The organism is Paenibacillus sp. 2RAB27, from assembly GCF_052115445.1.
Lineage (GTDB): Bacteria > Bacillota > Bacilli > Paenibacillales > NBRC-103111 > Paenibacillus_E.
This window is the reverse complement of sequence record NZ_JBFRGR010000033.1, coordinates 1-57671: the sequence shown is the minus strand read 5'-3', so window position 1 is coordinate 57671 and position 57671 is coordinate 1. Positions and strand designations below refer to the sequence as shown.

Here is a 57671-nt window from a genome sequence, read left to right as displayed (position 1 = left end):
AAGGGCGGCTCTTAGGCCAGAAAATGGGTTGTATATTACCCCTCCTTCATGTAAAATTGTTGTTTAGAAGTTTATATCGAATCGTGTAGGGAACTACACAGAAATTGCATAGAAGCTATAGGAGGAAATAAAGAATGGAAACTGGAACTTCCCGCGTTAAAACAGGTATGGCCGAAATGCAAAAAGGCGGCGTCATCATGGACGTTATGAACGCCGAGCAAGCTAAAATCGCAGAAGCAGCTGGCGCGTCCGCTGTTATGGCGCTTGAGCGCGTACCCGCTGACATTCGTGCAGCAGGTGGCGTATCCCGCATGGCAGATCCAACAATTGTTGAAGATGTTATGAAAGTTGTATCCATTCCAGTCATGGCGAAAGCAAGAATTGGTCACTTCGTTGAAGCCAAAATTCTTGAATCCCTAGGCGTTGACTATATCGATGAGAGTGAAGTACTTACTCCTGCGGATGAAGTATTCCACATTAACAAGCGTGATTTCACTGTGCCTTTCGTATGTGGTTGCCGTGATCTTGGCGAAGCTTTGCGTCGTATCGGTGAAGGTGCATCCATGCTTCGTACAAAGGGTGAGCCAGGAACTGGTAACATTGTAGAAGCTGTTCGCCACATGCGTACAATTCAAGGTCAAATTCGTAAAGTTCAAAGCATGTCTTTGGACGAGTTGATGTTCGAAGCGAAAACACTTGGCGCTCCTTACGAGTTGCTTCTGCAAGTTCACCAAACAGGGAAATTGCCTGTAGTTAACTTCGCAGCTGGCGGTGTATCCACACCTGCTGATGCAGCGCTTATGATGCACCTTGGTTCTGATGGGGTATTCGTTGGATCTGGTATTTTCAAATCCGATAACCCAGAGAAATTCGCGAAAGCGATTGTTGAAGCTGTAACTCACTACACTGATTTCAAATTGATTGCTGAAATTTCCAAAAACCTAGGTGCCCCTATGAAGGGAATCGAAATTTCCAAGCTTCAAGCTTCCGAGCGTATGCAGGAGCGCGGCTGGTAATGACGAAGATTGGGGTTCTCGCGCTGCAAGGCGCGGTAGCAGAGCATATACGTGGTATTGAAAAAGCGAGAGCCGAAGGTGTCGTTGTTAAACGCTCCGAGCAACTCGCTGAGCTAGATGGCATTATTCTCCCGGGCGGAGAGAGCACGACGATTGGTAAGCTTATGCGCACGTATGGCTTCATCGATGCGTTGCGTGAGTTCTCCGCGGCAGGCAAGCCGGTGTTCGGCACCTGCGCGGGGTTGATTGTCATCGCGAAAGAGATCACCGGACAACCGGAAGCTCATCTCGAGCTGATGGACATTACGGTGGCTCGCAACGCGTTCGGTCGTCAACGCGAAAGCTTTGAGACGGACTTGCCGATCAAAGGCATTGACGAGAACGTTCGCGCGGTATTCATTCGGGCCCCACTCATTGAGAAAGTGGGACCAGATGTGGATGTACTGGCCACGTATGACGGCCAGATCGTAGCCGCGCGGCAAGGGCATCTCCTTGCGGCGTCGTTTCATCCAGAGCTGACGGATGATTTCCGTCTGCACAGTTATTTCTTAGACATGGTAAAGCAAAGCCAAGCATAACCAATGGTTCAAGCACCCCGAGTTAGCCGGATTGCCGGTATGGGTGCTTGCTTCCATATACAAACCATTTTGCGCTAACGGAGGAATCTCCTTGTTTGATGTAAAGTTACTTCGAAGTGATTTAGCAGCTGTACAAGCTGCCATGCAAAACCGCGGCAAGCAGATCGAGGAGCTTAATGGTTTCACAGCATTAGATGTGAAGCGCAGAGAGCTGCTGCAAGAAACGGAACAGCTGAAAAACCGTCGTAATACTGTTTCCCAAGAGGTAGCGGGACGCAAAAGAGCCGGTGAAAACGCGGATGAGCTGATTCAAGAAATGAAAGTGGTCGGAGACCGCATTAAAGAGCTTGATGATGAAATCCGTGTCTTGGACGAGTCCTTACAACAAGTTCTTCTCTCCATTCCGAATATGCCGCATGCCAGCGTTCCTGTAGGCCGTACAGAGGAAGAGAACGTAGAAGTACGCCGAATTGGCGACATTCCTACGTTCGATTTCGAAGTGAAGCCGCACTGGGAAGTTGCACAGGACCTAGGCATTCTGGATTTCGAAGCGGCGGCGAAGGTAACAGGTTCGCGTTTCGTGTTCTACAAAGGGCTTGGAGCTCGCCTAGAGCGCGCACTGATCAACTTCATGATGGACTTGCACAGCGATGAGCATGGCTATGAAGAAATGCTGCCTCCTTATATCGTCAACCGTGAAAGCCTAACAGGTACAGGACAGCTTCCGAAGTTTGAGGAAGATGTGTTCAAGCTGGAGAATTCGGAATATTTCTTGATTCCGACAGCGGAAGTACCGGTCACGAATTATCATCGTGAGGATATTCTAACGAATGAACAGCTGCCGGTTAACTTCGTGGCGTTCAGTGCTTGTTTCCGTTCGGAAGCAGGATCCGCTGGTCGTGATACACGGGGCTTAATCAGACAGCACCAATTCAACAAAATTGAGCTTGTAAAGCTTGTTAAGCCCGAAGACTCCTACGAGGAGTTGGAGAAGCTTACAGGCCATGCTGAGCGCGTTCTACAGCTGTTGAAGCTGCCTTACCGTGTGCTGTCACTCTGCACAGGCGATATTGGCTTCACATCCGCGAAGACGTATGATCTGGAAGTATGGCTGCCTAACAGCGGCGCATACCGCGAGATCTCCAGCTGCTCCAATTTCGAAGACTTCCAAGCGCGCAGAGCGAACATTCGCTTCCGCCGCGATGCGAAGGCGAAGCCGGAGTTCGTGCATACGCTGAATGGATCAGGTTTAGCTCTGGGTCGTACAGTCGCTGCGATTCTTGAAAATTACCAGCAAGCGGATGGTTCGATTATCGTTCCAGACGTGCTTGTACCTTACATGAACAACGTAAAAGTCATCACGAAAAAATAGCACTTGCAACGAGTTGCGATTATGTGCTACAATGCTTTTTGTCACTGCACAAGGTCGTCTCCCTAATCGGAGACGCCTATCGTGGAGAGGTGGTCGAGTGGTTTAAGGCAGCGGTCTTGAAAACCGCCGAGGTCGCAAGGTCTCCGTGGGTTCGAATCCCACCCTCTCCGTAGCCAAGGTAATACCCAACCAAAAAGTCATGCGATTCTTGAAATCGTGTGGCTTTTTTTGTTTTCATTTTGATAGGGCATCCAGGGAGCGACATTTACATAATCTAAATCATATTTTAACAAAAAGTGGGTATTTAGTAGCTGGAGCTTTTCTTATAATGGACGAGATTATCCAATATGAGGAGAGTGAAAACCCTGTGAAGAAGGTTGGAACGAAGGTAGTCTCGGTACTTTTATCCGTGGCAGTCACGATAAGTTCTTTAGCAATAGCCACTCCAGCAAGCGCTGTAGCGATAACACCAGGAACGCCGTATCAAGCGAATGGCACTTACGATGTGACGGTACCGCATGTATTCATCAATCAGGTCTATGGCGGCGGCTTGAAAACGGACACAGGGAATACAGCATCTTCCCATGGATTTATAGAGTTGTACAACCCAACGAGCAGTGATATCAGCTTAACGGGCTGGTCTTTGCAATATGCGGATCGTGGATCATCTGATCTAATAGGGCCAACTGGAGATTGGGATAAATTAGACCTTGTTGGCACGATTAAAGCTAAATCTTCATTCCTCATTCGTGGGGAAGCGACGTTAGCATCTGCACCCAAATTGAATCTTACAACAACTTATGATCAATTATGGAACAATCGTTTTATTAATAATAAAGGCTTAAAAGTTGTTTTGATGAGCAATCAGACGAAGCTTGATATAACCAATAAAAATCCATTCTCAAATGTACCTAAACCGACTGGCTATGTTGATATGATCGGTACAGGAAGTAATGACGGCGATAATATAAATATTCAAACGGACATTGATGGTTTTGAATTTGAATATCCGAGAGGATCTTCAGAAGGTACTTCCAAAAAGATATCTGTCCGTCGCAAAGCACTAACAGATACGGATAATAACAAGCAGGATTTCGGGCAGTTCGGGATTGCAGATTCGACTACGCAGGAATTGGCAGTTAAAGGACCTAAATATGGCGCATTCGGGCAATGGGACAATAATGTGTCCGTGCTTGGATACTCGAATGAAACGTTTCCTATAGCTTATGAGCAAGAAGACTACTCGGTATTGATGAATGTCTATGGAGGGAGAGCTCCATTTACGTTCGCAGCTACAGGATTACCTGCTGGATTAGCTATTAATTCTGTCACGGGTGAAGTCTATGGGAAGCCGACGGAAGTAGTTACTTCTAATGTATACGTAAAAGTGACGGATAGTTTGTTAGCGCAATATGGCCGTTATTTGACGATTAAGGTTGAACCCGCTTCTAACCTATTCAAAGACACGTTGAGCATTACGAAGCTCACTGATTTTAAAGTAGGGATTACGAATAGTAACGGCGGTGTCGCCGAGATTGTTAAATACAATAAGGATAACAATAAGTTCTATCTGGTTAATGGATCAGGGAATCCACCTAGCTTAGATATCGTTCGTTTAGATCTTGTGCAGGGCCTAGTTAAAGAAAAAACGATTAAAGTAAAAGATTTAGTTGAAAATAACGGCTTCCTATACGGTGACCTGACAAGTGTGGATGTGAATACGACCACCAAGAAAGTATCCGTATCTGTGCAAGAGTTAGATTCCAAAAAAGCTGGTAAAATCGTCGTTCTGGATTATGATGGCAACGTAGTGAAAACGTACGACGCAGGTATTCAGCCGGATATGATTAAATCCACAACAGATGGCAGATATATTTTAACTGCGAATGAAGGCGAGCCTCGCACGGCTGGCATAGATCCAGAGGGAAGTATAACTATTGTAGATACGATTATGGATAGCGTGACGCAACTAAGATTTGCCGATCCTTCTGTCATCGATAATAACGTTCATATTCGTGGTGCATCTAACCCTATACAGATTACGGGTGAAGGCACGAAGCAAGACGCAATTTTTGATCTGGAACCTGAGTATATTGCACTTTCGGAAGATAATAGCAAAGCTTATGTATCCTTCCAAGAGAATAACGCGATTGGAACGATTGATTTAGCGACGAAAGCTGTCATCTCGATTAAAGGGCTAGGACTAAAGGATTTGAGCCTTGAGCGTAATTCTTTGGATCTTGTAAAGGACAATGCGATAAAGTTTGAAAATGTCCCGTTCTACGGCATGTACATGCCAGATGGGATTGCAAGCCAAACCATCAATGGTATCCCTTATGTCTTCTCTGCTAATGAGGGAGATGTCACCGAGTGGCCAGGTGTGAGACTCAATGGAAGCACGATTGGCGCGATGAAAGGCAGCTTGGCACCTAATTCACCTGCAGCGCAATTCTTGGCTGGTAAGACGACTTACGACGGCGTAGAAGTAGCTAGTGATATGGGGTCGGATAGTATCTATCTATACGGAGGCCGTTCCTTCTCAATTTGGCAAGCAAACACGATGGCTCAAGTTTATGATAGTGGGAATGAATTTGAGAAAGTGACTGCACAGCGCGTTCCTAACTATTTCAACACGAGTAATAGCAAGACAGCTTTAGATGATCGCAGCTCGAAGAAAGGGCCAGAGCCCGAAGATGTTAAAGTGGGGAAAGTGGGAAGTAGAACACTTGCTTTTGTTGGACTCGAGCGTGTCGGAGGTATTATGACCTATGACGTATCGGATCCAGTGAATGCGAAGTTCGTGAACTATACGAATTCACGTGTGTTTACACCGAAGGACAATCTGAATACAGATACGGGGCCAGAAGGAATCGATTTCATCCCTGCCGCGATCAGCCCGAATGGGAATCCACTGCTTCTAGTTGCAAATGAGGTCGGTGGAACGGTTGCTGTCTATCAGCTTAATGTACAACGGATTAGCGTGGAAAGGTCCTCACTTTCTTTTACCAAGGGAGACGCTGCAAGCAAGCTCACAGCAACAGTGACGACGGCTGCAGGAGATGCTGTTGGCTCAGGTACGATTACTTGGAAATCTTCGAATTCAGCGGTTGCAAAGGTGAGTGCAGAAGGTCTAGTGTCAGCCGTGGATACGGGTAGCGCGGTAATTACAGCTATAAGCCCTGATGGATATGCGACAACGGAAGTACCGGTAACGGTATCTTCTTCCGGCACATCTTCCTCCGGTCCAGGAGCGGGAACTACACAACCTAGCCAACCAACAACCAAGGGAGACACAACGACGATTACAAGCTCAACTGTCAAAGATAGCACAGGTACTTCAACGGCTAATCTTACAGTTGCACAGGTAACGGATGCTTTAAAACAGTTGACCGAATCAGCAGGGAAATCATCTATTCTTGAAATTAAAGCAACTGTAGATGCTGCTTCGAAAGAAGTGGTTATCAAATTGCCTGCGGAATCACTCGTTAAGGTTGCCAATAGCTCCACTACAGCAGTAAGGCTAGACTTAGGTATTGGCTCCGTGAATTTGGATAAAAATGTGCTKACTGCCATCGCCTCTGCCGCGACGACGGGTGAAGTATCCCTGTCTATCGCTAAAGCGGATCTAACCGCGGTCACACAACAAATGTCAGTAAAGGATAGTGATGCGGTTAAAGCGGCTATTGGTGAACGCCCCGTTTTCGATTTCACCATCACAGCCGGTGGAAAAACGGTTTCCACCTTCAACGGAAGTTCAGTTGAGGTTGGAGTACCGTATAAACTAGCGGCTAATGAAGATACGAATGCCATTATAGCCTTTTACATTGCAGACAATGGCGAGCTCGTCAAAGTCTCGAATAGCTACTACGACGCGGCTACAGGTACGCTAGTTTTCAAAGTAAGCCACTTCTCGCAGTATGCGGTTGGTTATGCACCCGTTGCGTTCGGCGATACGTCAGCAAGCTTTGCTAAGAGCTATATCACATACCTAGCGGCTCGTAATATTATCAATGGAACCGCAGAAGGCCAGTTCTCACCAAATGCTCAAATCAATCGTGCCGATTTCACGTTGATGCTGGCTCGTATGGCTGGCGTGAATCTTAGCGCCTACAAATCGTCTATTTTCCGCGATGTGAAGGCGGACAGCTATTATGCCCAGTCTGTCCAATGGGCAGCTGAGAGCGGCCTTACAAGCGGTGTAAGCGAGGGCGTATTCGCACCTGCTGCCAATATCTCACGTGAGCAAATGGTCACGATGATCGCGAGGTTCGCTAAGTTTCAGAAGTTTACCTTGCCGCAAGCGGTGAGCGCTGCACCTTTTGCAGATGGTGCAGAGATTCCTGCCTTCGCCGTAGACGCGGCGAAAGCGTTGCAGCAGGCTGGTATTATTTCCGGGAAATCGGGAAATACATTTGCGCCGAAGGATTTCGCTTCGCGTGAGGAAGCCGCGAAGATGCTGGGTATGCTTCTGCAGCAAATCGTAAAATAAATGATGATGCATTAGCACTTACCCTCGGCACGAATCTGATTCGTGCGGGGGAGTAGGTGTTTTTTTACATGGATAAAACACGGGCGGCTTCCGCATTTTAATCATGTGGAGGTGTTACCTATGAGCAAATCAGATAAGCCTAGCGTAAATCAAGCTGAAATCGTGAAAGAGTGGATGAATGTCATGCCCACTGTTCTGCAGCCCTCTGATCAAACAAGGGTTTGGGCAGATGAAGGCGATGCCGATGCCATCCGCGTGCACATTATGACGGCGGGGCATACCGGCTATTCGTTTGATTTTAAAGTGACGTATGTGGACGCCAGAGAAGTGAAGGTAGAACTAACTGATGTACAGCAAGGAACCACACATATTGACGAACGCAGCGATGTTATACAGTCGCTAGTCGATGATTATGTGCGACATATTCATGAGTGTGCACAGGCTTTGCAGAAGGTCACCCACGCCTAAGTAAGAAGGAGGACACCGTGATGACGAAGCAAAAAAGTCCCGATAAGAATTTGCAAAATGTAGCTAAAGATTTGGATGCCAATCCAGTCAATGCCCATAATGCGCAACAGATCCAGCAGCAGGTCAACGACCACCGCCATCAAGATGCTCTAAATCACGAAGGAACAAATTCGTAAAGGGAGAGGATGAGGAGCTATGTCTAAACCTAAAAACTATTCCGCAGGCGACAATCTTGTTCATAATGGCAATGTAAAAAACCGAAACAACGCGGGTGGCAATCAGGAGCCGTTGTCGGGATCTAAGAAAGTGAAGAACCAGAATCATCACGGCGGGCACGCTGCGGAAGGGCATGGACACGGTGGCGACTAATTTTTTTATAAAAAATGATTAAGATTTTGTAAATGGGTCATACTATTATTGTCGGCAAGCAGAGAGGTGTGGTTCCGTTGGAGCAATTAGCGAAAGGGAAACAACCATTGCAAAGAGGACTTTTCTACCTGTTATAATCAGGCTGGAGGGCGATGTGCTAAAGACACTTACCGTGTTTTATACGCAGATTTAACTTAAGTTTTATTTGTAACAAGGTTCAAGGAAATATCATCAATGCCGACGAAAAAAGAACCCTTAGGGGTTCTTTTTTTCGTTGTCTATGGAGGCGCCCTGTTGCTTACGATTCAGTAGTAACCGAATGCCACCTCCGATGAGGAGCACAGCGACAATGAAGGTCTGGCTGAAGTTGTTGATCAAATACATGTAATTCCGCGAAGCGGGTAGGAACTGATACATAAATTGCACAAAGACGTCGCTGAAGATATAATAGCCGCCGAATACGATGAGAACAGCGCCAATATAGCGTTGGTAGGCTGTCCAATTTTCGACAAGAGGCTTGTCAGTTAAAGTCCCATTTTCATACTTAGAAATACTCTGCAAGGCATCAAAAAAGCTAAAAAACCATAGAATCGGAATCAAAAAGAAGAAAAGGGACAGCCGCAACACATCCAACACGTAAATGGAAAAAAGAAACACAGCCATCAACTGGATACCGCGTTTGGTCATCGATAAGTACAGGTGCGCCGCACCTGGGAAAATGGCGATAATCGTGGCAAGGGTCCGATTTTTGCGTCCATGTTCATCGCGTTGGAAATCTTCAAACATACTGCGATCTACGAGCTCATATCCAGCTTGCTTGCGATCCAACTGCTTCAACGCATCGAACATGGTATAAAACCAGAGCACTGGCAGCGCCAATAGGAAAACGATAAAACCTTGGTTATGCGTCAGAATGGTGATGAAGAACACGAGAATAGCGATTCCGAAGAAGGAGATCATGGCTGTAAGGCCTCTTTGCATTAAACCAAGCCAGAAATGGCCAACGCCTGGAATGAAGGAGAGCATGAGAACTTTAGATCTTTCTTGTCTTCGTGCTAGTTGAACATAATAGGAAGCGGCATCCCCATTCCAAGATGGAACCTCTTGCTCAGATGGATAAGGACCATAATAAGCTGGCATCGGTTGTTGATAGGTTGTTGGAATTGGCATAGGCGCTGGAGCGTTCAATAGGTAGATAATGATATCAACCATATTGAGGATCCACGTGAGCCCAATAGGAATAAGCAGAAAAGCGAATTTGTCGGCATCATGAGACACAATACCTAAAAAAAGTAAGAAACATAGCCCGAAGAATAGGAAGCCATATAATAAACCGCGAACAGTACGATTCATATACAGATGACCCACACCAGGGATGAAAGATAGTAGGAATGCAACAAGATTACTTTTGGTAGGCATTAAGGCTCTAGGCCTCCTTTTTTGTGTTCATTTTGTAAGGTGTCTAACCATGTTAGTGTTTTATGGATAAGGTGATCTGAAATCGGTACTTGAGCTTCAAGTGAGGCAGGCGCTTCCAGAGGAGGAGCGGGCTTGAAGGCACTGAACGTTCCTAATTCCTGTGATATGCCATGGAAAAAGCCAGTCGCCACAAGCACAAGCGTCGCGGCAGCCGCAATCCCATAATGGAACATGGTCGAGCGGTGCCAAGCAGGCTTCATTCCTACCGTTCTGGCTATGATGCCATTCACATAAGCTGTTGTTTGTTCACCGTCCATGTCTGTTATAGCAATTACTTGCTCCACACACTGCATATAGTTGGCTAGACATTCATCACATTGATATAGATGACTTTCCATCTCATCTTGTTCTTGTAACGGCAGGCGCTCCTCCACATACTGCAACCACGCTTGCTGGTTAAAATGACGATCCTTCATCGAAACTCCTCCTCCTTCCAGTGATTTCGCAGCCACATCTTGGCTCTGTATAACTTTGATTCGACCGTTTTGATTGTAATGCCTTGAGCATCGGCAATATCTTGATACGATTGTTGATGAATATAATAGGCCAATAACACATCTTGGTAGTTTGCTGGGATCTGATGGAGCTTGTGACGAACGAATTCCGTCGTTTCTCTGACTAACACTTCCTGCTCCACGCTCTGCTCTGGAGGCTCTGGTCCTGCTGAAGACAGTGCCTCCTCGAATTCGGCGACGCTGTCCTCTTTGCGCCGGCTGGAGGCGCGTTTGAAATCAATAGCCCGATTCACTGCGATGCGCGTCATCCAGGTTTTCAGGCCTTTCTTTTCATACCGAGGGAGAGAGAAGTAAATGCGGGTCCAAACCTCTTGGGACAAGTCTTCGGCGTCCTTCTGATGACGAACAATCGCAGTGATCGTCTGCAAAATATACGGACGATACCTTGCAATTAACTCACGGAAGGCCGCTTCATCGCCTTTTAGAATACGATCAATTAGTAGGTGCTCCTCAATATGCTTCTCCTCCTCTCCGCATGAATAGACGTGTCCAACCGATCTTACCCCTGCACCTTTATGAAAAAAAAGAGCGAATCGTGAGATTCACTCTTTACAATCATTGCGCCATTGTAGATTTGTTTGTCCCCAGAGGTTGTTTCTTAGCGGAGCTTTGAACGAACAGATATGCGAGTAGTGCACTGCCGGCACCGAGGATGCCGAGTACAATAAAGCCCTCATTGAGCGAGAAATAGTCACCGATGATGCCCATAAGGACAGGCCCTACGAACATACCGAGTCCATAAATCGCCTGGAAAAAGCCCATCGCTGTCGCCCGCTTATCCGCAGGCATATGCTTAATGCTCATCCCCATGAGCAGGGTAAACGAAAGTCCACGACCAAAGCCAGCAAATGCCTGTGTAATCATGAGCAGCCAGAGATGATGGGTGAACGGCACCGTAAAGGTGAAGATCCCCATAAGTAGGAAGCCGGCTACAACCATGCGTTTCTCGCCATATTTCATCGCCCAACGCCTTCCACCGAATAAAGAGGCTAGTGCAACAGGCACGTTAGCGAATAAAGAAAGCATGGAGAGCGAGAATTTATCTGCGCCAAGCTGCATCGCATAAACCGGTGTGAAGCCGAACACCGTAGCAAATATCAGCACCTGCGATAGGATAGCGAGCAGAGAAACAAAGAGAAGTGTGCGATCCGTCGCCACGTTTCCGATTCCGCGCATGGTGATTTTGGGCGCGTCTTTCTCTACTTTTTCGATGAGGAAGAAAGAACCGACCATGCCTAACAGTCCAAGCACTGCACCGAGAATGAACACGGATTCCCAACCCAGCTTGTCTGCTGCCCAGCCTGCACTAAGTATGCCCAGCACCTGACCGAGTGAGTTGAAAAAGGAGATCGTACCGATTGCCTTCGTAGACTCTTCATGCTTGTAATAGCTCGTGAATAGTACTGTAAAATCAACCCAAGTCGCTGCGGCTGCCCCTGCAAGTGCTCGGAGGATCAAGATCCACGTAAAATCGTGCGTGAACCACAGACCGAGTCCCGTAATCGCAGTGAAKAGAAGACCGAAGGTGATGAATAGTCTTCTTTTATGAAATCGATCCGACATAATGCCTACAGGGATACGGAGCAGCATCTGCGAGATGCCATACATGCCGACAATCCAGCCAGCCAATTGATGACTTCCCCCGAGGAATTCCACGTAAGGCGCCATGATTGGAACGCTGGTGTACATCGACATCCAGAACAGCATCGTGACCGCACAGAATAGCGGGATGCGATAAGATGAAATAGCGCGAGTTGTCATCGGAGTGAGGACTCCTTTCGAATATGAATCGATAATGGCAATAACAAAGAAAGGGATTGTCAACCTGAGTTGAAATCCCCTATTACGTATGTTTGTTTAAAAAGAACTATACGCGCCCGATACGATTCGAACGTACGACCTACAGTTTAGGAAACTGTTGCTCTATCCTGCTGAGCTACGGGCGCATAGTATCGTCATTCTAACACGAGATGTTTTCGGGGTGCAACCATTTTAACCCACGTTCAAGCAGGAGGTTTGATTTGGAGTAAGGAAAGTACATAGTGGAAAAAGAAATCCAATCGAAAGCAGGTGTCGTATGGAGCAACGTCCGGTGATTCATCTCGATAGATCTAAAGTTGAAATCATACTCGATGTCATTTCCCTGATCGTTATCGTAAGTATGATCATTTATGTCGCCTACGTGTGGCACGATATGCCTGAGCGAATTCCGATGCATTTTAACGGTAAAGGGGAGATCAATGGCTGGGGGAACAAAATGAGCCTAGTAGCCTTTCCACTCATAGGCGTTATCATCTATGTTGGCTTGACGCTCCTAAGTAAGGTTCCTCATGTGTATAATTATCCGACTCCCATCACATCACAGAATGCCCGAGTGCAGTACCAGAATGCGCGTTTATTAATAAACAGTCTTAAAACAGTGATTGTCATTCTGTTTGGCTTCATTGAATGGTCTGTTATCGAAAGTGCAAAAGAAGGTACCGCGGAGCTTAATTTATGGGTATTAGGATTTATCCTATTGATGCTGTTTGGCACGATCATCTTCTTCATCATTCGTTCCATCCAATTAAAGTAAGGGAGGCAAGCCACAATGACGATTTATGTTGGTTTTCTGCGTGGGATTAATGTAGGAGGCAAGAACAAGATCAAAATGGCTGACTTAAAAAAAACGCTAGAGGCCTTAGAATTAACGCAAGTGCAGACCTATTTGCAAAGCGGCAATGTGTTGTTCCAATCCGAAGAGTCAGGAGAAACCCTACGCCCGCGTATTGAAAAAGCAATCAGCGATGCGGCAGGCGTAGCGCCTACCGTTATTTTGCGCACCGCAGCGGAGCTAGCTGAACTTGTAAGGAATTGCCCCTATGACGCAGAAGCTTTGTCCGAAGGGGAGAGCATTCAAATTTCTGTTCTAACAGAAGAAGCCCCGCAGACATTCACCGACATCTTATCCAAGGGACAGAGTGAAGTAGATGAATTTCAGATACGGGGCTGCACCATATATTTTCTGTTTCGGCAAAGCGTGTTGGATTCGAAGCTGGCAAGTAACATTCAGAAGCTTGGCAATCAAACGACGGCGCGTAATTGGAATACGATGAGTAAGCTCGTAGAGTTAGCCGAGGGCTTAGGCCTTGCCCCGTAATTTCCGGAAAAACTGCGTTAACATCGTGGAACACTCCTCTTGCAAAACACCGCTAACCACGTCGACTCGGTGATTGAATCGGTCTTCCTGCAGCAAGTTCATTAACGTTCCTGCACAGCCGGCCTTCGGATCCACCGTACCATAAATAACTTGAGGTACACGCGCTTGCACGATCGCACCCGCGCACATCGGACATGGCTCCAATGTCACATAGAGCTGGCAATCCAGAAGGCGCCAAGCCTGCAAATACTCGCTCGCTTGTTTAATAGCAATCATCTCTGCATGCGCAAGAGGATCAAKGGTTGTTTCACGTAAATTGTAACCGCGGCCAATGATTTGACCTTGATGGACGACGACCGCGCCGATCGGAACTTCGCGAATGGCTTCGGCTTTCAGCGCCTCACCGATCGCTTCTCTCATCCAAGGGATATGTTGATCCACAGGGGGACACCTCGCAATAATAGTTTATCCACATGTGTATAGAGATCCGAACAAATATTCGTTGTTAACAAGCTGTGGATAACAATGTGGATAACTTATAAACCTGTGGATATTCAATTTCCACTACACATTCATACAATAAAAATAGGGTCCATGCAAGGATTTTAGTTGAAAGAAGTGCATGAGCTACGTATAATGGTGAGTACAGTGGGTCTTTTAGACCAGTTTGGACGAAAGATAGATCATTTAGACCAGTAACGAACAACGATATCTACATAAATGAATAGCAGGGTTCGACAATGGCAAACTTGTTGAAAGGCAAGGACGCAAAGCTGAGGGTCTACGGTTCTTATGAACTACGGCAGCCTGGTTACCGAAAATCGATGCTTTTATTGATTGCGGTGGTAGGCTGTCCCTGTGTGGGGCAGTCTATTTTGTGCGGAAAAATGCTATGAAATCCATCAATAGGGAGGGTGAAGATGAGCATGGCGATGAAGCAGGATACTTTGAAGCGATATGGGAGTAAAGAAGGATATGATGCGGAGGTATTAATGCATTGCCGAGCTGTAGTGGCGAAGGATGATTTCGTGTCAACAGGTATTCTTACCTATGCACAAGGAGACATCATGGAGATTGAGCTGCCGGAATACGATGTATTTCAACTGGGTGATAAAACGAAAATGACGTTATATACGAAATCGGGTCTATTCGTTTTTCATTCGACCGTCGTAGCTAGAGAGCCTGGTTCACTGATCGTGATCAATCCACCTGAGAATCGGAAGAAGTTTTCGGAGAAACGGGAGTTCCCGCGGGTCGATGTGAAGAATGTAGGATATATTGCAGGATTTCAAAATGTTACCCAAAAAGAGCAGCATCACTTGGAAAATCCAATTGCATTTTCGATAAAAAACATGTCCATGAACGGAATTGGTTTTATTATTAATGATAATTCAATGATCGATGGTATTCTTCATAAGAAATGTATGTTGCAAGTTGAGCTGGATTTAGGTTTTGAGATGCTGTGCAGGTTGGAAATTATAAGGAAAGAAAAGCAGGAAGACGGCTACTATTACGGGGCCAGCTTCGAGAGCGTTCCTGCCGAGCAAAGCAATGCATTACGGGGGTTTATTCTTCGTAATCAGATTGAAACTTACTTCGAACAGAAGCGGGATGAAGAGTTCAAAAAAGCAATGGAAAAAAAGTCTGCAGCCAATCAATAGCTTGCAGGCTTTTTTTTGCCCGCTAAGTACTATATAATAAGAAGGATGATTTTCGAAAATTAAGGAGTTGTAACGACAATGGCTTTGAAAGCAGGTATCGTCGGTCTACCGAACGTAGGAAAATCGACATTGTTTAATGCAATTACACAGGCGGGGGCAGAATCTGCGAATTATCCGTTCTGTACGATCGATCCGAATGTTGGGGTAGTAGAAGTACCAGACGAGAGATTGCAGAAGCTGGTGGAAATCGTTGTGCCTAAGAGCATCGTGCCGACGGCTTTCGAATTCGTTGACATTGCGGGTTTGGTTAAGGGTGCGAGCAAAGGCGAGGGCCTTGGAAATAAATTTCTAGCACACATCCGTGAAGTTGATGCGATTGTGCATGTTGTCCGTTGTTTTGAGGATGATAATATTACTCACGTTTCTGGGAAAGTCGATCCGATTGGCGACATCGAGACGATTAATCTTGAATTGATTTTGGCAGACATTGAGTCGGTTGATAAAAAGATCGAGCGTTCACGCAAAAACCTCAAGGGCGGCGACAAGAAAGTGGTTGCTGAAGTTGAGTGTTTGGAACGTATCAAAGAAGCCTTATATAATGATATGCCAGCACGCAGCTTGGATTTGACAGAAGATGAGCGCCTCCTGGTTCGCGATCTACATTTGCTAACAATGAAGCCAGTGCTCTACGCGGCGAACGTGAGTGAGGATGAAGTTTCAACAGCGGATGAGAATGCATATGTTAAAATTGTGAAGGAATTCGCAGAGAAAGAAAACAACGAAGTCGTTTCCATTAGCGCGAAGGTAGAATCCGAAATTGCTGAGCTGGAAGACGAAGAAAAAGCAATGTTCCTGGAAGAGTTGGGACTTCAAGAGTCCGGCTTGAATAGATTGATTAAAGCTGCTTATCGCAAACTCGGCTTGTACACGTATTTCACAGCTGGGGTTCAAGAAGTTAGAGCATGGACGATTCGTAAAGGAACGAAAGCTCCTCAAGCGGCTGGCGTCATTCATACGGATTTCGAACGTGGATTTATTCGTGCAGAAGTTGTTTCTTATAACGATTTGGCTGCTGCTGGATCCATGGCGGGTGCGAAGGAAAAAGGGCAAGTTCGTCTTGAAGGTAAAGACTACGTGGTAAATGACGGCGACGTTATGCATTTCCGTTTCAACGTTTAATTGATGATAAAAATAAGAAAGGAGTGATCCCCTATGTTGGATCGACTTCAGTCCATTGTGGACCGCTACGACAAACTAAGCGAGTTATTGTGTGACCCGGATGTAACGAGTGATACGAAGAAACTAAGAGAGTATTCCAAAGAGCAATCTGATCTTCAGGAAGCTTACGATGCTTATAATGAATATAAGAGCGTGAGCGAACAGCTAGCTGATGCGAAAGTGATGCAGAATGAGAAGCTGGATGATGAGATGCGCGAAATGGTCAAAATGGAGATCGACGAGCTTAGCGAGCAATCCGCTAAACTCGAAGAACATCTTCGCATCTTGATGATGCCGAAAGACCCTAATGATGACAAGAACGTCATCGTGGAAATTCGCGGCGCGGCAGGCGGCGATGAAGCTGCGCTGTTCGCAGGCGATCTCTACCGGATGTATACGCGTTATGCGGATGCGCAAGGTTGGAGAACGGAGATTTTGGATGCATCCGTGAATGATTTGGGCGGATTTAAAGAAATTATTTTTATGATTACGGGTAAAGGTGCTTATAGCAAGCTCAAGTTTGAGAGCGGTGCGCACCGTGTTCAACGTATTCCAGTAACGGAATCCGGTGGACGGATCCACACCTCCACGTCGACGGTTGTTGTTATGCCAGAGGCAGAAGATGTGGAAATCGTGATCCACGATGCGGATATTCGCGTAGACACATTCTGTTCCAGTGGAGCAGGCGGTCAGTCCGTTAATACAACGAAATCCGCTGTGCGTGTAACCCACGTACCAACGGGTATCGTCGCAACGTGTCAGGATGGTAAATCGCAGAACTCCAATAAAGAGTCAGCGCTTCGCGTACTTCGTACGCGGATTTCAGATAAATTGCGTGAAGAAGAAGAAGCGAAATATGCCGGCGAGCGTAAAAGCAAAGTCGGAACGGGCGACCGTTCAGAGCGTATTCGTACGTACAACTTCCCGCAAAGCCGGATTACCGACCACCGTATCGGCTTGACGCTTCACCGTCTAGAGACAGTTCTTAACGGCGATATGGCGGAAATTGTGTCAGCGTTAACCATTGCTGCACAATCCGATGCCTTAGAGGCGATGTAATGACGATTGCAAACATGAGTGTAAGAGAAGCCTTTGTGAAGGCTTCTTCTTTTTTAACGGAGCAAGGCGTCGCAGAGGCTTCGTCTTGCACAGAGTTATTGTTGCAGCACCTCTTAGGAGGCTGCACGCGGACTGAACTGCTGTTCCGCTGGTGGCAGGAACAGATGCCGGTAGAGCTGGTCGCGACGTGGGACCAGCTCGTTGCAAGGAAGGCCGCGGGTGAACCGGTGCAATACATCACCGGTGAGCAGGATTTTTTCGGCCTTCCCTTTGAAGTTGGGCCGGCCGTGCTGATCCCGCGGCCGGAGACCGAGCTGCTCGTGGAAGCGATGCTCCACGAGGGCTCGCGTCTGTACCCGCAAGGCGCTCCACTCCTTGCGGATGTGGGCACCGGGAGTGGCATCATCCCGGTGACGATCGCGCACGCGCGCCCTGCGTGGCGCGTGGCGGCCAGCGACATCTCCGCGGCAGCGCTGGAGATGGCTCGCAAGAATGCGCAGCGCCACGGGGTGGCTGCGCGTGTGGAGTGGCTCGAGGGCGACCTCCTCGAGCCTTATATTGAGCGCGGGCTCGCGCCGGATATGGTGGTGTCGAACCCACCATACATCCCGGATGGCGACCTGCCTGCGCTGATGCCTGAGGTGCGGCTATTCGAGCCGCACACAGCTTTGTTCGGCGGTGCCCTCGGACTCGACCTGTACCGCCGGATGATCTCGCAGCTGCACCGGCTGCCACGAATCCCGACCGTGGTCGGGTTCGAGGTGGGCATCGGGCAGGCGGAGGCGGTTGCGGCGTTGCTGCGCGCCGCCACGGATTGGTCGGAGATCCGCTTCGTGCAGGATCTCCAGGGGATCGATCGCCATGTGATCGCGATCCGCTCCATGGAGTAGCCGATTTCCTTCTAGAATCGGCTGCTTTCTTTCCGCCTTTTTCCCTTGGCGGACCAACTCTATCATTTTACAAAAATAATAGATTCATAGGTTTAGCCCCACCCACTATTGTCCATACTGGCTAGTAGACATTCACTGCCGCATACTGCGGCATCATCAGAAGATGGAATGTCTGGAATGCCCTCAAATTGGTTGCACCAATTTCGAGGCTTCCATAACGCTGTCCCTGTTTAGGACATCGTTATTTCAGGATAGAAGACGGGAACGGGAAAGGGGCTACTCTCCATGGTTAAGAGAACGGAGCGCCACTCAGTTAAGAGCTTATCATTCATTGTTTTTGCACTTATACTTATGATTATGTGTTGGGAATCCAATCGTACGAATGCGGCGGTTATTTCGCCTACGATACCTGAAGAATCGATTCGTTTGCGTATTCTAGCAAACTCGGATTCTGCGCAGGACCAAGCTTTAAAACGCGAGATTCGCGATGCGATTATTGCTCGTATGGCAGATTGGGTTGCCCAACCCCATTCCTTGGACGAGGCGAGAGCTGTTGTGAATGCGCATTTGCCTGAATTCGATCAACTCGTTGGCGAGATGATTGCCTCCCGCGGCTACAACTACCCGCATACAGTGGAGCTTGGTGTTGTCCCTTTTCCAACCAAAATGTACGGAAATGACGTCTACCCAGCCGGTTATTATGAAGCATTGCGTGTTGTGATTGGTTCTGGTGAAGGACAAAATTGGTGGTGCGTCTTATTTCCACCGTTATGTTTTGTAGATTCCGTATCAGGTGAAGCGGTTGCTTCGGCAGCAGTTGTAGTGGCCAAAACAACGGATGAGAACGGCAAGGAAAAGCAACCGGTTAAAGAAGATAAGGCTAAAACTAGCAAGGACAAGGCTGCTTCCACAGAGAAAGTTGTAAAAAAAGACGCTAAAGCTGAGGTAGTAGCAGCTTCAATTGCAACTTCCACGACCGAAGAGCCAGCTCAACCGAAAGTGAAGTTCTTCATTTGGGAAATGTTTAAGGCGATCTTTTCGTGGTTTAGCTAATTTTATTTCATACAAGTAAGGATGAGAGTGATAGTGACAACCTATTGGAACGTGAATCAAGGCGAACAGAGAGCGTCAGCCCAGGATATAGCAGAGGCAGCGAGTCTCTTGCGACAAGGGGATACCGTCGCTTTTCCGACTGAAACGGTTTACGGACTAGGTGCCGATGCGACGAATACCGAAGCGGTTTTACAGATTTTTGCCGCAAAAGGGAGACCCTCCGACAATCCTCTAATCGTACATATCGCTGATGTGACGCAGCTCTCAGGCCTTGTTCAGCCAGATAGTCTCACACCTTATCATCAAGCGCTTATGAAGGCTTTCTGGCCTGGACCATTAACCATTGTGCTACCTGTACGTGCAGGTAGCCTTTCGCCGTTCGTTACAGCCGGACTGCAAACGGTCGGTATCCGTATACCTGATCATCCAGTGGCCCTACAGTTGCTGCGAGAAGCGGGACTTCCGATCGCAGCGCCGAGCGCGAATAGCTCGGGTAGACCGAGCCCTACGCTGGCATCGCATGTGCGTGATGATTTGGATGGAAAGATTGGCGGGATTGTAGACGGTGGTGCAACAGGTGTCGGTGTAGAATCAACAGTTATTCAACTTGTAGGCGGTGAGTTATACGTGTTGCGGCCAGGTGGTGTGACTGCGGAGCAGTTGCAGGAGGTTTTGTCAGACGTGCATATTCATGTGGCTGAACCAACAGAGGTTGAAGCTGCGGATACGCCTCGGGCGCCAGGTATGAAGTATACGCACTATGCGCCGAAAGGCTATATGCACATCGTTCAAGGGGACGACCAGCTGGAAGTCTCAGCATGGATTCAACGCGATATCGATGCCGCGAAGTCACGGGGAGAGTCGACGGGGATTCTCACTTTTGAAGAAAGAGTAGGTGGATACCGAGCGGATCTCGTTGTCGCATGCGGTTCCTTATCACAGCCAGAAACAATAGCTCGAGACCTTTATGCCGCACTGCGAACTTTTGATCACAAGGGCATTAGCTATATTGTTGCAGAAGGTGTTCCAGATGCAGGGATTGGCAGCGCCATTATGAATCGACTACTCAAAGCAGCGGGTCATGAACGGGTCCGCCTCTAAAATATAAGCTTTTATAAGTTTCACGCACTAAATTGTCTTATATTTCTGGATAAACGCTACCGTCCAAGAAGGACGGCGTAGCCGTTTATTGTGATTAGCATGATTCCCAGTTTGTCCGCATATCTTGAGAAAGAATCGTGGACAAGGGGGATCGTGCTATGCTCGCATCTGGGGTACAAGTTGGGGAACTCATGACAATTGGAATAATGGCGATTGCTTTGGGTCTAGATGCTTTTTCATTGGGAATTGGCATAGGGATGAAGGGCATTCGTTTGATTGATATTTTGAAAATTAGCATTGTCATCGGCCTTTTTCACGTGCTAATGCCATTGATGGGGATGTTTATGGGGCAGTATGTCTCCCTCCTTCTGGGGAATGTCGCTACGGCGGCAGGGGGATGTTTACTTATTTTGCTTGGCGCACATATGGTATATAGCTCGATACGCGGGGAAGAGGCTTCGGCCTTTGATCATCGAACGTTATGGGGGCTTATTATTTTTGCCCTCAGTGTTAGTATAGATTCCTTCTCAGTGGGCGTTTCTCTTGGGATGTTTGCCACGGACATTGTGCTTACAGTACTGATCTTCGGTCTATTTGGCGGCTTGCTCTCGATAGCGGGCTTACTGCTAGGCAGACGAGTTAGCGGTTGGGTTGGGGAATATGGTGAGGCATTCGGTGGACTTATTCTATTAGGGTTTGGGATCAAGTTTTTACTATGATACAATACGGGTAAGTACGAACGGTGATATAGCCGTTTATTCCAGGGAGGATTTCATGTTGCGAATTCTATTTGTCTGTACAGGAAATACGTGCCGCAGTCCGTTAGCTGAAGGTTTGCTGCGTATGAGGGTGCATCAAGAGGGGCTTGCGGCGGAGGTCCGTTCGGCAGGTGTATCTGCGATGACGGGTGGTCCGATCTCGCGAAACAGCCAGTCACTTCTTCATGAAGCGGGTTTCAAGGAGTCGATTAGTTCGCTAGCGATTAGTGCTGCGGATCTCGATTGGGCTGACCTGGTCTTGACGATGACGACTGGGCATAAACGTACCGTGATTGGGCGCTTTCCTCATGCGGTCGAGAAGACATATACGCTCAAAGAGTATGTAGAGGACGATGCTCGCATTCTCAAGGCGATTGAAGAGCGAGAGCAGCTTGCGGCAGAGTTTCAGCTCAAACAAGCGCTATCTCAGACGGTAACTGTGGAAGAAAGAAGCCGCTTGTATGCGTTGGAAAACACGATTCCAGACTATGATATTTCGGACCCCTATGGCGGGTCACTAGCCGATTATCGGTATACAGCCGAGGAAATTAGTCGGAGTCTAGATAAATTGGTGAAAAAAATACGTTAGTCTTCCAAGGCTAACACAGACGTTTGTTTTTTCCATCAAGGTCCTTAGTGGGATAGGTCAATAGAGCTTTACACATCGCTGGGAATGCGATAAAATACAAGTAACAAGCAAGACTCAATGTAACTGGCGACGAGTGGGAGTAACCACAATGGAGCATTGAGCTATACGGCCGGTCGCCTGGGCAAAAGAGCAACGCGCGTTTTTTAGCGTGTGCGCTCTTTTTTTCGTTTTTGGTGAGCTTTGGGATATAATAGGATGGTCGAATTCGAACAGTCAAAAAGGAGCGTTTTATTCATGAAAATTGCTTTAGGTGCAGATCATGCAGGCTATCGTTTGAAAGATGTTATCATTCCTTTTATTGAATCATTAGGTCATCAAGTGATCGATTTCGGATGCAGCTGCGGCGACTCCGTCGATTATCCGGATTATGCACTTCAAGTTTGCGAAAAAGTTGTATCGGGAGAAGCAGATAAAGGTATTCTGCTTTGTGGAACTGGCATTGGGATGTCCATTGCTGCCAATAAAGTTCCGGGAATTCGCTGTGCACTTGTGCATGACCTCTTCTCCGCGAAAGCGACACGTGAACATAATGATACGAACGTGCTAGCGATGGGTGAGCGAGTTGTTGGACCTGGGGTAGCAGAAGAAATCGTCAAAATCTGGTTGGAAACCGAGTTCTCGGAAGGTGTCCGCCACAAGAACCGCATCAATAAAGTGCAGAGCATCGAAGATCGTTTCACGGTACATCCCTAGAAATGAGGGAGCCCCAATGACAGATTCTATGTATGAACCTATCGCAGAAGCTTTGGAAGCGAATCTGCGTGAGCTGGTAACTGTCGGTAGCTTACGTCCCGGTCATATCTTGGTGATCGGTACGAGCACGAGTGAAATCCTCGGACATCGGATTGGGACATCGGGCACGTTGGATGCAGCGAAGCCGATTTTCGAGACGGTTGCGCGCATTTGCGGCGAGTTCGGGCTGCATGCGGCGTTTCAATGCTGCGAGCATTTAAACCGTGCGCTGATTGTGGAAGAAGAGTTGCTGGCGCTGGTGCCGCAGCTTGAACCTGTATCTGTAATTCCCGTGCCGAAGGCCGGGGGTTCGATGGCTTCCTACGCGTACAGACACTTCGCGAAGCCGGTCGTTGTCGAGACGATTCAGGCGCATGCAGGCATCGATATCGGCTCAACGCTGATTGGGATGCATCTGCGCAGAGTCGCTGTTCCCGTGAGGCCGCCGGTGCGCCATATTGGCCAGGCTTATGTCACGATGGCATTCGCGCGGCCGAAGCTCATCGGTGGTACTAGAGCTGTGTATTCCGCGGATCTGGCGGATCAACTTTATCAACAAGCTGCACCTGATGCAGATTGCTAATTACATGTTAACTATCATCTTTAGGAGGAATTCCATATGACAAACTTTTTGAGCAAGCAAGATCCGAAAATCGTAGAAGCAATGAACCTTGAGCTTGGCCGTCAACGCGACAAAATTGAGCTAATTGCTTCCGAAAACATCGTGAGCCAAGCGGTTCTTGAAGCTATGGGTACTGTACTTACGAACAAATACGCAGAAGGTTACCCAGGCAAAAGATACTATGGTGGCTGTGAGTACGTAGACATCGTGGAAGACATCGCTCGTGATCGCGCGAAAGAGCTTTTCGGTGCTGAGCACGCGAACGTTCAACCACATTCCGGCGCACAAGCGAACATGGCTGTTTACTTGGCTGCGCTAAACCCTGGTGACACGGTTCTTGGTATGAACCTTGCGCATGGTGGTCACTTAACACACGGTAGCCCGGTTAATGCTTCCGGTATCCTTTACAACTTCGTAGCTTACGGCGTAAGCGAAAAAGATTTCCGCATCGACTACGATGATGTTCGTAAAGCAGCTTTCAAACATAAGCCTCGCATGTTAGTTGCTGGTGCAAGTGCGTACCCGCGTACGATTGATTTCGAAGCTTTGGCTTCCATTGCTAACGATGTAGGCGCATTGTTCTTCGTTGATATGGCGCACATTGCAGGTCTAGTTGCAGCTGGTTTGCACCCGAACCCAGTGCCACACGCACATTTCGTAACAACAACAACACACAAAACGCTTCGTGGTCCTCGTGGCGGTATGATTCTTACGAAGAAAGCTTGGGCTGCAGCAATTGATAAAGCGGTATTCCCTGGTTCCCAAGGTGGTCCTTTGATGCACACGATCGCAGCGAAAGCTGTATCTTTCGGTGAAGCTCTTCAACCGGACTTCAAAGTATATGGTCAAAATGTAATCAACAACGCACAAGCTTTGGCAACAGCTCTTACAGCTGAAGGCATCAACCTTGTTTCCGGCGGTACGGACAACCACTTGATGTTGGTTGACTTGCGTAATCTGAACATCTCAGGTAAAGACGCAGAGCACGTTTTGGATGAAATCGGTATTACAGCGAACAAAAACGCGATTCCTTTCGACCCAACTAGCCCGTTCGTAACAAGCGGTATCCGTTTGGGTACTCCGGCTGTAACTTCCCGCGGCATGGACGAAGAAGCGATGAAAACCATCGCGAAGGTTATCGCGCTTACGTTGAAAAACCCGAAAGACGAAGCTACGCTTGAGAAAGCTCGTGGCATGGTGTCCGATCTAACGGCGCAATTCCCGCTTTACCAAGGTTTGACTTACTAATAGCTACTTTTGTAGGGCCAGCTCTTTGGAGCTGGTCTTTTTTTGTTTCTACCCAACCTGGCTATCTAGAGCTTCCACTCAGAGATCCAGCTCCCTTTTCCGCAAACTAGCTTTCCTTGACGCCTTCCATCATCCTCGACTTTCACCTAATTTGGTTACCTTCACCTCCCCCTCCATATGACTGCTGCAACCCCAAAACTATCTCTCCCTAGCCACTTTACACATATTTCACCTTCATCTCCAAGCCCCTGAATTAACTCCCCGCCTGCATCTGACACATCCAACCATCTCCGGCCTCCCCGCAAACTAACTGGATTTTCTCCATCTATTTGAAGCGGATTTTTTGAATCTGAAGGATTAAATGTATTTCCTGTAGTTAAATTCCCTCGATTCGCTCGATTCTGCAAGTGTGGGATAAATTAGATGTACCTTTTCCATTTATTCACGAAAACACGTCAGAATCGAGCAAATTAGCTGTAGTTTATACATCTAAACACGAATCTTCAGTCACAAGTCGCTCACCATGCGTCCACCAGCTGTCCACCAGCCGCAAAACAACCACAATCCAGCCTCAATCCTACGCCAAATGTTTAGTACACACCAATCCGCTAAACATACATCCCAAAACCCCAAACCATCTTACGAAAATATGAAACCTTTCCGCGCGGCAAACGCTTTACACTGGTTTTGTACGAATGTAAACACTTACACAGCTAGGAGAGGTGTACATGAATTTTCAGGAGATGCTTCGGCCAGTGCCGGCTAGGGCGAAGTTCGAGTTAGAAGGATGGCATGTTTGGTGTGGATCGATGACACGAGATGCGGAGGGGAGGTATTACTTGTTTTATTCGCGTTGGCCGGAACGTGCTGGTTTTGGGGCCTGGGTCACGCATTCCGAAATCGCCTATGCGGTTGCGGATAATCCGCTGGGCCCGTTCCACCATGTGGATACGATCTGGACTTGCAGAGATGGCGCAGCGAGCTGGGATCGGGATGTGGCACACAATCCAGCGATTTTGCACCACGGTAACCGTTATTACCTGTATTACATGGGGACGCATGGCCCTGATTTTGATCTCGACCAACCTGCCGATGATGCAACATGGTGGGCGTATCGCAACCATCAACGTATCGGCGTTGCGGTGGCCGACCATCCAACAGGTCCATGGATCCGTGCGGCGTCGCCGGTGCTCGATGTCTCGCCAGGAGAGTGGGACGGACTCATGACGAGCAATCCCACAGTTTGTGAGACTATGGATGGTCGGATTTTGATGATGTACAAAGGTGTGGCCGAAGGTCCTCCGCCAAAGGGCGGGGCAGTTAATGCGGGCGTAGCCTTCGCCAATCATCCGCTAGGACCGTTCAGTAAGCAGCCAGAGCCAACAGTAACGAACCCAACGAATGATTGGGCGGTAGAGGACCCTTACGTATGGTGTCAGGGCAACGCGTACTATGCATTGATGAAGGACTTTCAAGGTTATTTTACGAAATCTGAACGTGGTTCTGTGGCCTTATTTGAGTCATCAGACGGCATTGTGTGGCGGCCATCGCGACATGTACTGGCTTTTGATCTTCAAATTCCCTGGGCTCATCAGGCTGCACAATCTGTCCTTAGACTGGAACGCCCCCAGCTATGGTTCGATGAGAGCGGGTTGCCTGCCATCCTGCTGTGCGCTGTACTTGAACGGGAGGGAAGCCGATCGTATAACATCCGAATTCCATTAGGAGGAGTTTTAATGAAGCCGTCTCCCCAGTAGGAGACGGCTTTCAGGTTTCCGAAGATTTTAGACCATCTGCCAAAGATATGAAAAGGATCGCCCCTTCCGCGGCGCTACAATAAAGGTATAACAAACAGAGAGAGGAGAGGCAGCTCATGCATCGAACGATGAATCTACTGCGAAGATACGGTGTCATGTATACCCTGTTAATTCCGGGCTTGCTGTACTTTGCGGTATTCAAATATGTGCCGATGGTGTACATCGCCGCTGCATTTAAGAACTACAACGTCCTGCAAGGACTCTGGGAAAGCCCGTGGGTCGGCTGGCAGAACTTTCAGCTATTTTTTGATGGTGTATACTTCAAACAAATTATCGGAAACACCATTCTGATTTCGTTTTACAAGCTCGTTTTTTCATTTCCAGCACCGATTATTCTGGCGCTAATGCTCAATGCCGTTACTGGGGCAGGGTTTAAAAGAACCATTCAAACCTTGACCTACCTGCCTCACTTTCTATCATGGGTCATTATTTACGGCTTGCTGGTGGCTTTCCTCGCACCTGGAACAGGGCTTGTTAACCAATTGTTAACCGCCTTCCACTTAGACCGCATATCCTTCTTAACGGAGTCTGGTCTGATCCGAACGCTTATCGTAACGACAGACATTTGGCAGTCAGTCGGCTGGGGAGCCATCATTTATTTGGCAGCGCTCACAGGTATCGATCCAAGCCTATACGAAGCAGCAACGATGGACGGCGCGTCTCAGTCCCGTCAGTTATGGCATATTACCCTTCCGGGTATTCGCAACGTCATTATCCTCATGCTCGTGCTGCGGCTCAGCGCCATTCTTGATGTTGGTTTTGATCAAATCTTCATCATGCTCAATCCGCTTAATCAAGAGAAGGCCGATGTTGTCGAGACATGGGTATATCGGGTCGGTTTACAAGAGGGACGCATTGGACTTGCTACCGCTGTCGGGTTGTTTAAATCAGTAATCGGCTTCGTGCTTGTACTTGGTGCGAATCGGATTGCCAAAAAATTCGACGGACAAATCTGGTAGAAGGAGGAATCATCCATGCGTCATATGACAACAGGCGACCGACTCGCCCAAGGCGTTAACTATTTGCTGCTCAGTCTGCTCGCTGCTTCCTGTGTATTACCGTTCCTGTATGTCATCAGCGTTTCGCTAACACCGATATCGGAGTTCATTAAGAAAGACGGACTGGTCATTATCCCGACGCACACCACTTTGACAGCTTACCGAGAGATTATGCAAGGGGGCCGGTTACTCGATGCCTACCAAGTTACCCTCTTTCGTGTCATTGTCGGTACGCTGCTGAATTTAGTGTTCACTGTCATTACAGCTCTTCCGCTATCGCGCAAGGCGCTGCCTGGTCGAAGCCCGATCCTGCTTTTCATCGTATTCACCATGCTGTTCAACGGCGGTATTATTCCGGGTTACTTGCTCGTGAAAAATGTAGGACTGCTCGATTCCGAATGGTCACTCATCATTCCTGGATTAATCAATGCGTTCTATCTCATGATTGTAAAAAGCTTTTTTGAACAGCTGCCAGAGGCCATTGACGAGGCTGCTCGTATCGATGGAGCGGGTGAAATCGCCATCTTGGTCCGAATCGTAATCCCGCTGTCTGTACCGATTATCGCGACGATTGGCCTTTTCTACGCTGTGTGGCACTGGAACAGTTACTTCGATGCCTTGCTCTACATCAACTCTCCAGAGAATCAGCCTGTGCAGCTATTCCTCCGGCAGATCTTACTCGCCTCTGTCGCAATTAGCGGGGACGCAGCAGAAGCTGCTAACTCGGTGAACCCCATTTCGGTCCAAATGGCGTCCGTCGCCATTACAACGTTACCGATTCTGGTTGTGTATCCGTTCATCCAGAAGCATTTTACCCGAGGTGTTCTGCTAGGCTCTGTGAAGGGTTAATGCGGAGCCAAAATCGATGATATCTAGAGGCAACTCTCGATATAGCATGTATAATAGACTAAAGGGAGAGGTTCAAGATGAAAAAGAATCACGCAAGTGCGCTGCTTAGTATGACTGTAATCCTAGGGGTTGTTGCTGCAGGTTGCAGCAAGGCTGAGAATACGGCTTCACCAAGCGCGAGCGTTGCCCCCTCTACTGGAGCCACGCAATCGGCTAAGGCGGTGGAAGCTGACAAGAAGTATAAAGTTAGCTTTTATAATACAGTTGGTTATCGGTTAACAACGCCAATGCCAGCGAAAGAGCAGGATCCGATTCGTCAAATGATCGAGAAAGACAATAATATGGATCTCGATATGATCATGGGCGGTGAGAACTGGAAGGATAAGCTCAACTTGCTGATCTCGTCTAATCAAATTCCGGATATCGTCTCTTTTCCAGACCGTGCCTCTGCGATTAAATATTACGATCAAGGCTTGCTTGCCGATCTCGATGATTTGTTGAAGGAGTTCCCAGAGCTTCCGAAAGCATTCGACCCTTCGCGCCTTGAGCCTATGAAATATAAAGGTCATACGATTGGTTTGCCAGCTTCCGAAGCCGTTGGTGGCGTAAATGGTTGGTGGATCAACAATACGTGGCTGAAAAAGTTGAACCTGGCGGTTCCGACGAATCCACAAGAGTTACTCAACGTTATGAAAGCGTTCACGTTCAACGATCCAGATGGCAATGGCAAGAACGATACGTATGGCTACGTCGCTATGCTGCCGAAAGACGGCTCACTTGGATACAGTACGAGTGGTGCGCAAGGCTTCCAACAGATTTTCTGGATGTACGGTGTACAGCCTAACTTTGTAGATGTGAAAGACGGTAAGGTTGTTGTCTACAACACCGACGCGAAAACGAAGGAAGCACTGACGTTCATTAAAGAAATGATCGATGCGAAGGTTGTTGATCCGGACTGGGTAACAATCGATGACGGACTCAAACGTGATAACAAAATGTACCAAGGCAAGGTCGGTATTATGATCGAAGACTGGCGCCGTTCGGAGCCTGCGGAAGCGAAGAAAATGCAGGATGCCGGAGGAAGCGTGCCGGATTGGAAGCAAATCGCGCCTCCAAAGGGACCATATGGGGATCAAATCCTTGATGTAAAGCCATTCCAGCAGTCACTCATTGGACTTTCCAAGGAAGCGATGAAGGATGCAGGCAAAGCGAAGCGTGCGATGCAGTTCATTCAATATCTATACACCAATAAAGATGCGTATCCGTTCCTAGCTTATGGTATCAAAGATAAGTCCTTTACGGTAACGAATGGCACACCGAAGTTAATTGATAGAGCTACTTATAACGAGAAGGAAATTGAATGGCGCTATAACTATGCTTTCGTTCGTAAAGCGACGGATGGCGTGTACTTCGACTTCCAGAAACCTGATATCACCAACGCGAACCAGAAGATTAACACGAGTTATTTGAAGGATAACAACGTCAATCCACGTGTTTTTGACGATCCGGCTGACCCGATGTCGCAAGATCGCCTCAAATACGCGAATGAAATGATGCTCAAATTCGTAACGGGGAAAGAGCCTTTAACGAACTGGGATACGTACGTGAAGACGCTGCAAGACAAATTCAAGCTGAACGATGCGATTGCGAATTATACGAAGCAGTTGCAGGGTGACGGTGTAATAAAATAAAAGGGTCGGGAAAAGGGGAGGAGTCTCCTCTTTTTCCACATTTCTATACTAGCTACGAGGGGTGCGCACATGCGAGATTGGATCAAGAAATGGTTTCACAACATATCATTCCGACTGTTTCTGGTCTGTTTCGTCTTCGTGCTCAGCTCGGAGGCTATTCTAAGCGGGTTATCCTACCGTTACATTAAAAATGAAATTACCTCGAGTCAGCTCAACCAAGCGACACAGTTGCTGCATAAGGAAGAGGAATATATCGATCTGTACTTTCTTCTTGTGCAAAATACGATCGGCCAACTCTCCACTTCAGCGGCTTCGTGGCGTAATGATTTGACAGCTGCGCAAGCTGCTCTAGAGAATGCCTATCGGGAGAACGCGATCATGCTGACAGACGTGTACGTGATTCGCAAGGATTTGTCCATTTTGGGCGGAAATCCTGTCACCAAGGTCATTAACGATTCTAGAGATGATCGTGATCCAATATATAAAATGGCCTACAGTAACGCCTACGGGGCCGTGACAGTTAGTCAGCCGTATCAGAATTTCTTCTCCGGTTGGACAGTCACTTTCACCAAAGCAATTACCATAGCGGGCGAGCCCATGGCCGTGGCTGTGGATCTGAATCTAACAGCGATGCAAGAGCGATTGCAGAAGGTTGGCGGTGGCAGCAACGATTTGCAGCTAGGCATTATGGACAAAGAGGGACGTGTCATTCTGGAGCCAGCGGGCAGCCGCCTGTTCAGTATCGTCGATCATCGTCTACGCTTTGATGACCGAGATGGTCGGGAGCTTGTCGAGTCCAAGGATGATGTCTTTACTGACCATATGAATGGCACGGCTGTGACCATTATGAAGAGCATTAATCCAYGAACCAAATGGATTGTATTTGCCTTCTATGACGGAACGACGCTGCAAACCTCTCTTAAGCGGATGGAGACATTTTTCATAGGCCTGCTGTTGCTGGGCTTCTTGCTGAGTGTGTTGACGGCTGGCTTCGTGGCCCGCATGATTCGAACGCCTGTGTATTATCTGATTCGCAAAATAAACCAAGTCGGTCACGGAGATTTGAACGTTAGCATATCGAGCGCACGCCGGGATGAGTTCGGCAAACTGGCAGCAACATTCGACGACATGCTAGGTCAGATTCGCACCTTAATTGAGCATGTGAACCGTGGTGAGCGCAAGAAGAAAGAGTTAGAGATTCAAGTGCTGCAGTCTCAAATCAATCCGCATTTTCTATACAACACGTTAGGTTCAATCTCCAATGTGGTCGCATTTGGGCGATATCATGAGGTCGATAACATCATTGAAGCACTGATCTCGATTCTGGAGTATGGCATTACAGAGTTCTCAGACCGTGTCAATTTGGAGCAGGAACTGCGAAATGTGAAGGATTATTTGTATATCCAAAAGATCCGTTATGACTGTGAATTTGAGCTCATTGAAGAGATTGATCCAGCTACCTTAGAACTTCCTGTATTACGAATGGCGTTGCAACCGATTGTGGAGAACAGCATTTTCCATGGCTATGCAGGTGGACGTAAGTCGGGGGCTATTCGGTTGTCTGCTATCCGTCGTGATGGCAATCTCATCGTTGAGGTTGAGGATCAAGGGATCGGTATGACACCTGATAAGACAACGGAGCTACTGATAGAGGATCCTGTGGGGAGAAATTTTGATCACCGTAAACGAATAGGCTTGTACAACATCCATCAACGCATCCGTTTGAATTATGGGGAGCCTTATGGGCTTAGTGTATGGAGTGAACCAGGTCGTGGAACATGTGTAACACTGACATTCCCTGATGATACAGCACACAACCAGCTTGAGGAACGCGGAAGGGGTGAGGCGCAATGAGAGAGGTGACTTGCCTCGTTGTGGATGATGAGCCGCCGATGGTGCAGCGGCTAGAGACATACTTCGGGCGGTGGGCGGAGCGGCGGATGCCATTCCGGCTTGTTGGTCGTGCTTATTCGGGCGCTGAAGCGCTGGAGAAGGCTACGGAGCTGCGTCCTGATCTCATTATTACGGATATCGTGATGCCTGGCATGGACGGGATTGAGCTCGTTCGTCAGCTGCGGGAGCGGTTGCCTGGCGTGGAAGTCATCATTCTAAGCGCCTACTCGGATTTCGCCTATGCCAAACAAGCAATTGCCATGGGTGTGTTTGAATATTTGGTCAAGGTGCCCCTGCGCGAAGAAGACGTACGCACCGCCTTGTCCAAAGCACGCGATAACGTGATCGCACGCGAGGAGAAGGAACGTCGCCTACAAAGCCTCAGCGGATCTGTGAAGGAGAATTCCTATCGTCTGCGCAAGCATCTGCTAGAAGAGCTGCTCCGTGGGGAGGTATCTGATCCTGTTATGGAGCGCCGAAGTGCGGAGCTAGTACCAGGCTTTGAGCCGCGGCAGTATGGGTGCTTTGCGGTGCGTTTTGATAATTACGATGTATTCTGCTCGGAGTATTCACCAGCGGATCGTAACATGCTCAAGTACGGCATGTTAAATATTATCGAGGAAGTGTTCCGGGAGAATGGGAGCTGCTTCGCTTGTGAGTTGCAGCAGGGCGTCATCGTTGCTCTGGCTACGATTCGGGCAGGCAGCGAACAGTCGTTCGACCGGATTTGTTACGAGCTTGGGGAAAGTATCCGTGATGCGATCAAAACGTACTTGCGGATCTCGGTTTCGATGGGTGTGAGCCGGATGTATAACGGTTGGGGTTCCGCACCGGCGGCCTACGAGGAAGCCAAAGGTGCACTTGAGGACACTTTCTATGCCAACTTTGGCACAGTAATTACGCCAAACCGCAGATTAGGCTATAGCGAAAGTGACTGGCGCGAGCTCACAGAACGTTTTGAGCAAACGCTCGAGCGCTCTAGTGCGAAGTCGTCGGGCGGTGAAGCACTTGCGCCTTTGCTGCATGTGCTGCATTACCATCCCATTGTGCCTGGCAAACTGTTGGGTTATATCGAGGGCTGGTGCGCACGCCTTCGCCAGCGAATGATACCAACTGATCATGAAGTTACAGCCGATGTAGTTACATTTGCGGACTGTACGCATCTGCATCAACTGGTGGAGCGTCTGCGCGTGGAGTGGGAGAAGCTGCACGCCCGTGCAGAAGGGAGCGGTTTGCGCCTCGAAATGGTGAAGGCGATGCGTTTCGTTGAGGATCACCTGAAGGAATCGATTTCCCTAGGCGTTGTAGCAGAGCATATTCATTTGAATCCGACGTATGTGAGTGAGCTCTTCAAGAAAGAATTAGGGATCAATTTCACTGATTATGTCTCCAAGCGTAGGATTGAGCGGGCCATCGAGCTGTTGCGTAAGCGTGATTATTCGAATTTAGAGCTGGCAGAGGCTGTTGGCGTTCATAATGAGAAGTATTTTTGTACCTTGTTCAAAAAAATAACCGGGACCTCTCCACAGAAGTTTGTCTCAGCAAACTGGAGGGATTGACGAGGAGAGAGTTGCTTTGTTACCAAAGGAAGCTCGAGATCAATTCGAAGCATCGATTTTTCATAATCCACCTGCTACCTATAGAAGCACGCCATTCTGGTCATGGAACGATAAGCTGGAACCCGAGGAGCTTCGCAGGCAAATTGGTGAAATGAAGCGGGCCGGGTTAGGCGGCTTCTTCATGCACACGAGACAAGGGTTGCTTACACCCTATATGGGTGAGGCGTTTCTGGACGCGGTTGAGATATCGGCGGACGAGGCTAAGGTTCAAGGGCTCGAAGCTTGGTGTTACGATGAGAACGGTTGGCCTAGTGGAACGGCGAATGGCGTTGTGCCAGCATTAGGGGCTTCCTATCAACAGAAGTCTCTAGAGGGTATCCGAGTCGAAAGAGTGGATGCAGGGCAACAGGTTGAAGCGCTTAGGCAGGATCAAGATTTCCTGTACCTGCTTGTTCGTCGAGAGAACGAGCAGCAATGGCGGGTACAAGAGTCGGCTGTGGCGCTGGAGGATGGGGATGTCGCAGTGGCTGTAATGTGCCGCGTGAATCCTTATTATATTGATATTCTCTCTGAAAAAGCCATGGAGGCTTTCCTGCAGGCGTGTCATGATGTTTATTTCCAGCATATGGGGGACCGCTTCGGTGAAAGAGGAATGCCGGGCATTTTTACCGATGAGTTTAAATTCTCAGGCGTGCCGTGGTCCGTTGATTTGGATCAGGACTACTCGGAGCGTTACGGGGAATCGGTTGCGAATGCGATCGGTTGGCTGCTAACAGAAGCGGATGAGTCTATGAAAGATGCGGCCTATCGAGCACGCTATCAGTTCTGGCATCTAGTAAGTGAACGATTCCGAACGTCAGTTCGATTGGTAGCTGACTGGTGCGATGCACATCGCTGGCAGCTGACAGGTCATTTCATGGGGGAAGACACCCTCATGGACCAGATACAGTACACGGCCGGAGTGATGCCGCTGTATGAGCGTATGCACATGCCGGGTATTGATATGCTGGGGCGGACGCCGCGAAGCGTCTTGCTGCCTAAGCAGGCTGCCTCGGTAGCGCGGCAGTTGGGTAAACCGTTCGTAATCACAGAAACCTTCGGATGCTGTGGCTGGAACTTGAGCTTTCACGAGATGAAGCGGATCGCGGAGTGGCAGTTTGTCCTAGGCGTAAACCGACTATGCCCGCATCTGCAATCGTATACGATTCGCGGGGTTCGGAAGCGGGATTATCCGCCATCGCTTTACGTTCAGCAACCATGGTGGGACGTGTACAGCCAGTTTAATGATTACTTTGCTAGACTTACGTATTTGTTGACGCTTGGGAAGGCAACGCCAGGGCTTCTTGTGCTGCATCCGATTCGATCGGCATGGCTGCTGAAGAATGTTCGTGCTTTGGAACGCATGCAGGACCGTATGGATGCGTTAGCGGATGACTTATTAGCGCTTCAGCGCGATTTCGATTACGGGGACGAGGCGTTGATGGAGCGTTACGGCAGCGTTCTGGGCAGCGTTTTGCAAATTGGGGAGCAGGCATACGACACGGTGATCGTGAGCGATGTGCTAACGCTGGAGGCTTCAACCTTGGCATTGCTGAAATCATTCGCAGAAGCCGGTGGCAAGATCATCTTGGTGGGCAACGCACCAGCTTACTTGAATGGTGAGCGATGTGAGGAGTTGACGTCGTGGTTCTTGAACGATAGCGTAGTCGTCCGCGTTGAGGAATTAAGGGGCGTACATGAGCATGTGCAAGTGCGCCAGGATTGGCTTCCAGTGAAGGGCACATCGCAGGAAGCATTGCGGAAGCTCTATGTGCAGGAGAGGCGATTGCCGGGCGTGACTTTGCTGTATGCCGTGCATACGGGAGATACCGAGATGATCGAATTGAAGATTCCTGCGTCTGATCAGCGAGTATGGATGGAGATGGATCTGGAAAACGGGGAAAAGGCCGAAGCTGATGCACGTATGTTGTCGTTGAGTGTGAAGCTGGCTCCAGGTGATTCTAAGGTCTTCGCCATTTGGGACGGCGAGACTGCGAAGACGGATCTAGCCCCATTTGGACAGCCGCCTCAGGCAGCAGCACTTTCACCGATTGAGAAATCATTCACAGTGGTTGAAGCGAACATTGATGCTCCGTGGGACTACCAGTTGTCCGCACCTAATGCCCTGACACTGGACTATGCCATCTATCGCTTAGATGGAGCGGAGTGGTCATCCCCGACTTACGTACTCAACATCCAAGAACAGTGTATCGCGATGAGGAGACCCGTGTACATTGAGCTCGAGTTCACATTCGAGACGGATACTGAGCTAATGCGGCATACAGATCGCTCACTGTGGAAGCTCGCTATTGAGCGCCCTGAGCATTGGGAGCTAGCGATCAATGGACAGCCTGTCCGTGGAGAGGATGCTGACGGCTGGTTTGGCGGAGACCGCAGCTTCCCGACGCTGAGAATCGGCGAATTCGTACGGGAGGGTCGTAATCGTATTCGCATCTCAGGCGACTTTTACTGTAACGACGATGTCTATCGGTTTTTCGGCGTGGAAGGCGCCAATTTGGCTCCGATTCGCAATAAGCTCTTATTCGATGTTGAAGTCGAAAGCATTTATGTGCTAGGACCCTTCGCCGTGAAACCGCGTGGCGGCTGGGAACAAGCGGAGCGTGAGGCACTGTGGACGGAAGGCCCGTTTACTTTGACCACATTGCCTAAGCAGCTCCAGTTGACGGATGTCACGACGCAGGGATTGGTGTTCTACTCGGGACGAGTGACCGCAGCCAAAGCGATTACCCTACCCACGTCTGTATGGAATCGTATGCGGGACGAGGGCAGCAGGCTTGTCTTACAGTGGGACGCTATGCGCTGTCCAGCTATGAACATCACAATAAATGGTGGAACCACCCATACGATCCTTTGGGGAGCTCAAGAGCAGGATGTAACAGATGAAGTAGCAGGCGAGCAGCTGCAGCTTCAAATCGAGTTGCTAACCAGTGGTCGCAATACATTTGGACCTCATCATCATCTAAAAGGTGAAGTCACTTTCGTCGGCCCCACCAGCTTTACCGATAAAATCGGTTGGGTTGATGCAGGTGCCGATCGAATATGGACGGATCGCTATTGTTTGGTCATCTGCGGGCTGACGGGCTTACAGCTACGACTTAAGCAATAATGAAAAACTTCGCTACCCCATTCTCAGATGTAGAGTGGCGGGCTGGCGAAGTTTTTTTTCAAATATAGTAGGATACCGCTCGCTCCAGCTTCGCTCCCCTATCTCAACTTCCCCCCCACTTCATACACCAACTTTGCTCGCCCCAAACTAAATGGATTTTATACAGTTATTTCACCCGAAATTTCACGAAATTAAGCAATAGCTGGATTTTATGTAGTTAATAATTGAAATTTTGAGTGAATTAGGTAAATGAAGTGAAATTAACTACAATTATTCCATTTAACTTACAGAAGAGGCGAAAATCTTGATAAATAGCTGGAGTTTTTGTAGTTAATTACATCAGTCCCTCCCTTCACTAGCGTGGAGCGTGGAAAAATGGAGGTTGTCTGAAACCAGTTCATATTGTTCGTTTCTACAGCAGATAAGTTGGATAACATATGATATAATGGACGAGGTTTGCCTGACCTATAAGCTTAATTAGGAGGAACATATGGGTAGAGTACATATTTGCGATCATCCGCTTATCCAGCATAAGCTTACTTATATTCGGGATGAGAACACGACAACGAAGGATTTCAGAGCGCTTGTCGATGAAGTTGCTACATTAATGGTTTACGAAATTACAAGAGATCTGCCACTACAGCAAGTGCAGGTGAAAACGCCCGTTACAACAGCAGATTGCCAAGTTATCTCGGGTAGAATGTTAGGGCTGATCCCTATTTTGCGAGCAGGTTTAGGTATGGTTGACGGTGTATTAAAGCTGATGCCAGCTGCAAAAGTAGGACATGTTGGTCTCTATCGCGATCCGGATACGCTTCAACCTGTTGAGTACTATGTGAAGCTGCCTACCGATGTGTTGGAGCGGGACTTGCTCGTTATTGATCCTATGCTTGCAACAGGTGGATCTGCCAATGCAGCGATCGAGGTGCTGAAACGCAGGGGCTGCTCACGTATTAAGCTAATGTGTCTCATTGCAGCACCTGAGGGCGTAGCTTCTGTACAAAAAGAACATCCTGACGTAGATATTTACGTCGCAGCGGTTGATGATCACTTGAATGATCATGGCTACATTGTGCCAGGTCTCGGGGATGCTGGGGATCGTTTGTACGGCACGGATTAATTTTTTTGAACAAAAGTAAAGCTTACGAAGTCAGTTTTCCTGTAAGAAAACTAAGCTCATGCTTACGAAGATAGCTTTCCGTAAGAAAGCTTAGCTCATGCTTACGAAGTCAGTTTTCCTAAAGGAAAACTTTAAGGGGAGAAGAAACCGATGAAACGTTTAAAAGTGATTACGATCTTCGGAACAAGACCTGAAGCTATCAAAATGGCTCCGCTCATTCTCGAGTTGGAGAAGCATCCTGAGCAGATTGAGTCTCTGGTATGCGTAACCGCACAACATCGTCAGATGTTGGACCAAGTGCTTGATATTTTCAAAATCACACCGAACTTTGATCTTAACGTTATGAAGGATCGCCAAACACTGAATGAGATTACGACGCGCGTGCTGCAAGGCTTGGAGCCTGTGTTCCAAGAAGCGAAGCCAGATCTGATTCTTGTGCATGGGGATACACTAACAACGTTCCTTGCCAGCTATGCAGCCTTCATGCAGCAGATTCAAGTAGGACACGTGGAAGCGGGCCTTCGGACGTGGAACAAATTGTCGCCATATCCGGAGGAAATGAACCGTCAATTAACGGGCGTTCTTGCTGATCTTCATTTTGCGCCAACTGGGCAATCCGCTGAAAACCTGCGCAAAGAAAATAAATCAGAGTCCCAAATTTATGTGACAGGAAATACAGCCATCGATGTGTTTAAGTACACGGTGCAGGAGAATTTCGAGCACCCCATTCTAGAATGGGCGGCGGGCCGCAAGTTGATCTTGATGACAGCACATCGCCGGGAAGCTCAAGGTGAGCCGCATCGTCAAATATTCCGTGCCGTGAAACGTATCGCCGATGAGTTTGAGGATATTGCGATTGTTTACCCGGTTCATCCGAACCCGGTGGTTCTCGAGCCTGCTCATGAAATTCTAGGCAACCATCCACGGATTAAGCTGATCGATCCGCTTGATGTGTTCGAACTGCATAATTTCTATCCCCATACGTATATGATTCTGACAGACTCCGGTGGGCTTCAAGAAGAGGCGCCGACCTTCGGAGTTCCAGCTCTTGTTCTTCGCGATACAACAGAGCGTCCAGAAGGCATTCAAGCGGGAACATTAGAGCTAGTTGGGACGGACGAAGAAGTGGTCTACACACGTGCGCGCGCGCTCCTGACAGATCCAGAACAGTACAATAAAATGAGCCAAGCTGCGAACCCTTACGGAGACGGAAAAGCGTCAGAACGCATTGTTCAAGCGATTCTTCATCACTTCGGTAGGACTACTGAACGCCCGGAATCTTTCTAACCGTGACAAAATCATGACAAACGCTACAGCGTACAGTTGGACTGTTCGGTTTGAAAAAGCGCAAACCTTAGAGCCGCAAGGCTCTAAGGACTTTTGTGAGATGTGACAAATGAAGTTCCGTCAATTGACAAACTTAGCATGGCTTCGATACAATGAATGAGGATTCGTAGCAGATGAGCTACGAGACGCGTTTTCCCATGTGGAAAACACCCAGGAGGATGCAATGAAACGGCCAAATTCCAATGATAATCCTTGGCGGGCAGTAGCGTTAACTAGTGCAATTGGCATAGACCTTGTCGTATGTTTGGCAGCCGGATATTTCTTCGGTGATTGGTTGAGTGGCGCACTGGGCGGACAGATCTGGTTGCTAGTCGGATTTTTACTTGGGCTTGTAACCGGCATCATGAGCATTTACTTCATGATTAAGCGGTACGGAGGGCTATGATGGACGACTTTTCAGCCACTCTGAAAACGGTTCAAAACGTATTTCTATTCTTTTTATCCTTTTGTTTGGCTGCATGGGCGCTTCTTGTCGATTACCGGGTTTACGTTGCGGGGATAATGCTCGGAGCTTGTGCGAGTATGATCAATGCAAGGTTCTTAGCCTGGAAGATTAACAAGCTGGCAGCAGCTGCGATAGAGCAGTCAGGGCGCAAGGTAACCCTTGGCTTTCTGACAAGGGCAGCAATCGCTGGGTTCGTTGCTTTGGTTGCCGTTAGGTACCCCGAACATGTTGCTTTAACCACGACGATTGTTGGATACTTTTTTGCTCAATTGGCAACACTCGTATTGGGTATTCTTTCTATTAGAAGGTCTAAGAAGTAATTCCACGATGTAACTTCAATGGATGAAAGGGGTGAAAATGGAAAATATGGAACATAAGGTACCAGAGTTTGAGTGGTTAGGTATTCATTTCGATGCATCAGCACTAATGATGATCGGGATTACCACAGTTATCGTGCTTATCCTAGCGATTGCAGGAGCTAGAAAAGCATCCGTAACGAATCCTTCAAAAATGCAAAATTTTATGGAATGGGCGATTGAATTTGTAGAAGGCATTATTGGAAGCACGATCGGTTCCAAGCATGGCAAAGGATTTATCGCACTTGGTCTTACGCTCATCATGTACATCTTTATCGGAAACATGCTCGGCCTTCCTTTCTCAATCGTGACGGAAGATCATGTGTCCTGGTGGAAATCACCGACAGCTGACATCGCTGTAACAGGAGCGTTAACGGTTATCGTTATCGTACTAAGTCACTACTTAGGAATCACGCGTAATACGAAGCATTACTTCGCGCATTACTTTGAGTTCAAAGGGGCAATGTTGATCCTTCATTTAATTGAAGTTGTATCCAAGCCGCTTACACTCGCTTTCCGTCTTTACGGTAATATCTATGCAGGTGAAATCATGATATCTGTCATCATGGGGTTAGGTGCGGTTGGTATTGTACCTCTTGTTGCTTGGCAGGGCTTTAGTGTGTTCGTTGGTGCGATTCAAGCCTTCGTATTCACGATGTTAACTATGGTTTATATCTCGCAAACATTGATTCACGAAGAAAAGCACTAAACAATAGACTTACCTCGGGAAGTCTCGAGTCACTTATAAAACAAACAAAACCTAAGAGTTTAGAGGAGGATTTTATCAATGGGAGCAATAGCATTAGTAGCAGCAGGTATCGTATTCGGTTTGGGAGCACTAGGTGCAGGTATTGGTAACGGTTTGATCGTAGGTCGTGCTTTGGAAGGTATTTCTCGTCAACCAGAACTTCGTGGTACGCTTCAAACAACAATGTTTATCGGGGTAGGTCTAGTTGAGGCAATGCCAGTCGTTGCATTGGTTCTTGCGTTCTTGTTCATGGCAAAAGCTTAAGAAATCGATTGGCGTTGATGGCCGCAGTCGCCACCACGCCTTCGTTTTGCCCACGTTTTCAGAAGGGAGTGACGTTACTTGCATATTGAATGGTCCACATTTTTCATACAAATTATCGCGTTTTTGATTCTGTATGTGTTGCTTTCCAAATTTGCGTTTGGTCCTCTGTTTGGCATGATGGAGAAACGCAGACAATTGGTGAAAGACCAAATTCAAACAGCTGAAACTAGCCGTAAACAGGCAGAGCAACTGTTGGAGGAACAAAAGCAAGCGCTGCAACAAACTCGTAAGGAAGCTTACGACATCATTGAGCAAGCGAAGCACACAGGCTCCAAGCAAGCTGATGATATTATTCATGCAGCTAGTGCAGAAGCAAACCGTCTGAAAGACGAAGCGCTTAAAGATATCGAAAATGAGAAGAACAAAGCGGTTGCCGCTCTTCGCAGCCAAGTTGGCGCGATGTCCGTTCTGATCGCATCCAAAATTATTGAGAAACAAATCGACGAAAAGTCACAAGAAGAACTTGTTGAGCATTACCTCAAAGAGGTAGGAGGCAACGTATGAGTGACATCGTCGTAGCGAAGCGTTATGCCAAAGCTTTATTCGAAGTAGCGAAGGAAAAGAATATTATTTCCCAAGTTGAAGATGAGCTTAAATCTGTAGCTAGTGCGATTAGGGATAATGCAGACTTGCAGAAGTTCCTGAACCATCCGAACATCGGGAATACCGCTAAAACGGACCTGCTGAAGCAGATTTTCGAAGGCAAAGTTTCCGAACCGGTGTGGAACACGCTGCTTGTCTTGATTGATAAAGGTAGACAGTCCATTGTTTCAGCGTTGGCGAACGATTATGCCAAAGTTGCGAATGAAGCGCTTGGTCAAGCGAGTGCGACTGTATACTCTGCATACGTACTTTCGGATGCACAACAAGCTGAGATAGCTTCACATTTCAGTAAAGTAACTGGTAAAACGATCCGTGTTTCGTCTGTAGTTGAGCCTAAGCTGCTCGGCGGCATTCAAGTGCGTATCGGTGATCGTTTATATGATGGAAGCTTGGCAGGCAAACTTGATCGTTTGGCCAAAGCGTTAGTTTAATATAACCACTGTAAGAATAGGGGTGAAGTTCGTTGAGTATCAAACCTGAAGAAATCAGCTCATTGATTAAACAACAGATCGAAAACTATAATTCCGATATCCAAGTAGTTGATGTAGGTACAGTCATTCAAGTAGGTGACGGTATTGCTCGTGCTCACGGCTTGGAAAACGTTATGGCAGGCGAGCTGCTTGAGTTCCCGAGCGGCGTACTAGGCTATGCTTTTAACCTTGAGGAAAGCAACGTAGGTATCGTTATTCTTGGACCTTACCGTGATATTCGTGAAGGAGACCAAGTTAAACGTACAGGCCGTATCATGGAGGTTCCAGTTGGTGAAGAACTTCTAGGTCGTGTAGTTAACTCCTTGGGTCAACCTGTCGATGGCAGAGGTCCAATCAACACAACAGCATTCCGCCCTGTAGAGAACATGGCTCCAGGCGTAATGGCTCGTAAATCCGTACATGAACCAATGCAAACAGGTATTAAAGCGATTGACGCTATGGTACCAGTTGGCCGTGGTCAACGTGAGTTGATCATTGGTGACCGTCAAACAGGTAAAACGGCGATTGCGATCGACGCAATCATCAACCAAAAAGGCAATGGCGTTAAATGTATCTACGTTGCAATTGGTCAAAAACAATCCACAGTTGTAGGTGTTGTTGAAACCCTTCGTGCTGCTGGTGCGCTTGACTACACAATCGTAGTAACAGCTTCCGCTTCCGAGCCTTCACCGATGCTATGGTTAGCTCCATACTCCGGTTGTGCTATGGCTGAGTACTTCATGTACAAAGGCGAGCACGTTCTTATCGTATACGATGACTTGTCCAAACAAGCTGCCGCATACCGTGAGTTGTCCCTCTTGCTTCGTCGTCCACCAGGTCGTGAAGCTTATCCAGGGGATGTATTCTACTTGCACTCCCGTTTGCTAGAGCGTGCTGCGAAATTGAACGATGAGCTTGGCGGCGGTTCCATTACGGCACTTCCATTCATCGAGACACAAGCAGGCGACATCTCAGCTTACATTCCAACAAACGTAATTTCCATCACCGATGGTCAAATCTTCTTGGAATCCGATTTGTTCTACTCCGGTCAGCGTCCAGCGGTTAACGTTGGTAACTCTGTATCCCGTGTAGGGGGCTCCGCTCAAACGAAAGCGATGAAAAAAGTTGCGGGTACACTTCGTGTGGACTTGGCACAATATCGTGAGCTTGCTGCGTTTGCCGCATTCGGATCCGATTTGGATAGAGCGACTAAAGCTCGTTTGGATCGTGGGGTTCGTACGCTTGAAATCTTGAAACAAGGCGTTCACCAACCAATGTCTTTGGAGAAGCAAGTTGCTTCCCTTTACACGGTTGTCAAAGGCCATGTGGATGATATTCCAGTTCAAGACGTAACGCGTTTCGAAGCACAATTCCTGGCTTTCTTGGAATCCAACCGTCCTGAAGTTCTGAATAGCATTCGTGATACGAAAGATATTACTGCGGATAACGATAAAGCATTAGTTGATGCAATCAATACATTTAAAAAGAGCTTTGCTGTTTCTGAATAAATCATGAAGGCAGGGCTTCATGTCAAGTGAAGCTCTTGCTACCATGTGAATCCTGGGCAGGCGGACGCCTGAATTCAGGTCTTCGAATGAAGGCTTTTTAAGCCTCAAAAGAGAGGTGAGCAGGTATGGCAAAAGGAATGCGCGAGATTAAGCGCCAAATTAAATCCACACAAAGCACGAAGCAAATCACGAGAGCAATGGAAATGGTTGCAGCAGCTAACTTACGTAGAGCACAGCAATCAGCGGAAGCGGCACGTCCGTACTCCGAGAAGTTGAAAGAAGTGGTTGCAAGCATTGCAGCTGGCACCAAAGGCGTGAAGCACCCGATGCTACAATCACGTGAAGTGAAGAAAACGGCCTATTTGGTCATTACTTCCGACCGTGGTCTCGCTGGTGGTTACAACGCAAACGTGTTGCGTAAAGCAATGACTGAAATTCGTGAAAATCATAAATCTACAGCTGAGTACTCCGTCTTCGTTATCGGACGTAAAGGAAGCAATTTCTTCTCGAAACGTAATATTCCGATTGTTGAGGAAGTAACCGGTGTTCCGGATACGCCTAAATTCTCGGATATTAAGCCTGTTGCAACAGCAGCGGTTGCTAATTTCGTTAACGGTACGTATGACCAACTGTTCCTGATTTACAACAAGTTCCAAAACGCGATTACCCAAATTCCAACCATGATTCGTCTGCTTCCTATGGAAGATGTATCCGGCGTGGCTGCAGCTAGCTATGAGTATGAGCCGTCACCGGAAGGCGTTCTGGAAGTACTGCTCCCTAAATATGCTGAGACGCTTATTTACAGTGCTGTTCTGGAAGGTAAAGCGAGTGAGTTTGGCGCGAGAATGACTGCGATGAACTCCGCTACGAAGAATGCAACGAAGATGATCAGCAGCTACACATTGGCTTACAACCGTGCACGCCAAGCTTCGATTACGCAAGAAATTTCGGAAATCGTCGCTGGAGCAAACGCGAACGCATAATGAATAAACGGTCTCGATGGAGACACAAGCTTTACTTAGGAGGGAAACCATGAGCAAAGGGCGCGTTGTGAATATTACAGGGCCTGTCGTCGACATTGAGTTCGAACGCGGACAACTCCCTGAAATTCTGAATGCAATCAAAATTGAAAGAACCGATAGTGGAAAAACTTCCACTATGACGGTTGAAGCGGCTGTTCACCTTGGTGACAACCTCGTACGTTGCGTAGCAATGTCCTCAACAGACGGACTTGTACGTGGTGCCGTAGCAACAGATACTGGCGCAGCGATTACTGTACCGGTTGGTGCAGCAACACTAGGTCGTGTATTTAACGTATTGGGCGATCCGATCGATGGTAACGAAACGGTTGACCGTACATTTACTAGCCCAATCCACAAAGAAGCTCCTGCATTCGACAACTTGTCGACAAAATCAGAGATTCTTGAAACGGGTATCAAAGTTATTGACTTGATGGCTCCTTATGCAAAAGGTGGTAAAATTGGTCTCTTCGGTGGTGCCGGCGTAGGTAAAACGGTAACAATGCAAGAGCTAATTCACAACATTGCACAAGAGCACGGCGGTATCTCCGTATTTGCGGGCGTTGGTGAGCGTACTCGTGAAGGTAATGACCTTTACCACGAGATGAAAGACTCCGGCGTTATTGCAAAAACAGCGATGGTATTCGGTCAAATGAACGAGCCTCCAGGCGCGCGTCTTCGCGTAGCTTTGTCTGGTTTGACAATGGCTGAGTATTTCCGTGACGAAGAAGGAAGAGACGTTCTTCTTTTCATCGATAACATCTTCCGTTTCACACAAGCAGGTTCTGAGGTTTCCGCTTTGTTAGGTCGTATGCCTTCCGCGGTAGGTTACCAACCAACCCTAGCGACAGAAATGGGTCAATTGCAAGAGCGTATTACCTCCACGAAAAAAGGTTCCGTTACTTCCATTCAAGCGATTTACGTTCCTGCCGATGACTATACGGATCCGGCTCCAGCTACGGCTTTCGCTCACTTGGACGCAACAACGAACTTGGAGCGTAGCATCGCGGCTGCAGGTATTTTCCCTGCGGTAGATCCACTAGCATCATCTTCCCGTGTTTTGACACCAGAAATCGTTGGTGAAGAGCACTATAAAGTAGCACAAGGCGTTAAACAAATTCTTCAACGTTACAAAGAGCTTCTGGATATCATCGCGATCTTGGGTATGGATGAGTTGTCTGATGAGGACAAATTGGTCGTTACTCGTGCGCGTCGTCTTCGTCTGTTCTTGTCTCAGCCGCTTCACGTTGCTGAGCCGTTCAACGGATTCCCAGGCTTGTATGTACCAATGAAAGATACCGTGCGCAGCTTCAAAGAAGTTCTTGAAGGTAAGCACGACAACCTTCCTGAAGTAGCTTTCCACAACGTTGGAACGATCGAGGACGCTATCGAGAAAGCAAAAACACTGTAAGCTTGGCATCTTGCTAAGATCAGCTTTTGCTAAACTCTAAGCAACGCTTACGAAGCTAGTTTACCTATGGTAAACTTTAGGAAGGAGAATCCAAGTGAGTACATTCCTACTGGAAATTGTAACACCGGAGCGCAAAGTGTACGCTGAACAAGTAGACATGGTTAGCGTGAAGGGTGCTGAAGGGGAGCTTGGAATTCTGCCGAATCACATTCCATTGGTCACTCCACTTAGAATTGCTCCGATTACTGTGAAGAAAGCGGGCTCCAAAGACGAAGTCATCGCAGTGAACGGCGGATTCATGGAAGTGCGCAAGGATAAGGTGGTTATTTTGGCGGAAAGCGCCGAGCTGCCTGAACAAATTGATATCGATCGTGCGAGAGCAGCGAAAGAGCGTGCGGAGAAACGTCTTGCAGAAACGAAGCAAGATAACGTGGATTTCAAACGTGCTGAAGCTTCTTTACAAAGAGCAGTGAATCGTATCGGTGTGTCCGGGAAATAAATAGATGGAATAAAAGCGGGGGAACTTCGGTTCTTCCGCTTTTTTGCGTTGAAATAGCAAAGAAAAAAGCTGCCCCTCTCGGATGAGAGGAACAGCTCGCGTTAGGGTTTCATTTTAAGCGTGATGCCAAATGGTGGATTCCCCTGTTTTCGGGCACGGAGGGAAGGTTTCACCTGCGGTTAGTTCAATGCTTTGCCCGTCGGCATCGCGATAGCGGCCGGTTTCGGTAACCTTGTCATTGGTTCTATGTTGGTGATTAGCGTTAGATACATTTGCCATAAGAAATTACTCCTTTCGCTTATCAAAATAGGGAATTTGGACGAGACTAGAATGCCCAGTGAATAGTATTACCCACATCTGTGAAATGCTACTCATACATGGAAAGAATTAATGTCGACGCCCAAACCCCTTTTTGTTATACTAATAAAGGTGATTATTACCAAAACTATCGATATCGTAAGGAATGCAAATAAGAAATGGAGGCGGTTACATTCACATGATGTATACAAATAACTATGTAATCGTAGCGGTTTTTCTAGGGTTAGGTATTTTCCTTCCCATAGCAGCGCTGACGATTGGCAAATGGTTAAGACCGAGTAAACCCATCGATGAGAAGTATACGACGTATGAGAGTGGGAACGAACCTGTAGGTGAGGGACAAATCCGGTTTAACATTCGATATTATTTGTACGCTTTGATGTTTGTCATCTTTGATGTGGAGACCGTATTCCTCTATCCGTGGGCCGTTGCCTTTAATCAACTTGGATTATTCGCATTAATTGAAATGTGTATTTTTGTAGCCTTGCTTGCCATAGGATTAATATACGCTTGGAAGAAGAAGGTGCTGCGATGGACTTCAGTCTAGAATCAATCTCTCCCGAGGAACGGGAAGAAATAAACCGTAATGTATTTATGACAACACTGGAGCAGGTAAAAGCTTGGGCTCGCAGTAATTCGCTTTGGCCATTAACCTTTGGCTTGGCTTGTTGTGCCATCGAAATGATGGGAACAGGCGGTTCTCACTATGATTTAGACCGATTCGGAGTCATCTTCCGTACGTCACCAAGGCAGTCAGATGTCATGATTGTAGCAGGGACAGTTACGAAGAAAATGGCTCCTTTGTTGCGCCGACTTTATGAACAAATGCCTGAACCGAAGTGGGTTATCGCGATGGGTTCCTGTGCAACAGCAGGCGGACCGTATGTGAAATCGTATTCGGTCGTGAAAGGTGTCGACCAAATCGTTCCAGTGGACGTGTATATCCCAGGTTGTCCGCCGAATCCAGCAGCACTGATCTATGGCATCAACAAGCTTCAGGAGAAGATCCGTTATGAAGCGAAGACTGGGAAGCAGGTGATCAATCGATGAGTGAGGAGAACAAGCCGGAAGAAACCACGGTTCCGACTCCTCCTGTTGGTGAGGATGGGAAAGAGGAAGAATCAGCCCTCGAGGAAGCAATTGCTGAGGTTGGCAAGCTTACCCCGGAAGCACGAGCGAGTAAGACGCCGCTTAGCGCAGACGTGCAAGCATCCGTGGATCGCGCAGCGGAGAAGCAAGGTGCTGATCCAGATGTGCAGACGACAAGCGAGCCAAGCGATGCGCCTGCGGCTGAGCTAGCGGAGCGTGCGCAGGGCGCCGATGTCCCGGCGGCTACGCAGAGCAGCGACGCGGCGGCAGAGCGCGCCGCGGCAAGAGCCGCGCGCCTCGCAGCACGCGCGGCAGCAGAGGCGGGCGAGCCTGCGCCCGCCGGGGCAGCAACGCCAGCGTCCGCAGACGCTGGCTCAGACGAAGAGAAGGCGGCCAAAGCCCAGGCCGCCGCAGAAGCCCGTGCCGCGCGAGCCGCAGCACGCGGAGCAAAGCCCGAATCGGCGGATCCAGCCGCGCCGAAGGAGCCGTCACCGAACCAGCCGCTGCTGGACCGGCTGGTCGCGATCCTGAAAGCCGAGGCAGGCGAAGACGCCGTCGTCGAATCTTTCATCAACGAAAGGGACGCGCATCGTCCTTACGTCATCATTCACAGCTCGCGCTGGCCGCAGGCCGCGCTGACGCTTCGCAATCACGAAGAGCTGCGCTGTGATTACTTGCGCAATCTCTCCGGTGTGGATCAAGAAACGCACCTTGAGGTGGCGTATCATCTGCTTTCCCTCACACACAAGCATGAGTATTGTGTGAAGGTGAAGACAGACCGTGAGCAACCTAGCATACCTTCGGTAGCTGATGTCTGGCCGACGGCCAACTGGAACGAGCGCGAAGCTTTTGACCTTTTCGGCATCGATTTCCCTGGCCACCCGAACTTAGTACGGATCATGATGCCTGATGATTGGGTGGGTCATCCACTGCGCAAAGACTACGAACCGCTTGACCCGGAGGTGTAGCACGTGTTACGGACAGAAGAGCTCCTGTTAAACGTTGGTCCTCAGCATCCAAGTACACACGGCGTTTTCCGCGTGATTGTAAAGCTGGATGGTGAAGTCATTCGAGAAGCCATACCCGTTATGGGCTACTTACATAGAGGAACAGAGAAATTGGCTGAGAACCTCAGCTATACCCAAATCATCCCATACACCGACCGCATGGATTATGTATCGGCGATGACGACCAACTACGCGTTAGTTAACGCCGTTGAGAGAATGATGCAACTCGAAGTACCCGAACGAGCGGAATTTCTTCGCTTAATCGTAATGGAGCTGCAACGGATCGCGTCACACATGGTGTGGTGGGGAACGTACCTGCTGGATATCGGGGCTATGAGCCCATTCTTGTATGCGTTCCGTGACCGTGAAATCATTATCGATCTCTTCAACGAACTGTGTGGAGCTCGTTTAACTTACAACTACATGCGTGTAGGAGGCGTGAAATGGGACGCACCAGACGGTTGGATCGAGAAAGTGCGGAAATTCGTTCCGTATATGTACGGCAAATTAGAAGAGTATCATACACTTGTCACCGGAAATGAGATTTTTCTCTCACGGATCAAGGGCGTAGGTAAATATGACGCTGAGACAGCCATTGCGTATGGCCTTAGCGGGGCGAACTTACGTTGTACGGGTGTAGATTGGGATATTCGCAAAACGCAGCCCTACAGCCTGTACAGCCGCTTCCAGTTCGATGTGCCTGTGCGTAGCGGCGGGGATTGCTATGACCGTTATTTGATACGTATGGAAGAAATCAAACAATCCCTTCGTATCCTGGAACAAGCCTTAGACGTGTTCCCTGAGGGTGGCGAAACGATGGGCAAAGTGCCTAGAGTCATTCGCCCGCCAGAAGGCGAAATTTACGCAGCAATTGAGTCTCCGCGAGGAGAAATTGGCTGCCATATTATTTCCCGAGGTAAGCAAGAACCGTACCGCTTGAAATTCCGCAGACCGTCCTTCGTGAATCTGCAAATATTGCCCAAGCTTCTGGTCGGGGAATCGATGACCAATCTAATTACGATTCTGGGCGGCATTGATATTGTCGTTGGGGAGGTGGATGCCTAATGGTCAATTTATTGGAGGAGAGTCTGACATGGACGAACTTCTTCGTATTCCTATTCTGGGGCATTGTAATGCTCATGCTCGTGTTGGGTTTCGTTACCTATGCGATCTACTTCGAGCGTAAGGTCATCGGTTGGATGCAGTTACGGATCGGGCCGAACCGGACAGGACCTTTTGGGCTGCTGCAAAGCGTCGCCGACGTATTCAAGCTTCTCATTAAGGAAGATACGATTCCTAAGAAAGCCGAGCGTGAACTTTTCATACTCGCACCGATCATTACCTTTATCCCGTCCTTTACGATCATTGCGACCATTCCGTTCTCGGATCGGATGTTTGGTGCGAATCTGAATGTGGGATTGCTTTATTACGTGGCACTAACAGGGATCTCAACCATCGGAATTATTCTGGGCGGTTGGGCATCCAACAATAAATATGCGTTGCTGGGCGGCATGCGTTCGGCAGCTCAAATGATTAGTTATGAAGTTCCGTTAGTTATTTCGGTTGTTGGTGTAATTATGATGACGGGCAGCTTGAATCTACATACGATTGTTGATCATCAAACAGGCGGCTTCTGGCATTGGAATTTCATTCCGCAGATCCTGGGTTTCATTATTTTCGTGATTGCGGGTGTGTCGGAGCTTAATCGTACGCCGTTTGACTTGCCAGAAGCAGAATCTGAGCTCGTTGCGGGCTATCATGTGGAATACAGCGGTTTCCGCTTCGCTTTCTTCATGCTATCCGAGTATGTGTACGTCTTCGTCATTGCTTCACTGGTGAGTCTGATTTTCCTTGGTGGGTGGCACGCGCCATTCGGATTCCTTGATTTCATACCAGGCGTTATCTGGTTCCTGTTGAAATTCTCGTCGGTCGTGTTCTTCCTCTTCTGGCTGCGGGCGACACTGCCACGTGTTCGAATTGATCAATTGATGGGGTTCGGCTGGAAAGTGCTGCTTCCACTGGCACTGGTCAACATGCTGGTGACGGCGATTATCATGACCATCTTCTAAGCAAGCAAGATAATTGATCTTGGTCGGATCTTTCCTCTCCGCAAAACTTTAAGTCCATGCTTTCGAAGTTAGTTTTGCTAACGCAAAACTTGAAGGAGTTGAAACACATGAAGGGCATTATGAAAGGTTTAGGCTTCACGTTCAAGCATTTGACTGAGAAGAAAGTAACGTACGCATACCCGGAAGTTCCGATTAAAATGCCGGATCGCTTTCGTGGTATTCAATATTTTGATCCCGAGAAATGCATTGTGTGCAATCAATGTGCGCGTGTGTGCCCGACGGAGTGTATTACGTTAACTGGAAAAGCGAACCCAGACCCTGAGAAAAAGGGGAAGGTCATTGATACGTATGACATCAACTTCGAAATTTGTATCCTGTGCGACCTGTGCACAGAAGTGTGTCCGACAGAAGCGATCGTGATGACGAATAATTTTGAGCTTAGCAGCTACAGTCGGGATGAGTTGTTCAAAAATATGGAGTGGCTGAGTAATAACACCCAAAACATTCGTCAAGAGAACAATTCTGCGATGCCTAAAGGGGGCGCGAAGAAAGATGTTTAGTGGACTCGGCGATTTCTTATCCAGTGGTACGAGTTGGGCGTTCTTCATTTTCGCGTTGCTCGCGATCGGCGGGGCGATCTTTATGATCTCTTTTACGAAAGTCGTGCACATGGTTGTTGCAGTGGCCCTCACGTTTATTAGCTTGGCTGGCTTGTATGTCATTCTTGAAGCAGAGTTTGTCGCTTTCGTACAGGTCTTGATTTATGCCGGTGCCATCTCCATTCTGATGATTTTCGGCATTATGATGACGAAGCATAGACAGGGTGAAGACGAGGGACTTAAGCGTCCATGGCATGAAGGCTTGGCCATTCTTGGCGCTGTGGGATTGTTCGGCGTTTTGTTCTATGCGATTCAGAAATCGACCTTCGTCTCTTCGGGGACATTGGATGCTGGCAAGGATAATACGCTCGAAATCGGGAAGTTGCTGTATAACGTGCATGTCATTCCCTTCGAAATCATGTCCGTGCTGCTGACGGTAGCGTTCATTGGTGCCATCGTAGTTGCAAAGAGAGAGGAGGATTAGCGTTGGGTAACTTAATTACTCCTTATCTTACATTAGCGGCGATCCTATTCTGCATTGGACTATACGGTGCATTAACGAAGAAAAACGGGGTTATCGTCTTGCTCTCCATCGAGCTTATGCTCAATGCGGTGAACTTAAATTTGATTGCCTTCTCAAAACTAGGAGATCACCCCGCATTGACGGGGCATATCTTCTCCCTCTTTAACATTACGATTGCAGCTGCAGAGGCGGCTGTGGGGATTGCGATATTGATCACGATTTACCGAAATAAAGGCACCGTCGAAGTGACAGATTTGGATTCTATGAAGCGCTAGGAGGCTAACAAGGCTATGGTATCGGACTATTCACAGTACGCCTGGCTCATTCCATTGTTTCCGTTGCTTGCTTTTCTAGCGCTTACGGCAATGGGGCGTCAACTAAAAGATTTAGGCATTTACATTAGTATTTTTGCGATGCTGCTTTCGTTTATTGTGGCTTTGCTCATTTTTGTTGAGCGGATTGGCGGCAATGTTGAGGATTTCACGTGGGATAAAATGAATTGGCTGCAAGTGGGCGATTTTACGCTGAAAATGGGGTTTGAGGTCACCAATCTAAACTCCCTGATGCTCGTAATCGTCACGCTGGTTTCACTGCTGGTGAACATTTATTCCAAAGGCTACATGAAAGGCGACGAGCGTATTCACGTGTTTTTCGGTTATATTGCGCTGTTCTCCTTCTCCATGCTAGGCCTTGTTATTTCTGAAAATATGCTGGAACTCTACATCTTCTGGGAGCTAGTAGGGGTATGTTCCTTCTTGCTTGTTGGATTCTGGTACTTCAAGCCAGAGGCGAAGGCTGCCGCCAAAAAGGCATTCATCGTCACCCGTATCGGGGATGTGGGCTTGTTTATCGCGATCCTGTTGTTGTATCTCTACATGCCAGGACATGCGCTAGATTTCACATCGATACATAACGCCTTCACCACTGGCAAAATCGACCCTACAATCGTCACGTGGATCGCAGTTTTGATTTTCATCGGGGCGATGGGTAAATCTGGTCAATTCCCGCTGCACACATGGCTACCCGATGCAATGGAAGGACCGACGCCGATTTCCGCGTTAATCCATGCCGCAACGATGGTTGCTGCTGGGGTGTATCTTGTGGCACGGACGTTCGATATTTTCCACGCCTCGCCGGATGCGTTGACGGTCGTTGCTTATGTGGGTGGATTTACCGCCATTTTTGCTGCAACAATCGGTATTGCGCAGAACGATATTAAACGGATTCTCGCGTACTCGACTGTAAGTCAACTTGGTTATATGATGATGGCGCTGGGGATTGGCGTTTCATTCACCTCAGGAATGTTCCACTTGTTTACACATGCCTTCTTCAAAGCGCTGCTCTTCTTGGGTGCAGGTAGTGTGATTCACGCGGTTCATACGCAGAATATCAACGAAATGGGCGGCTTATCCCGCAAAATGAAGATTACAACCTGGACTTTCGCAATCGGAACGCTGGCTTTAGCCGGTATCTTCCCATTCGCAGGCTTCTGGTCGAAGGATATGATTCTCACGGAAGCATACGAGCATAACCAGCTTCTGTTCTGGGTTGGTGTGATTGCGGCTTTCTTCACCGCTTTCTATATGTCACGTCTGTTCTTCCTCGTGTTTATGGGCTCACCTAGAGCGAAAGCAGTGGCTCCGGAGGATCACGATGATCATGGGCATGACCACGCGCATGAGCCGCATGAGTCTCCAGCTTCGATGACGACTCCGCTTATTATCCTTGCTGTGCTGGCTGTCGTGGCAGGCTTCGTGAATACGCCATTCAATGAATGGCTGGGCCACTGGCTAACAGGGCAGGAACATGAGGAGACGGCCAATTGGACGGTTATTATTTTGTCTACATTAGCTGGATTGCTTGGTATTGGCCTTGGTTACCTCATTTATCTGAAACGCACGATCCCTCGGGACATTGTTTCGGGCAAAATGCCTTGGTTGTACACGTTGCTAAATCGCAAATATTTCATCGATGAAATTTACGACGCCATTGTAGTCAAACCGCTTCGTGGCCTTGGCTATATCTTGGAATTGATTGATATTTACATCATTGATGGGATTGTTCGCTTAGTTGCTTTCACGGTGGTTAGTCTTGGACGCTTAGGCTCCCGACTCCAAAATGGTCAACTGCAGTCCTACGGGGTCATCATGCTGCTCGGGATGCTGATTCTGGCACTTGCCATTGCAGGAAGGAGGTTCATACATGCCGGCTAATTTACCCATTCTTAGTATGATTGCCTTCTCCCCTCTGCTTGGTGTGCTCGTCCTGCTCTTCCTTCGGGGTGATCGTGGACGTTTGATCAAAACAGTTGGTATCGTCACGACGCTGATTCCACTGATTTTGGCGGCATGGCTGTATGTGGACTATAACTATCAAGGGGATCCATTACAGTACAAAGAACAGCTCGATTGGATCAAAGTCCCTTTAAACCACGAGGGTATTCAGCAAATTACACAATTCTTCTTCGAGTTTAAATATTCGTTAGCTGTTGATGGCATTTCGTTGCCGCTCGTCTTTCTAACGGCGCTGATTTCGTCGATGGCCGCATTAGCGTCGGTTTACATCAAGAAACGTTGGAAAACGTATTTCATTTTGTTCCTTCTGCTAGAAACGGGTATGTTCGGTGTATTCATGGCACAGGATCTCTTCTTATTCTTCCTGTTCTTCGAAATTACACTCGTGCCGATGTTCTTCTTGATCGGAATTTGGGGGTATATGAACCGAGAGCAAGCGGCAAACCGCTTCTTGCTGTATAACGGTCTTGGCTCAGCGATTATGCTGATAGCCTTCCTTATTCTGGTTACGACTGCAGGATTTAACCAAGATCCATCGCAGACAGAGGCTATCATTTACTATAGCGGCGACATTCATACGATAGCTCATAATCTATTGCAGGCTCCTGAGGCTTATGTGAATCAGAGTGGTACGCCATTCTTTATGAGTCAAAACATGAAATGGACTGTGTTTATCATGCTGCTGGTCGCTTTCGGGATCAAGCTGCCGATCTTCCCGTTCCATACGTGGATGCTGAAAGTACATACAGAGGCTCCGCCTGCTGTCGTTATGATTCACTCCGGGATTTTGCTCAAAATGGGGGCCTACGGCCTCATCCGTTTTGGCATTCTGTTCTTCCCGGCGGAAGCCCAGCAATGGGCGTGGGTGCTTGCGCTCCTCGGCGTTATTAACATCGTGTACGGTGCGCTTCTTGCGATGGTCCAGAAGGACTTCAAACTCGTGCTCGCTTACTCGAGTATCAGCCACATGGGCATCGTCCTGTTGGGACTTGCTGCGTTCAACATTGCAGGTCTGCAAGGGGCCGTGTTCCAGCTGATCTCACACGGTTTGATCTCAGCCCTGATGTTCTTGCTCGTCGGCAGCATCTACGAGCGAACCGAAACTACGCAGCTTGATCGCTTGGGCGGTCTCGCTCGCAATATTCCCTTCATCAGCGGTATTCTGCTGATCGGGGGCATGGCCTCGCTCGGATTGCCAGGCTTATCCGGCTTCATCAGTGAGTTCCTCGCGTTCGTCGGACTCTTTGAAACCCACCGTGTGTACGCGATTGTCGGTACACTGGGCATTATCTTCGCAGCGGTTTACGTGCTGCGCGGGGTGCTGAACATCACGTTCGGCCCTAAGCAGCCGAGCTTACTGCAGCAAGGGATGCGCGACGCGCGTCTCATCGAGGCTGTACCGATGATTACCTTGGTCGCGTTCATTCTCTTGCTGGGCGTGTACCCAAGCGTGCTGAGTCAGCCGCTTCAACAAACCATTGGCAGCTTGGATCAGTTGATCCATAGCGTAGCCGGGAAGATAGGAGGTTAGTCCAGTGGAACAGATTAGACTCCATGCTAGTGATTTATCGTATCTGCTCCCTGAGCTTGCGCTGGTTGCTACCGCGATCATCCTATCTCTCTTGGATTTGGTTCTGCCGAACCGATTCAGTCGTTCGATTATCGGATGGTTGACCCTTGTCGGCCTCGCGATTTCTGCCGTGTTCGTTGTTCTGCAGCTGAATCCGGATGAGGCGATTCAACTCTTAAATCAAAGTTATCGCGTCGACGACTTCTCGAACTTACTTAAATTATGCACCCTTGTCGGTACGGGACTCATCGTTTTCATGAGCCTAGGCTTCGTGAAAGAGGATAGCATCCCGCATGTCGGGGAGTATTATTACTTCTATTTGCCTGCTGCACTAGGGGCAATGATCATGTCATCCTCGGGTGATTTAATTACACTCTACGTTGGGTTGGAATTGCTGAGTATCACTTCTTACCTCATGGTGGCTATGAAGAAGAAAGACAAGAAATCCAATGAAGGAGCATTCAAATACTTGGTGATGGGTGGTATCTCATCCGCGATTATCCTGTATGGTATGTCCTTCCTGTATGGGATGGTCGGTTCTGCGAATCTGCAAGAGATTGGCGCAGCACTACCTACGTTGGTCACATCGTACGAGCCGCTGCTCTACGTTGCTTTCTTCTTGCTGCTAGCGKGATTCGGTTTCAAAATTGCCGCCGCACCTTTCCACAGCTGGGCGCCGGATGTATATGAAGGTGCGCCAACACCGGTTACGGCATTTTTGGCTGTCGTGTCCAAAGCGGCCGGATTCGCCATCTTGTTCCGTGTCTTCTATGTCTTGTTCGGATTTAGCGACTTCGGAGAGAGTAAGTTGCAATCCGATGTCTTCCTAGCCATATCCGTTATGGCGGCTATTGCGATGGTCGTGGGGAATTTCATTGCGCTGAAACAAACGAATATGAAAAGGCTACTCGCCTATTCGGGAATTGCCAATGCGGGTTATCTGCTCGTTCCGATTGGAACGTACTTTTCGGCCACGCATTATGCCAATTTCTCGGAATTCATATTCTACTTAATCGCGTATATGTTTATGAACATCGGAGCTTTCGCTGTATTGATGATTATCGAGCAGGCTGAAGGACATACCGAAGCCAAAGGCTTCGCGGGTCTGTACTATCGCGCGCCTTTAACAGCTGTGGCGATGGTATTGATCATCCTTTCCTTAGCTGGTATCCCGTTATCAGGCGGATTTTTCGGTAAGCTCTACATCATCTTAGGAACGATGCAGACGCAGCAATACTGGCTTGGTGCTTTGATGATCGCAACCAGCGTTGTTTCGTTCTACTACTATTTCAGCATCGTGCGTCAAATGTTCATGCGCAGTGATTACGAGCCAGCCGCGATCAAAGTGTCCGTGCCGTTAGGCATAACCGTTTGGTTATGTGCGCTAATCAGTGTAGCGCTTGGTGTGGTACCTCATTTGGTGCTGAAAGGCATCGAAAGCGTCTTTACTTTGACGAAGGATTTTATTATCCAATAATCCGTACCCTAGAAGCCCTTCCTACGTAAATGTAGGGAGGGCTTTTTTGCTGCGAGTAGAGATGGTGTGAGTGGAGAGGAGTAGAAGTAAGAGTAGAAGTAAGAGTAAGAGAAAGAGAAAGAGAAAGAGTAAGAGTAAGAGTAAGAGTAAGAGTAAGAGTAAGAGTAAGAGTAAGAGTAAGAGTAAGAGTAAGGCTATGAGCAGAGCATGAAATGGGTTGCTAAGTCAGAGTAGTGAGTTGATCGGATGGAAGTTTCGTAATTCTCCTATGCACCAGATGAATAGATGGATTTTATCCAGTTAAATATTGGGGTTTTCCGACTGAACGCAGAATAGATGGAAAACCTCAGACTGTCGAGAAAGTCTCGACAGTCTTTATTATTTTCTTTTTAGTTCATCACATTACCGCGTTAATTTGGTATAATATAAGTATACTCTTGAAAGTGGTGAACCTCATGCTTCGCTCTAAACCGAATGACCCTCAAT

Annotated in this window: 57 protein-coding genes, 2 tRNA genes and 2 riboswitches (1 of these 61 running past the window's edge); of the genes, 52 read left to right on the top strand and 7 right to left on the bottom strand. The window is 48.1% G+C overall.

All coding sequences use genetic code 11. From position 1 onward, the window contains the following. The 9 genes from AB4114_RS29150 to AB4114_RS29110 form a co-directional block, all read left to right on the top strand. Window positions 1–15: the final stretch of a D-alanyl-D-alanine carboxypeptidase family protein gene (locus AB4114_RS29150; protein WP_441991581.1), read on the top strand. 1356 nt of this gene lie to the left of the window's left edge; only the last 15 of its 1371 coding nucleotides appear in the window; its start codon lies off the left edge, out of view; its stop codon occupies window positions 13–15. A 119-nt stretch (window positions 16–134) separates the two neighbouring features. Next, window positions 135–1016, top strand: a complete 882-nt coding sequence (gene pdxS, locus AB4114_RS29145) for a pyridoxal 5'-phosphate synthase lyase subunit PdxS (protein ID WP_056611791.1) — start codon at window positions 135–137, stop codon at window positions 1014–1016. Then, window positions 1016–1594, top strand: a complete 579-nt coding sequence (gene pdxT, locus AB4114_RS29140; protein WP_441991580.1) for a pyridoxal 5'-phosphate synthase glutaminase subunit PdxT — start codon at window positions 1016–1018, stop codon at window positions 1592–1594. Before pdxS ends, pdxT begins: the two co-directional genes overlap by 1 nt. Before the next feature lie 91 nt (window positions 1595–1685). Beyond that, window positions 1686–2966 (top strand): serine--tRNA ligase, encoded by a 1281-nt coding sequence (gene serS, locus AB4114_RS29135; RefSeq protein WP_441991579.1) that lies wholly within the window; start codon window positions 1686–1688, stop codon window positions 2964–2966. Between the two features lie 83 nt (window positions 2967–3049). Then, window positions 3050–3136, top strand: a tRNA-Ser gene (locus tag AB4114_RS29130). A 158-nt stretch (window positions 3137–3294) separates the two neighbouring features. After that, window positions 3295–7455, top strand: a complete 4161-nt coding sequence (locus tag AB4114_RS29125; RefSeq protein ID WP_441991578.1) for a choice-of-anchor I family protein — start codon at window positions 3295–3297, stop codon at window positions 7453–7455. Window positions 7456–7575: 120 nt separating this feature from the next. Beyond that, window positions 7576–7923: a hypothetical protein gene (locus AB4114_RS29120; RefSeq protein WP_441991577.1), complete on the top strand. Its 348-nt coding sequence runs from the start codon at window positions 7576–7578 to the stop codon at window positions 7921–7923. 20 nt (window positions 7924–7943) lie between these two features. Continuing rightward, window positions 7944–8099 carry a hypothetical protein gene (locus tag AB4114_RS29115; protein WP_200963579.1) on the top strand — a complete coding sequence of 52 codons (156 nt, stop codon included), beginning with the start codon at window positions 7944–7946 and terminating at the stop codon, window positions 8097–8099. 19 nt (window positions 8100–8118) lie between these two features. Continuing rightward, window positions 8119–8292, top strand: coding sequence for a small acid-soluble spore protein P (locus AB4114_RS29110; protein ID WP_441991576.1), 174 nt, complete (start codon window positions 8119–8121; stop codon window positions 8290–8292). A gap of 255 nt (window positions 8293–8547) precedes the next feature. On the opposite strand, the gene AB4114_RS29105 is transcribed toward AB4114_RS29110, so the two are convergent. The 5 genes from AB4114_RS29105 to AB4114_RS29085 form a co-directional block, all read right to left on the bottom strand. Beyond that, the gene (locus tag AB4114_RS29105; RefSeq protein WP_441991575.1) at window positions 8548–9711 is read right to left on the bottom strand and encodes a hypothetical protein; all 1164 of its coding nucleotides are present in this window, start codon (window positions 9709–9711) and stop codon (window positions 8548–8550) included. Beyond that, window positions 9711–10187 carry a hypothetical protein gene (locus tag AB4114_RS29100; RefSeq protein WP_441991574.1) on the bottom strand — a complete coding sequence of 159 codons (477 nt, stop codon included), beginning with the start codon at window positions 10185–10187 and terminating at the stop codon, window positions 9711–9713. Before AB4114_RS29100 ends, AB4114_RS29105 begins: the two co-directional genes overlap by 1 nt. After that, the gene (locus AB4114_RS29095; RefSeq protein ID WP_441991585.1) at window positions 10184–10714 is read right to left on the bottom strand and encodes an RNA polymerase sigma factor; all 531 of its coding nucleotides are present in this window, start codon (window positions 10712–10714) and stop codon (window positions 10184–10186) included. The genes AB4114_RS29100 and AB4114_RS29095 overlap by 4 nt, the downstream gene beginning before the upstream one ends. Before the next feature lie 127 nt (window positions 10715–10841). Beyond that, window positions 10842–12047 carry an MFS transporter gene (locus AB4114_RS29090; RefSeq protein WP_441991573.1) on the bottom strand — a complete coding sequence of 402 codons (1206 nt, stop codon included), beginning with the start codon at window positions 12045–12047 and terminating at the stop codon, window positions 10842–10844. 111 nt (window positions 12048–12158) lie between these two features. Continuing rightward, window positions 12159–12232: transfer RNA gene (locus tag AB4114_RS29085), tRNA-Arg, on the bottom strand. Between the two features lie 131 nt (window positions 12233–12363). On the opposite strand from AB4114_RS29085, the gene AB4114_RS29080 reads away from it, so the two are divergent. Both AB4114_RS29080 and AB4114_RS29075 read left to right on the top strand, forming a co-directional pair. Then, window positions 12364–12861 (top strand): DUF1648 domain-containing protein, encoded by a 498-nt coding sequence (locus AB4114_RS29080; RefSeq protein WP_441991572.1) that lies wholly within the window; start codon window positions 12364–12366, stop codon window positions 12859–12861. A gap of 15 nt (window positions 12862–12876) precedes the next feature. After that, window positions 12877–13425 (top strand): DUF1697 domain-containing protein, encoded by a 549-nt coding sequence (locus AB4114_RS29075; protein WP_441991571.1) that lies wholly within the window; start codon window positions 12877–12879, stop codon window positions 13423–13425. Here AB4114_RS29075 and tadA read toward each other — a convergent pair. Then, the gene (gene tadA / locus AB4114_RS29070; protein ID WP_441991570.1) at window positions 13408–13866 is read right to left on the bottom strand and encodes a tRNA adenosine(34) deaminase TadA; all 459 of its coding nucleotides are present in this window, start codon (window positions 13864–13866) and stop codon (window positions 13408–13410) included. The two genes, AB4114_RS29075 and tadA, sit on opposite strands and share 18 nt — an antisense overlap. Window positions 13867–14157: 291 nt before the next feature. Continuing rightward, a riboswitch (cyclic di-GMP riboswitch) is annotated at window positions 14158–14244 on the top strand. A gap of 101 nt (window positions 14245–14345) precedes the next feature. Here tadA and AB4114_RS29065 point away from each other — a divergent pair. The 30 genes from AB4114_RS29065 to AB4114_RS28920 all read left to right on the top strand — a co-directional run bounded on the left by AB4114_RS29065 (window position 14346) and on the right by AB4114_RS28920 (window position 46239). Next, a complete protein-coding gene (locus tag AB4114_RS29065) occupies window positions 14346–15086 on the top strand; it encodes a PilZ domain-containing protein (RefSeq protein WP_441991569.1) in 741 nt (246 codons plus the stop codon). A 78-nt stretch (window positions 15087–15164) separates the two neighbouring features. Next, complete coding sequence (gene ychF / locus AB4114_RS29060; protein ID WP_441991568.1) at window positions 15165–16265, top strand: redox-regulated ATPase YchF; 1101 nt, start codon at window positions 15165–15167, stop codon at window positions 16263–16265. 33 nt (window positions 16266–16298) lie between these two features. After that, complete coding sequence (gene prfA / locus AB4114_RS29055; RefSeq protein WP_171633392.1) at window positions 16299–17363, top strand: peptide chain release factor 1; 1065 nt, start codon at window positions 16299–16301, stop codon at window positions 17361–17363. Next, on the top strand, window positions 17363–18253 hold the full coding sequence (prmC, locus tag AB4114_RS29050) for a peptide chain release factor N(5)-glutamine methyltransferase (protein WP_441991567.1): 891 nt from the start codon (window positions 17363–17365) through the stop codon (window positions 18251–18253). The genes prfA and prmC overlap by 1 nt, the downstream gene beginning before the upstream one ends. Before the next feature lie 285 nt (window positions 18254–18538). Beyond that, entirely contained in the window at window positions 18539–19306 is a 768-nt protein-coding gene (spoIIR, locus tag AB4114_RS29045; protein ID WP_441991566.1) for a stage II sporulation protein R, read from the top strand. A 33-nt stretch (window positions 19307–19339) separates the two neighbouring features. After that, entirely contained in the window at window positions 19340–20407 is a 1068-nt protein-coding gene (locus AB4114_RS29040; RefSeq protein WP_441991565.1) for an L-threonylcarbamoyladenylate synthase, read from the top strand. Window positions 20408–20565: 158 nt separating this feature from the next. Beyond that, on the top strand, window positions 20566–21126 hold the full coding sequence (locus AB4114_RS29035; RefSeq protein ID WP_441991564.1) for a manganese efflux pump MntP: 561 nt from the start codon (window positions 20566–20568) through the stop codon (window positions 21124–21126). A gap of 55 nt (window positions 21127–21181) precedes the next feature. Beyond that, window positions 21182–21754 carry a low molecular weight protein arginine phosphatase gene (locus AB4114_RS29030; RefSeq protein ID WP_441991563.1) on the top strand — a complete coding sequence of 191 codons (573 nt, stop codon included), beginning with the start codon at window positions 21182–21184 and terminating at the stop codon, window positions 21752–21754. 109 nt (window positions 21755–21863) lie between these two features. Next, window positions 21864–21944, top strand: a riboswitch (ZMP/ZTP riboswitch). A gap of 104 nt (window positions 21945–22048) precedes the next feature. After that, entirely contained in the window at window positions 22049–22507 is a 459-nt protein-coding gene (gene rpiB / locus AB4114_RS29025) for a ribose 5-phosphate isomerase B (RefSeq protein ID WP_056611733.1), read from the top strand. Window positions 22508–22523: 16 nt separating this feature from the next. Further along, window positions 22524–23129, top strand: coding sequence for a TIGR01440 family protein (locus tag AB4114_RS29020; RefSeq protein ID WP_441991562.1), 606 nt, complete (start codon window positions 22524–22526; stop codon window positions 23127–23129). 36 nt (window positions 23130–23165) lie between these two features. Continuing rightward, complete coding sequence (glyA, locus tag AB4114_RS29015; RefSeq protein ID WP_441991561.1) at window positions 23166–24416, top strand: serine hydroxymethyltransferase; 1251 nt, start codon at window positions 23166–23168, stop codon at window positions 24414–24416. Window positions 24417–25144: 728 nt separating this feature from the next. Continuing rightward, window positions 25145–26173: a glycoside hydrolase family protein gene (locus AB4114_RS29010; protein ID WP_441991560.1), complete on the top strand. Its 1029-nt coding sequence runs from the start codon at window positions 25145–25147 to the stop codon at window positions 26171–26173. 116 nt (window positions 26174–26289) lie between these two features. After that, on the top strand, window positions 26290–27192 hold the full coding sequence (locus AB4114_RS29005; RefSeq protein WP_441991559.1) for an ABC transporter permease: 903 nt from the start codon (window positions 26290–26292) through the stop codon (window positions 27190–27192). A gap of 15 nt (window positions 27193–27207) precedes the next feature. Further along, a complete protein-coding gene (locus tag AB4114_RS29000) occupies window positions 27208–28080 on the top strand; it encodes a carbohydrate ABC transporter permease (protein ID WP_441991558.1) in 873 nt (290 codons plus the stop codon). A gap of 77 nt (window positions 28081–28157) precedes the next feature. Continuing rightward, on the top strand, window positions 28158–29771 hold the full coding sequence (locus tag AB4114_RS28995; protein WP_441991557.1) for an extracellular solute-binding protein: 1614 nt from the start codon (window positions 28158–28160) through the stop codon (window positions 29769–29771). A 69-nt stretch (window positions 29772–29840) separates the two neighbouring features. After that, entirely contained in the window at window positions 29841–31625 is a 1785-nt protein-coding gene (locus AB4114_RS28990; protein ID WP_441991556.1) for a cache domain-containing sensor histidine kinase, read from the top strand. After that, a complete protein-coding gene (locus tag AB4114_RS28985) occupies window positions 31622–33223 on the top strand; it encodes a response regulator (protein ID WP_441991555.1) in 1602 nt (533 codons plus the stop codon). The genes AB4114_RS28990 and AB4114_RS28985 overlap by 4 nt, the downstream gene beginning before the upstream one ends. 16 nt (window positions 33224–33239) lie before the next feature. After that, on the top strand, window positions 33240–36389 hold the full coding sequence (locus AB4114_RS28980; protein ID WP_441991554.1) for a glycosyl hydrolase: 3150 nt from the start codon (window positions 33240–33242) through the stop codon (window positions 36387–36389). A 490-nt stretch (window positions 36390–36879) separates the two neighbouring features. After that, on the top strand, window positions 36880–37509 hold the full coding sequence (gene upp / locus AB4114_RS28975; protein WP_441991553.1) for a uracil phosphoribosyltransferase: 630 nt from the start codon (window positions 36880–36882) through the stop codon (window positions 37507–37509). A gap of 150 nt (window positions 37510–37659) precedes the next feature. Next, window positions 37660–38796, top strand: a complete 1137-nt coding sequence (gene wecB, locus AB4114_RS28970) for a non-hydrolyzing UDP-N-acetylglucosamine 2-epimerase (RefSeq protein ID WP_441991552.1) — start codon at window positions 37660–37662, stop codon at window positions 38794–38796. A gap of 223 nt (window positions 38797–39019) precedes the next feature. Then, window positions 39020–39241: an AtpZ/AtpI family protein gene (locus tag AB4114_RS28965; RefSeq protein ID WP_056611689.1), complete on the top strand. Its 222-nt coding sequence runs from the start codon at window positions 39020–39022 to the stop codon at window positions 39239–39241. Beyond that, on the top strand, window positions 39238–39621 hold the full coding sequence (locus AB4114_RS28960; RefSeq protein WP_441991551.1) for an ATP synthase subunit I: 384 nt from the start codon (window positions 39238–39240) through the stop codon (window positions 39619–39621). The genes AB4114_RS28965 and AB4114_RS28960 overlap by 4 nt, the downstream gene beginning before the upstream one ends. A 46-nt stretch (window positions 39622–39667) precedes the next feature. Next, window positions 39668–40366: a F0F1 ATP synthase subunit A gene (atpB, locus tag AB4114_RS28955; protein WP_441991584.1), complete on the top strand. Its 699-nt coding sequence runs from the start codon at window positions 39668–39670 to the stop codon at window positions 40364–40366. Between the two features lie 78 nt (window positions 40367–40444). Continuing rightward, window positions 40445–40669 (top strand): F0F1 ATP synthase subunit C, encoded by a 225-nt coding sequence (gene atpE / locus AB4114_RS28950; RefSeq protein ID WP_056835757.1) that lies wholly within the window; start codon window positions 40445–40447, stop codon window positions 40667–40669. 78 nt (window positions 40670–40747) lie between these two features. Then, window positions 40748–41233 carry a F0F1 ATP synthase subunit B gene (gene atpF / locus AB4114_RS28945; protein ID WP_441991550.1) on the top strand — a complete coding sequence of 162 codons (486 nt, stop codon included), beginning with the start codon at window positions 40748–40750 and terminating at the stop codon, window positions 41231–41233. Next, entirely contained in the window at window positions 41230–41763 is a 534-nt protein-coding gene (locus AB4114_RS28940; protein ID WP_056611679.1) for a F0F1 ATP synthase subunit delta, read from the top strand. Before atpF ends, AB4114_RS28940 begins: the two co-directional genes overlap by 4 nt. Before the next feature lie 32 nt (window positions 41764–41795). Further along, on the top strand, window positions 41796–43310 hold the full coding sequence (gene atpA / locus AB4114_RS28935) for a F0F1 ATP synthase subunit alpha (RefSeq protein WP_056611676.1): 1515 nt from the start codon (window positions 41796–41798) through the stop codon (window positions 43308–43310). A 125-nt stretch (window positions 43311–43435) separates the two neighbouring features. After that, the gene (gene atpG / locus AB4114_RS28930; protein ID WP_029195659.1) at window positions 43436–44293 is read left to right on the top strand and encodes an ATP synthase F1 subunit gamma; all 858 of its coding nucleotides are present in this window, start codon (window positions 43436–43438) and stop codon (window positions 44291–44293) included. Between the two features lie 49 nt (window positions 44294–44342). After that, the gene (gene atpD / locus AB4114_RS28925; RefSeq protein WP_441991549.1) at window positions 44343–45740 is read left to right on the top strand and encodes a F0F1 ATP synthase subunit beta; all 1398 of its coding nucleotides are present in this window, start codon (window positions 44343–44345) and stop codon (window positions 45738–45740) included. 94 nt (window positions 45741–45834) lie between these two features. Further along, complete coding sequence (locus AB4114_RS28920; protein WP_441991548.1) at window positions 45835–46239, top strand: F0F1 ATP synthase subunit epsilon; 405 nt, start codon at window positions 45835–45837, stop codon at window positions 46237–46239. A gap of 114 nt (window positions 46240–46353) precedes the next feature. Here AB4114_RS28920 and AB4114_RS28915 read toward each other — a convergent pair whose 3' ends face one another. Beyond that, on the bottom strand, window positions 46354–46518 hold the full coding sequence (locus AB4114_RS28915) for a hypothetical protein (protein ID WP_441991547.1): 165 nt from the start codon (window positions 46516–46518) through the stop codon (window positions 46354–46356). Between the two features lie 220 nt (window positions 46519–46738). Here AB4114_RS28915 and AB4114_RS28910 point away from each other — a divergent pair, with 220 nt between their 5' ends. From AB4114_RS28910 to AB4114_RS28860, 11 genes are all read left to right on the top strand, one after another. Further along, a complete protein-coding gene (locus AB4114_RS28910; RefSeq protein ID WP_057313434.1) occupies window positions 46739–47104 on the top strand; it encodes an NADH-quinone oxidoreductase subunit A in 366 nt (121 codons plus the stop codon). Further along, window positions 47089–47607: a NuoB/complex I 20 kDa subunit family protein gene (locus tag AB4114_RS28905; RefSeq protein WP_056611667.1), complete on the top strand. Its 519-nt coding sequence runs from the start codon at window positions 47089–47091 to the stop codon at window positions 47605–47607. The genes AB4114_RS28910 and AB4114_RS28905 overlap by 16 nt, the downstream gene beginning before the upstream one ends. Continuing rightward, a complete protein-coding gene (locus tag AB4114_RS28900) occupies window positions 47604–48614 on the top strand; it encodes an NADH-quinone oxidoreductase subunit C (RefSeq protein WP_441991546.1) in 1011 nt (336 codons plus the stop codon). Before AB4114_RS28905 ends, AB4114_RS28900 begins: the two co-directional genes overlap by 4 nt. Window positions 48615–48617: 3 nt before the next feature. Further along, window positions 48618–49718 carry an NADH-quinone oxidoreductase subunit D gene (locus AB4114_RS28895; protein ID WP_056611664.1) on the top strand — a complete coding sequence of 367 codons (1101 nt, stop codon included), beginning with the start codon at window positions 48618–48620 and terminating at the stop codon, window positions 49716–49718. Further along, window positions 49718–50722, top strand: a complete 1005-nt coding sequence (nuoH, locus tag AB4114_RS28890) for an NADH-quinone oxidoreductase subunit NuoH (protein ID WP_056611661.1) — start codon at window positions 49718–49720, stop codon at window positions 50720–50722. The genes AB4114_RS28895 and nuoH overlap by 1 nt, the downstream gene beginning before the upstream one ends. A gap of 107 nt (window positions 50723–50829) precedes the next feature. Continuing rightward, a complete protein-coding gene (gene nuoI / locus AB4114_RS28885) occupies window positions 50830–51282 on the top strand; it encodes an NADH-quinone oxidoreductase subunit NuoI (protein ID WP_441991545.1) in 453 nt (150 codons plus the stop codon). Beyond that, window positions 51275–51805 (top strand): NADH-quinone oxidoreductase subunit J, encoded by a 531-nt coding sequence (locus AB4114_RS28880; protein WP_056611655.1) that lies wholly within the window; start codon window positions 51275–51277, stop codon window positions 51803–51805. The genes nuoI and AB4114_RS28880 overlap by 8 nt, the downstream gene beginning before the upstream one ends. 2 nt (window positions 51806–51807) lie before the next feature. After that, complete coding sequence (nuoK, locus tag AB4114_RS28875; RefSeq protein WP_056611652.1) at window positions 51808–52119, top strand: NADH-quinone oxidoreductase subunit NuoK; 312 nt, start codon at window positions 51808–51810, stop codon at window positions 52117–52119. A gap of 15 nt (window positions 52120–52134) precedes the next feature. Continuing rightward, window positions 52135–54057 carry an NADH-quinone oxidoreductase subunit L gene (gene nuoL / locus AB4114_RS28870; protein ID WP_441991544.1) on the top strand — a complete coding sequence of 641 codons (1923 nt, stop codon included), beginning with the start codon at window positions 52135–52137 and terminating at the stop codon, window positions 54055–54057. After that, the gene (locus AB4114_RS28865) at window positions 54047–55669 is read left to right on the top strand and encodes a complex I subunit 4 family protein (RefSeq protein WP_056611647.1); all 1623 of its coding nucleotides are present in this window, start codon (window positions 54047–54049) and stop codon (window positions 55667–55669) included. The genes nuoL and AB4114_RS28865 overlap by 11 nt, the downstream gene beginning before the upstream one ends. A 4-nt stretch (window positions 55670–55673) precedes the next feature. Continuing rightward, window positions 55674–57185 (top strand): NADH-quinone oxidoreductase subunit N, encoded by a 1512-nt coding sequence (locus AB4114_RS28860; protein WP_441991543.1) that lies wholly within the window; start codon window positions 55674–55676, stop codon window positions 57183–57185. Window positions 57186–57671 lie beyond the last annotated feature (486 nt).

Excerpts from the sequence above, each read along its gene's own strand:
- atpE (WP_056835757.1), top strand. The coding sequence starts at position 40,445 with ATGGGAGCAATAGCATTAGTAGCAGCAGGTATCGTATTCGGTTTGGGA.
- pdxS (WP_056611791.1), top strand. The coding sequence starts at position 135 with ATGGAAACTGGAACTTCCCGCGTTAAAACAGGTATGGCCGAAATGCAA.
- prmC (WP_441991567.1), top strand. The coding sequence starts at position 17,363 with ATGACGATTGCAAACATGAGTGTAAGAGAAGCCTTTGTGAAGGCTTCT.
- pdxT (WP_441991580.1), top strand. The coding sequence starts at position 1,016 with ATGACGAAGATTGGGGTTCTCGCGCTGCAAGGCGCGGTAGCAGAGCAT.
- AB4114_RS28915 (WP_441991547.1), bottom strand. The coding sequence starts at position 46,518 with ATGGCAAATGTATCTAACGCTAATCACCAACATAGAACCAATGACAAG.
- AB4114_RS28995 (WP_441991557.1), top strand. The coding sequence starts at position 28,158 with ATGAAAAAGAATCACGCAAGTGCGCTGCTTAGTATGACTGTAATCCTA.
- spoIIR (WP_441991566.1), top strand. The coding sequence starts at position 18,539 with ATGGTTAAGAGAACGGAGCGCCACTCAGTTAAGAGCTTATCATTCATT.
- AB4114_RS28960 (WP_441991551.1), top strand. The coding sequence starts at position 39,238 with ATGATGGACGACTTTTCAGCCACTCTGAAAACGGTTCAAAACGTATTT.
- nuoL (WP_441991544.1), top strand. The coding sequence starts at position 52,135 with ATGGTATCGGACTATTCACAGTACGCCTGGCTCATTCCATTGTTTCCG.
- AB4114_RS29030 (WP_441991563.1), top strand. The coding sequence starts at position 21,182 with ATGTTGCGAATTCTATTTGTCTGTACAGGAAATACGTGCCGCAGTCCG.
- AB4114_RS28940 (WP_056611679.1), top strand. The coding sequence starts at position 41,230 with ATGAGTGACATCGTCGTAGCGAAGCGTTATGCCAAAGCTTTATTCGAA.
- wecB (WP_441991552.1), top strand. The coding sequence starts at position 37,660 with ATGAAACGTTTAAAAGTGATTACGATCTTCGGAACAAGACCTGAAGCT.
- AB4114_RS29000 (WP_441991558.1), top strand. The coding sequence starts at position 27,208 with ATGCGTCATATGACAACAGGCGACCGACTCGCCCAAGGCGTTAACTAT.
- AB4114_RS29075 (WP_441991571.1), top strand. The coding sequence starts at position 12,877 with ATGACGATTTATGTTGGTTTTCTGCGTGGGATTAATGTAGGAGGCAAG.
- atpG (WP_029195659.1), top strand. The coding sequence starts at position 43,436 with ATGGCAAAAGGAATGCGCGAGATTAAGCGCCAAATTAAATCCACACAA.
- AB4114_RS28905 (WP_056611667.1), top strand. The coding sequence starts at position 47,089 with ATGGACTTCAGTCTAGAATCAATCTCTCCCGAGGAACGGGAAGAAATA.
- glyA (WP_441991561.1), top strand. The coding sequence starts at position 23,166 with ATGACAAACTTTTTGAGCAAGCAAGATCCGAAAATCGTAGAAGCAATG.
- AB4114_RS28900 (WP_441991546.1), top strand. The coding sequence starts at position 47,604 with ATGAGTGAGGAGAACAAGCCGGAAGAAACCACGGTTCCGACTCCTCCT.
- nuoI (WP_441991545.1), top strand. The coding sequence starts at position 50,830 with ATGAAGGGCATTATGAAAGGTTTAGGCTTCACGTTCAAGCATTTGACT.
- prfA (WP_171633392.1), top strand. The coding sequence starts at position 16,299 with ATGTTGGATCGACTTCAGTCCATTGTGGACCGCTACGACAAACTAAGC.
- AB4114_RS29120 (WP_441991577.1), top strand. The coding sequence starts at position 7,576 with ATGAGCAAATCAGATAAGCCTAGCGTAAATCAAGCTGAAATCGTGAAA.
- AB4114_RS29010 (WP_441991560.1), top strand. The coding sequence starts at position 25,145 with ATGAATTTTCAGGAGATGCTTCGGCCAGTGCCGGCTAGGGCGAAGTTC.
- AB4114_RS28910 (WP_057313434.1), top strand. The coding sequence starts at position 46,739 with ATGTATACAAATAACTATGTAATCGTAGCGGTTTTTCTAGGGTTAGGT.
- AB4114_RS29100 (WP_441991574.1), bottom strand. The coding sequence starts at position 10,187 with ATGAAGGATCGTCATTTTAACCAGCAAGCGTGGTTGCAGTATGTGGAG.
- AB4114_RS28880 (WP_056611655.1), top strand. The coding sequence starts at position 51,275 with ATGTTTAGTGGACTCGGCGATTTCTTATCCAGTGGTACGAGTTGGGCG.
- rpiB (WP_056611733.1), top strand. The coding sequence starts at position 22,049 with ATGAAAATTGCTTTAGGTGCAGATCATGCAGGCTATCGTTTGAAAGAT.
- AB4114_RS29110 (WP_441991576.1), top strand. The coding sequence starts at position 8,119 with ATGTCTAAACCTAAAAACTATTCCGCAGGCGACAATCTTGTTCATAAT.
- AB4114_RS28865 (WP_056611647.1), top strand. The coding sequence starts at position 54,047 with ATGCCGGCTAATTTACCCATTCTTAGTATGATTGCCTTCTCCCCTCTG.
- AB4114_RS28985 (WP_441991555.1), top strand. The coding sequence starts at position 31,622 with ATGAGAGAGGTGACTTGCCTCGTTGTGGATGATGAGCCGCCGATGGTG.
- AB4114_RS29005 (WP_441991559.1), top strand. The coding sequence starts at position 26,290 with ATGCATCGAACGATGAATCTACTGCGAAGATACGGTGTCATGTATACC.
- AB4114_RS29020 (WP_441991562.1), top strand. The coding sequence starts at position 22,524 with ATGACAGATTCTATGTATGAACCTATCGCAGAAGCTTTGGAAGCGAAT.
- AB4114_RS29115 (WP_200963579.1), top strand. The coding sequence starts at position 7,944 with ATGACGAAGCAAAAAAGTCCCGATAAGAATTTGCAAAATGTAGCTAAA.
- AB4114_RS29080 (WP_441991572.1), top strand. The coding sequence starts at position 12,364 with ATGGAGCAACGTCCGGTGATTCATCTCGATAGATCTAAAGTTGAAATC.
- AB4114_RS29105 (WP_441991575.1), bottom strand. The coding sequence starts at position 9,711 with ATGCCTACCAAAAGTAATCTTGTTGCATTCCTACTATCTTTCATCCCT.
- atpB (WP_441991584.1), top strand. The coding sequence starts at position 39,668 with ATGGAACATAAGGTACCAGAGTTTGAGTGGTTAGGTATTCATTTCGAT.
- AB4114_RS29065 (WP_441991569.1), top strand. The coding sequence starts at position 14,346 with ATGAGCATGGCGATGAAGCAGGATACTTTGAAGCGATATGGGAGTAAA.
- AB4114_RS28965 (WP_056611689.1), top strand. The coding sequence starts at position 39,020 with ATGAAACGGCCAAATTCCAATGATAATCCTTGGCGGGCAGTAGCGTTA.
- upp (WP_441991553.1), top strand. The coding sequence starts at position 36,880 with ATGGGTAGAGTACATATTTGCGATCATCCGCTTATCCAGCATAAGCTT.
- AB4114_RS29035 (WP_441991564.1), top strand. The coding sequence starts at position 20,566 with ATGCTCGCATCTGGGGTACAAGTTGGGGAACTCATGACAATTGGAATA.
- ychF (WP_441991568.1), top strand. The coding sequence starts at position 15,165 with ATGGCTTTGAAAGCAGGTATCGTCGGTCTACCGAACGTAGGAAAATCG.
- nuoH (WP_056611661.1), top strand. The coding sequence starts at position 49,718 with ATGGTCAATTTATTGGAGGAGAGTCTGACATGGACGAACTTCTTCGTA.
- atpD (WP_441991549.1), top strand. The coding sequence starts at position 44,343 with ATGAGCAAAGGGCGCGTTGTGAATATTACAGGGCCTGTCGTCGACATT.